The sequence below is a fragment of the Pseudomonas chlororaphis genome (assembly GCF_001921865.1).
Lineage (GTDB): Bacteria > Pseudomonadota > Gammaproteobacteria > Pseudomonadales > Pseudomonadaceae > Aquipseudomonas > Aquipseudomonas chlororaphis_D.
Genome location: NZ_MSCT01000014.1, coordinates 1 through 53200, shown reverse-complemented (window position 1 = coordinate 53200; position 53200 = coordinate 1). Strand labels below are relative to the sequence as shown.

Sequence of the window (53200 nt, the reverse complement as noted above, 5' to 3'; positions counted from 1 at the left end):
GCCGTCTTCGATGGCTTCCAGCTCGCCGCGCAATACCGACAAGGGGGTGCGCAGCTCGTGGGAGACATCGGCCATGAATTCGCGGCGCATCTGTTCGTTGCGCTCCAGGGTGTAGGCCAGTTGGTTGAAGTCGCGGGCCAACTGGCCGACTTCGTCGCTGGAGGCCACGGCCACCCGGCTTTCGTATTGCCCGGCGGCCAGCCGGTGGGTGGCGGCGGCCACGCGCTTGACCGGGTCCAGCAGGGTGCGCGAGATCCACCAGGCGATCAGCATCGCCAGCAGCAGCGAGGCCATGCCCACCGCCAGGCTGGTGCGCAGCTGATACTGGAAAAAGCGTTCGCCGCCGGCTTCGGTGACGCTCTGGAACGGCGACACCGCCAGCCAGCCGACCGTGTCGCCGGCCACCTCGATCGGTCGCAGCAAGGCGTCGTCGCCGATGGCCGGATAGCCGATCACCAGGCGTTTTTCGCGGTCCAGCAGGGCAATGCGAAACAGCGCGCCGGTGAGGTCCGAGGTCATCGGCAGTTTCAGTTTGTGCTGGTCGGACTGCTCCTCGGGTTCGGGACGCATGATGTCGAACCAGCGGCGGGGGTTGTCGCGGATGAATTCCCAGTTGCCTTCGTGGGCGTAGGCCTGTGCCAGGCGCGGCAGTACCGGCTCCATACGCAATAGCGCCTGCTCGTTGATATAGCCGAGAAAGCCGCGGCCGAAACTCCAGCCGGTGGCCAGGCCCATGCTCAGGATGACGAACAGCACGCTGGCCAGGACCGCGGCGAACAGTTTGGTGGAGATGCTCAGTTTCATGGGCTCGTGGGGCTGGCGGAATGGCCCGCTCATTTAGGCCCTGGCGCGACAAAGATTCAAGGTCGCCGGGCAATCTTCAATTTTCCTGCACATTTGCCTCGCAGCATGCCGGCAGGCACAAGCCATCCCGTCTTGCAGAGGCCGTTATGTCGAGCAAAATCTTCGCCAAGTCCCTGGTGACCGCCGCGGTCATCGTTTCCCTGATGCTGTTGTTCGTGTTGAGCGGTTGCTCGCCGGGCGCGCCGACCCCTGCCGAGGTGCCCAAGGTGACGGTGATCACCGTGCAGCCGCAAAGCCAGGCGCTGACCACTGAGCTGACCGGGCGCACCCAGGCGTTCCTGGTGGCCGAGATCCGCCCCCAGGTCGGCGGCATCGTCCAGCAGCGGCTGTTCGTCGAAGGCGCCGAGGTCAAGGCCGGGCAGGGCCTCTACCAGCTCGACGCGGCCAGCTACAAGGCGGCGCTGGCCGAGGCCCAGGCGACCCTGGCCAAGGACCGCGCGACCCTGAAGTCGGCCCAGGCCACCGCGACCCGCGATGCCCAACTGGTGAAAATCGACGCCATCAGCCAGCAGGACAACGAAGACGCCCAGGCCAGCCTGCTGACCGCCCAGGCCGAGGTCCAGGTGGCCCAGGCCGGGGTCGAGACGGCGCGCATCAACCTGGCCTATACGCGCATCGTCTCGCCGATCGCTGGGCGCATCGAAACCTCCACCGTGACCCCCGGCGCGCTGGTGGTGGCCGACCAGGACACCGCGCTGACCACGGTGCAGCAACTGGACCCGATCTACGTCGACGTCACCCAGTCCACCAGCGAGCTGCTGCGCCTCAAGCGCGACCTGGCCAGCGGCGCCTTGCAAGGCACCGCGGCGGACGAAGCGCCGATCAGCCTCAAGCTCGACGACGGCAGCACCTATGCCCATGCCGGCCGCTTGAAGTTCAGCGGCGTCAGCGTCAGCCAGGGCACCGGCACCGTGACCCTGCGCGCCGAGTTCCCCAACCCCGAGCGGCTTTTACTGCCGGGCATGTATGTGCGCGCGGTGCTGGAACAGGCCCGCGATGAGCAGGCGATCCTGGTGCCGCAACGGGCGGTGAACCGCAGCGCCAGCGGCGTGACCTCGGCGCTGGTGGTAGTGGATGGCAAGGTCGAGCAGCGGGTGCTGACCATCGACCGCGCGGTGGGCAACCAGTGGTGGGTCAGCGCGGGCCTCGGCGCCGGCGACCAGTTGATCGTCGAAGGCGGGCAGAAGGTCCGGGTCGGCGCCGCGGTGCTGGCGCAGAACAGCGCCAGCGGCAGCCGTAGCCGTACGCCGCAGGTCGCCCCCAGCGCCTTGGCGCAGGAGGGTTGAGCATGGCGCGCTTCTTTATCGACCGGCCGATCTTCGCCTGGGTCATCGCCATCGTCATCATGCTCGCCGGCGCCCTGTCCATCAGCCAGCTGCCGCTGGAGCAGTACCCGGACATCGCACCGCCGACGGTGCAGATCTCCGCCACTTACACCGGGGCCTCGGCCAAGACCGTGGAAGACTCGGTGACCCAGGTCATCGAGCAGCAAATGAAGGGCCTGGACAACCTGACCTACATGTCGGCCAGCAGCAGTTCGGCGGGCAGCGCCAGCATCAGCCTGACCTTCGCCGCCGGCACCGACCCGGACGTGGCGCAGATGCAGGTGCAGAACAAGCTGCAACAGGCCGAGTCGCGTTTGCCGCAGACGGTGCAGAGCGAAGGCCTGACGGTGACCAAGGGCGGCTCGGACTTCCTGATGATCGCCGCCCTGGCCTCGGACAACGCGAGCGTCACCGGGACCCAGATCGGCGACTACATCTCCAGCACCTTGCTCGACCAGATCAGCCGGGTCGACGGGGTCGGCGACGTGGAGGCCCTGGGCTCGGGCTACGCCATGCGGATCTGGCTGGACCCGGCGCAGCTGGAAAAATACGCCTTGATGCCGTCCGACGTCAGCAGCGCCCTGGAGGCGCAGAACACCGAAGTCTCCGCCGGGCAACTGGGCGCCTTGCCGGCGGTGCCCGGGCAGCAGTTGAACGCCACCATCAGTGCCCGCAGCAAGCTGCAGACCCCCGAGGAATTTCGCGCGGTGGTGGTCAAGTCTTCCAGCGACGGCGCCCTGGTGCTGCTGGGGGATGTGGCGCGGGTCGAGCTGGGCAGCGAAAGCTACGACATCAGTACTGCCCTCGCCGGCAAGCCGGCCGCGGCCATGGGCATCAAGCTGGCGGCCGGGGCCAATGCCCTGAGCGTCGGCGAGGCGGTCAAGGCCAAGCTCAAGGAACTGCAACCCTATTACCCCGCGGAAATGCAGCTCAAGAACGTCATCGCCTACGACACCACGCCCTTTGTCAGCCTGTCCATCGAGGAGGTGGTCAAGTCCCTGGGCGAGGCCATCGTGCTGGTGGTGCTGATCATGTTCCTGTTCCTGCAGAACCTGCGGGCCACGCTGATTCCGGCTATCACCGTGCCGGTGGTGCTGCTGGGCACCTTCGGCGTACTGGCGTTGTTCGGCTATTCGATCAATACCCTGACCATGTTCGCCATGGTCCTGGCCATCGGCCTGCTGGTGGACGATGCCATCGTCGTGGTGGAGAACGTCGAGCGGGTGATGGCCGAGCAGGGGCTGTCGGCCCTGGAGGCGACGCGCCAGTCGATGACGGAAATCACCGGGGCCCTGGTCGGCATCGCCCTGGTGCTCAGCGCGGTGTTCGTGCCCATGGCGTTTTTCGGCGGTTCCACCGGGATCATCTACCGCCAGTTTTCGCTGACCATCGTCTCGGCCATGTTGCTCTCGGTGCTGGTGGCCATGACCCTGACCCCGGCCCTGTGCGCCACTTTGCTCAAGCCCGCGGATTCCCAGGGGCATGCCGCGCGCGGCGGTTTCTTCGGCGGGTTCAACCGTACCTTCGAGCGCGGTACCGAGCGTTACCAGGGACTGGTCGACGGCGTCCTGCAACGCGGCGGGCGCAGCCTGCTGCTGTATGCGGCGATCCTGCTGGCGATGGCCGGCGGCTATGCCAGCCTGCCGACCTCGTTCCTGCCCGACGAAGACCAGGGCATCCTCATGGCGCAGCTCCAACTGCCGGTCGGGGCCACCGACAGCCGCACCCAGGCGGTGATGAAGCAGTTCGAGGACTACATGCTCGCCCAACCGGAAATCGACACGCTGATCAGCATCAGCGGCCTGGGCATCGGCGGTAACAGCCAGAACACCGGCCGCGCCTTTATCAAGCTCAAGGACTGGAGCGAACGCGGCGCGGCCGGGCAGGATTCGGCGTCGATCGCCCAGCGCGCAACCCTGGCGCTGGCGAGCATCGGCGACGCCAATGTGTTCGTCATGCAACCGCCGGCCGTGCGCGGCCTGGGGCAGAGCTCGGGTTTCGACTTGCAGCTCAAGGACCTCGGCGGCGTCGGCCACGAGGCCTTGGTGGCGGCCCGCGAGCAGCTTATCGAACTGGCCCGGCAGGACCCGCGCCTGCTCGGCGTGCGCAGCAACGGCCTGGACGACACCCCGCAGCTCAAGGTCAGCATCGACGACCGCAAGGCCGGGGCCCTGGGCCTGAGCACCAGCGACATCAACAGCACCTTGTCCACGGCGCTGGGCGGGACCTACGTCAACGACTTCCTCAACCAGGGCCGGGTGAAGAGGGTCTACGTCCAGGGCGAGGCCGCGGCGCGCATGCAGGCGGCGGACCTGGACCATTGGTTCGTGCGTAACGGCAGCGACGAGATGGTGCCGTTCTCGTCCTTCGCCAGCAGCGCCTGGAGCTACGGTTCGCCCTTGCTCGAACGCTACAACGGCAACGCCTCCCTGGAAGTGGTGGGCGACCCGGCGCCGGGGGTGAGCTCCGGGGTGGCCATGGATGCGATGGAGGCGCTGGTCAAGCAACTGCCCGAAGGCATCGGCTACGAGTGGACCGGGCAGTCCTACCAACTGCGTTTGTCCGGCTCCCAGGCGCCGTTGCTGTACGGCATTTCCGTGCTGTTCGTGTTCCTTTGCCTGGCGGCCTTGTACGAGAGCTGGTCGGTGCCGTTCTCGGTGCTGCTGGTGGTGCCGTTGGGCGTGGTGGGGGCGGTGCTGGCGACCCGCGCCAGCGGCTTGAGCAACGACGTGTATTTCCAGGTGGGGCTGTTGACCACGGTGGGGCTGGCGGCGAAGAACGCGATCCTGATCGTCGAGTTCGCCAAGCATTTGCAGGAGCAGGGCAACAGCCTGCTGGAGGCGACCCTGACCGCCGCGCGCCAGCGTTTGCGGCCGATCCTCATGACCTCCCTGGCGTTCATGTTCGGCGTGTTGCCGCTGGCCTTGAGCAGCGGCGCAGGTTCCGCCGGGCGCCGCGCCATCGGCACCGGGGTGCTGGGCGGAATGTTCAGCGCCACGCTGCTGGGGATCTTCCTGGTGCCGCTGTTCTTCGTGCTGATCCGGCGCCGTTTTACCCGCGCCTGCGCGGTTTCCACTCCCACTCCCCGTGTTCCGGCAGGTGATGCATGATCAAGTTTCGTTGGACGTTGTTGGCCACCTTGGTCGTGCTCGGTGGCTGCATCAACCTGGCGCCCGAGTACCAGCGCCCCGAGGCGCCGATCGCCGGGCAATGGCTGCCGGGCGGCGCGAACCCTGGCGGGGAGGCCGCCGCCGATATCCAGTGGCGGCAGTTCTTCAGCGACAGCCGCCTGGTGCGTGTGCAGGCCCTGGCCCTGGCCAACAACCGCGACCTGCGCCTGGCCAGCCTGAACGTCGAGAAAGCCCAGGCCCAATACCGCATCCAGCGCGCGGCGCTGTTGCCCACGGTCGACGCCGGGGTCAGCGGCAGCCATAGCCGCAGCGGCACCGACGGCATCAGCCACGACTACAGCGCGCAACTGGGCGTGAGCAGCTACGAGCTGGACGTGTTCGGCCGGCTGAGGAACCTCAAGGACGAAGCGCTGGAGGACTACCTGGCCCTGGACGAAACCCGGCGCAGCACGCAAATCAGCCTGGTGGCCGAGGTGGCCAGCGCCTGGCTGACCCTGGCCGCGGATAACCAGCTGCTGCAACTGGCCCGGGACACCCTGGACAGCCAGCAGGCGACCTATGAGCTGACCCGCCGCAGCCATGCCCTGGGCGGTTCTTCCGGGCTGGCCCTGGTCCAGGCGCAGACCACCGTGGAGTCGGCCCGCGGCGACGTGGCGGTGTACACCAGCCAGATTCTCCAGGACCGCAACGCGCTGCGCCTGCTGGTGGGCAGCGAGATCCCCGACGACCTGCTGCCCGGAGCGAGCCTGCAAACGGCGGCGCTGCTGGTGCAGGTGCCGGCCGAATTGCCGTCCAGCCTGTTGCAGCGGCGCCCCGACGTGCTGGCGGCCGAACATACGCTGAAGTCGGCGAACATCGACATCGGCGCGGCCCGGGCGGCGTTCTTCCCGAGCATCAGCCTGACCGCCAACGCCGGCTCGGCGAGTTCGGCGCTGTCCGGGTTGTTCAAGGCCGGCAGCGGCGCCTGGAGCTTCGCCCCCAGCGTCAGCCTGCCGCTGTTCGACGGCGGCAGTAACCGGGCGACGCTGGAGGCGGCCAAGGTCGAGCGCGAGATCCAGGTGCAGACCTACCAGCAGGCGATCCAGAGCGCCTTCAAGGAGGTCGCCGACGCCCTGGCGGTACGCAGCACCCTGGACGAACGCCTGGCGGCCCAGCAAGCCCTGACCGATGCCAACCGCAAGAGCTTCGAGCTGGCCGACGCGCTGTACCGCGGCGGCTCGCAAAGCTACCTCGAAGCCCTGGATGCCCAGCGTTCGTTGTATAGCGCGGAACAGGACCTGATCAGCCTGCGCCTGGCCGAGCAGAGCAACCGGGTGACGTTGTACAAGGTGTTGGGTGGCGGTTGGCAGTGAGAGGAGCTGCGCTTAAGGGGTAGGAGAGGCGCTCGGAGCGATGCTGCCCGGTCGCTTCTGGCCAAGAGGATCGGTGGCCAGGGAAAACAGTGTGCCGGACACCTGGCGGTGCCCGGCACGTGCTTCGTGCTTCGGTAATGGCTACCGAGGCTTTGCCGCTTGCGCGACAGAGGGTAACGCTTCAACGGCCTGATGCGCGGACCCGTTGCAGGCGAACGGGTCTGCGCATCCGCGCTTTACTTCGCGCCCGACGCCTTGCCGCCGATGCTGACGCCGACCGCATCCCCACCTTTGCCGCTGCCGTTGCTGCTGCCGCCGATGGCGATACCGACGTTCACCGAGCCGCTGCCGCCGGTGCCGACGTTTCCGCTGATATTGATGTTGCCGTTGAAGCCGCCGCCGCTGACGACGGTCATTTCTTGTTGAGTGAGTTGACGCATAGGGAACTACTCCTGTGGTAAGGGAGGCCGGCCGTTCGCCGAGGCCTCCGCTTCGGCCGGCCAATCCGGCCGAAGATGTTCGCGGGCCTCTTCGGCTCGCAGGTTCGTTGTCGCGGCACTGGCGTCATGGGCCTTACCGCATTCGATCTCGATCACGCGATCCGCGCTGCGGATGGTCTGTGCGCGGTGCGCGACGACGATCCGGGTGATGGGCAGTTGGCGGATGGCGTCGTTGACCCGTTGTTCGCAGTCGGCGTCCAGGTGGCTGGTGGCCTCGTCCAGGACCAGGATCGACGGCTGGCGGTACAACGCCCGAGCCAGCAGCACGCGTTGTCGTTGGCCGCCGGACAGGGCGTCGCCCATGTCGCCGACGAGCGTGCGGTAGCCCATGGGCATCGCGCTGATGTCGCTGTGAATCTGTGCGAGCTGGGCCACTTCCACGACGCGACCCCGGTCCGGTTCGGTGGCGAAGAAGCTGATGTTGTCCTCGATGGTGCCGGCGAACAGGATGTCGTCCTGCATGACGCAACCGATCATGTCGCGGTAGGCGCGGGGGCCGATGGTGCGCAGGTCGATGCCGTCGATCAGCACGCGGCCTTCCTGTGGCGACACGAGCCCGAGCAGCAGCTTGATCAGGGTCGACTTGCCTTGCCCCGATGCGCCGACCAGCGCCACCGACTCGCCGGGCGCGATGGCGAACGCGCAGCCGTCGAGAATCCACGGTTCGCTGTCCGCGTAACGGTAGCGCAGCCCTTCTACCGTCACGCTCGGGGGCGGAGCCTGGGCCGGCCTGGCCGGCGGGGGAGCCGTGGCCAGGCCCGGTTCGACCTCGGCCAGCACGATGTCGGCCAGGCGCTCGCCATGCAGGCGCAGCATCCTGAACTCGATCAGTGCGTCGACCAGGCCCGAGGCCCGGGTCATGAACTGATCGGCGTAGCTGACGAAGGCCATCAGCATGCCCGCGCTGAACTCGCCGTCGAGGACCTGGCGCGCGGCGGCCCAGATCAAGAGCACCCGGGACAGGCCGATCAGCAGGTGCTGGAACGATGAGAAACAGATCGACAGCCTTTGCACCTTGACGTGACGGTTGGTGGCGTCGACGAGCGCATTGGTATAGCCGTGGGTGCGTCGCTCTTGCTGATTGGCGATCTTCAGCGCCCGCACGCCGCGGATCGATTCCAGCAGCAAGGTCTCGGCTCGCGCGGCATGCACCAGGTATTCCTCTTGCGCGCCGCGCAGGGGGCGAAACGCCAGGTAACGCACCAGGCCATAGATGACGAAGGTCGCGATCACCAGCCAGGCGAGCGTTGTCTGGTAGGCGAACAGCACCGCCAGGGTGACGACCGCCAGCGCGCCATCGAGCAGGGTGCCGACGAAGCGCGAGGTGAGCGTGTGCTGGATTTCATGAATCGCATTGAAGCGGGAGACGACATCCCCGACATGGCGCTGCTCGAAATACGTCATCGGCAGCTTCAGCAGGCGGGCAAACACCGAGGCACTCCATTGCACGTTCAACTGGCCGGAGAACCAGGTGAGCGCCCAGGCGCGCAGCCCGTCGAACAGATCGCGAAACAGTGTGAGCAGCAGGAAGCCGAGCGCGAGCAGCGACAGCAGGTCGACATCCGCCGAGACCAGCACCTGGTCGACGACCCACTGCAGATAGAGCGGCGCCAGGATGCCGGCCGTTTCGATCGCCAGCGACAGGGCGAGCGTCAGCCCGAGGGCCTGGCCAATTCGGTCCACTTTACCGATCAGCTTTGTCAGCGAGACGTTTGGCTTGTCGTGCCGCGGCGTGAACGAAGGCACCGGGCACAACTCCAGGGCGATGCCGGTGAAGCAGGGCGAAAGCTGCTCGAATGTCAGGCGGCGTACGCCGTGCGCCGGATCGTGGATCACCACATGGTCCCGCGCGACGTGCTTGAGGACGACGAAGTGATTCATTTCCCAATGGAGAATGCATGGCAGCGACAAACGCTCGAGTTCGTCGAGTTCGAGCCGCAGCGCCCGGGCCCCGAGACCCAGCTGATCGGCATAACCGACGATCTCATTCAGCGTGGCGCCGCGCACCGATGGCATGAAGCGCCGGCGCAGCGCCGCGAGATCGGTATCGGCGCCGTGATAGCAGGCAATCATCGCCAGGCAGGCGAGGCCGCATTCGGCCATCTGCGCCTGCAGCATCATCGGCAGGCGCTTGTGGCCGAAGCCGCGCAGCTTGTCGAGGAGGTCAATCATAAGGCGCCTCGCACGGGCGGGCAGGGCGGCAGTCGCGAATCCGGGCTCATCGTGGCAGTCGTCCAATGGCGTACAGCGGCTCGAACAGCCATTCGACCAGGCGCCGTCGCTCCAGAAGGATGTCCGCGTCGAGGCTCATGCCGGCGCGCAGGGGTTCGCGACGCCCATAGGCCTCGATGTCTTGGCGGTCGGGCGCGACCACCACCCGGTAATACTGGCCTCGGACGTCGGGGTTGCCGGTGAGGGCCCCGACATCGCGCGTCGACAGCGCGGTGCGCGACACGTCGACAACCCGGCCGTAATGCACGCCGAATTTCTGGAAGGGATACGCCTGGTAGCGCAGCACGACCCGGTCGCCTTCGCGGACAAAACCGATGGCCCGGCTGGGTACCAGCAGGCGCGCCTGCAAGGTCGAGTCCTTGGGCAGCAGCGCGACGGCCATCTCGCCCGCCGCGACGGTGCGCCCGGGGTGCACCAGCAGGGCAGCGACGGTGCCGGCCCGGGGGGCGCGCAGGATGCTTTCGCGCTGTTCTTCATTGGCGGCCATCTGCTGGTCGAGCTCGCCGAGCCTGCGCTGGATATCGCGTTGCTTCAGGGCCGCGGCAAGCGGGGCCTCGGCCAGTTGGCGGCGAGTGTCGAGCTGTTCTTGCTCCAGCTTGAGTTTGTTCCCTGTGGCTTCCTGGACCCGAACCTCGGCGTCGAGCACCGTGGCTTCCTCGTCGGCGAGCTTGCCGTTCGACACATAGCCCTTTTCGCGCAGGGTGCGCCAGCGGGCCAGTTTTTCCCGGGCCAGCTCGGCCTGCCGGCGGCGCCGGACGATCTCGCTGGCGGACGCGGACACCTGTTCGGCCAGCAATGCGTTGCGGGCGTGCAGCTCACGGAGCGTGGCGGACGCGAGGGCAGACTGGGCACCCAGGTCGAGCTCCAGTGTCGTTCGTTGCTGTTGCAGGCGCGCCGCGATGAGCGCCCGAGTGGCGCCCAGGCCGGTGGCGACGTCGCTGGACACCGCGAGCAGTGGCGCGCCGCGCTCGACTTCCTGGCCGTCACGGACAAAGACCTGGGTCACGATGCCCGTGGTCGGCGGCACGATATTCAGCACGCCCTGCTCAGGCAGCAGGTCGCCGGAGGCGCGCTCGCGGGCGGTATAGCTGCCGGCGTAAAGAAACAGGACGACGCTGCCGGCGAACAGCAACGCGGCAGTCGCCAGCCACCCGTGATGCGGTGGAGCGTACAGCGCTACACGGCCCAGGGTGCTGCGCCGGTCTGCGTCCAGCGCGGCTTCGCGGTAAAGCGATCCGTTCACGGGCGGCACCGAAGTGTCGGTGCCTGCGCCGTCAGGGCGAGGGGAGGGGATGAGCGTTGCATGACTGCCCGACCGAAAAATGGGGCGCAAAGTCTCGTTTTTTCGGGCTGTGGGGTAAATCAGCCGCATCGCCTTTGATTTATGGAAAAATCCTGTTTCCTTGACGATTCGACTGCCACCCGGCAGCGATCTCCTCGGTCACGACATGACGCCAACGCCAGGGCGCATGCAACTACCGCTGAGGGTGAGTCAGGTGGGCGGCAAAGCCCACGCGGTCCGCGGCGACCTGCGGCTGCAACGTCAGCTCGGGAATCCGGTAGGCCCCGGCGTTCTGCGGCCGGAAAGGGATAGGCACGGTCTGCGCCAACTGGTCGAGACGCTCGCCGAGCTGCTCGCAGATCGCCGCGAAGCGCGCTTCGTCGATGCGCCCGGTGCGGTAGACCACGAAGGGCGGCAGCACGTCGAAGCCGGGGTAATAGAGAATGCCGTGGTGGATCGGGAACAGCAGGTCGTCGATCGGCCCGTTGATGCCCCGCGGGCTGTAGTGCGACTCCCAGCCGCCGGCCGTGACGATCAGCATCGCGCGCTTGCCGGCCAGGGTGCCTTCGCCGTAGCGGTCGCCCCAGCGCGCATCCGAATGCTCGCCCACGCCATAGGCGAAGCCGTAGGCATAGACCCGTTCCACCCAGCCCTTGAGGATCGCCGGCAGGGAGAACCACCACAGCGGAAACTGCAGCAGCACGGTGTCGGCCCACAGCAGTTTTTCCTGTTCGCGGGCGATGTCGGCGGACTGCGTGCCTTCGGCGAACGCGCGCCGGGAGTCCAGGGACGGGTCGAAGCGCGTATTGCCCGGCCGGCCTTCGCTGTCGTTGGCGTCCAGCGCGGCCTTCCAGTTCATCGCATACAGGTCCGAGACCTGGACCGCATGGCCGGCGGCTTCCAGGCGCCGGATCGCGAAGTCCTTGAGCGAGCCGTTCAGGGAGCGGGGTTCGGGGTGGGCGTAAACCAGCAGTACCTTCATTTTCGGGTCTCCAATGTCGGGAGACGGCAGGATCGAGGTTCGCCAGGTATATTGGAAATGAATATCCAATATTCCAGGTATTGTAATGAGTAATTTAAGGCGCTTGGACGTCAACCTGCTGCTGACCCTCGATGTGCTGCTGGCGGAGCATAACGTGACCCGCGCGGCGCAACGCCTGAACCTGTCGCAGCCCTCGGTCAGCGTGCACCTGGCCAAGCTGCGGGAGATCTTCGGCGACCCGTTGCTGCTGCCGGGGCCGCGGGGCATGCGGCCCACCGCCAGGGCCGAGGAGTTGCGCGAGCCGCTGCGCCGGGCGCTGGAAGCCCTGGAGCTGGCGGTGGCGCCGGCCCGTCCTTTCGAGCCGGCGGCGGCGCGGCAGACCTGGAGTATCTCGGCGTCCGACTACGGCGAGTCGACGGTGATCCTGCCGGCGTTGGCCGGGTTGCGCGCTGCGGCGCCTGCAACGCGCCTGGCGGTGCTCGAGCTGGACCCCGGGCAACTGGTCAAGCAGACGGAGCAGGGCATTATCGACCTGGCCCTGCACACCAGCGAGGACGCCCCTGCGGGCCTGCGTTGCCGGGTGTTGTTCAGCGAGCGTTATGTGCTGGCGGGGCGCGCGGGCCATCCGCGCTTGCAGCGGCGCCCGAGCCTGGCGCAGTTCGCCAGGCTGGAGCACGTCATCGTCTCGCCCGACGGCGGCGGGTTCCATGGCGTCACCGACAGCGCGCTGGACGCGGCGGGGCTGACGCGCAAGGTGGTGCTGTCGGTGCCGCATTTTCTGTTCGTGCTGGCGGCGCTGACCCGCACCGACCTGGTGGCGATGCTGCCGGCGCGCCTGGTGCGCGACAACCCGGCGCTGAAGGTGGTCGAGCCGCCGCTGCCGGTGCCGGGCTACGAGATGGCCATGCTCTGGCACGAACGCTGCCACCGCGACCCGGCGCATCGCTGGCTGCGGGAGTTTATCGTCGCTTCGCTGTGAGCCGTCACGGCTGCTCCGTGGCCGGCGTTTGCCACGGCGGGCCCTGCTCGAACCGCGCTTCGATCCAGCGCTTGAACGCCAGGGTGCTGGCGCTGGCGAACCGCGCGGACGGGCGCAGCAGGAAGATCCCCGAGTCGCTGTCCAACTGCCAGCGCGGCAACACCCGCACCAGGTGTCCGGCAGCGAGGTCTTGGTTCATCAGCCAGTCGCCCCCGGCAAGGATGCCGACACCGGCCCGGGCGGCGGCCAGCAGCGCCTCGTTGTCGTTGCTTTGCAGGGTGCCGCGCACGCGCACGGTTTCCTGCGCGTCCTGGCAGTTCAACCGCCAGTCGGGCCAGGAGCGCAGGCCGGTGAAGCCCAGGCAGTTATGCGCGGCGAGGTCGCCGGGCACCTGCGGCTGGCCATGGCGCTGCACGTACGCGGGGGAGGCGCAGAGGATGCGTCGGTGGGCGCACAGCTTGCGCGCCACCAGTTGGCTGTCGGCCAGTTCGCCGATGCGAATCGCCGCGTCGAAACCTTCGCCGACCAGGTCGACGAAACGGTCCGAATACTCGACCTCCAGCAGCACCGCGGGATGGGCCAGGGCAAACTCGGCGAGGAGCGGGCTGAGCCAGCGTCGGCCCATGGCCGCCGGCAGCGCCAGGCGCAGGCGGCCGCGGATCTGCGCGGCGCCCTGGGAGGCTTCGTGCTCGGCGGCACTGATCAGGCCGGCGGCATGGCGCAGGCGCTCCACTAAACGCAGGCCTTCGTCGGTAAAGCGCAGTTGCCGGGTGGTGCGCTGCACCAGGCGAATGCCCAGGCGGCCTTCCAGCGCTGCCAGGCGCTTGGACAGCACCGAGGGATGGCGCTGCAAGGCCCGGCCCGCGGCGGCGAACGAGCCGTGCTCGAAGAGCGCCAGCAAGGTGGCGAGTTCATCGGCCTGGCGGCTGTCGAACAGATCCATGGGCCTGGGGTGCCTCGTGGGGTGGCGAAAGGGACAGGGCGCTCAAGGTATCAGGACAATGGCCCCTTGCGCCCGGCCGTCTTGTAGGTCGGCATGGGCCCGGGCCACGTCGGCCAGGGGGTAATGCTGCCAGATCCGTGGCTGGATGATACCCGCGGCGCAGGCCGCCAGCACCTCGGCGGCGCGCATCTGGTATTCGCTGGCGCTGGCCGTGTGGGCGGCGAGGGACGGGCGGGTGAGGAACAGCGAACCCTTGGCGTTGAGGGTGCCGACCGCCACCGGTTCCGGCGCGCCCGACGCCGCGCCGAAGGACACCAGCACGCCGCGCGGGCGCAGGCTGTCCAGGGACGCCTCGAAAGTCAGGCGACCGATGGGGTCGTACACCACATCGACCTTGTGCCCCTGGGTGATCTCCACCACCTGGCGGGCGAGGGTGGCGGCATTGAACACCAGCACCTCGTCGCAGCCGGCGGCGCGGGCCCGGTCGACGCTGTGCGGCTTGGACACCACGCCGATCACCGTGGCCCCCAGATGCTTGGCCCAGGGCACCAGCAACTGGCCGAGGGCGCCGGCGGCGCCATAGACCAGCACCCGGGTGCCGGGGCCGACCGGGTAGGTGGTCGTCAGCAGGTACTGCGCGGTGATGCCCTTGAACAGCACCGCCGCCGCGGCGTCCGAAGCCAGCTCCGGCGGCAGCTTGACCAGGCGTTCGGCCGGGTACAGCCGGGCACTGGCATAGGCGCCCAGCGGCCCGGTGGCATAGGCTACCCGGTCGCCCACCTCGACCTGGGTGACGCCGGGGCCGACCGCCTTGACCAGCCCGGCGCCCTCCAGCCCGAGCCCGCAGGGCAGGGCCACCGGCACGGCGCCGCTGCGCTGGCTGAGGTCCAGCGGATTGACCCCGATCGCCGTCTGTTCCAGCCAGACCTCGCCGGCCCCGGGGGCCTGCACCTGGGCCTGTGCGAATTGCAGCACCTGAGGGCCGCCCACCTGATGAAGCTTGACGCTGGTGACCATGCTCGATCTCCCTGGAGTGTCCAAATAGAGACACGAGAATAGGAGCGAGCAGCAGGGTCAACAATCCGTTCTGGTTGCACTTCACTCCTGCATTCTGTGCAGGAATAGAAAAAATCCCGGCGTTGACCGGCTCTCGGGACGCAGGTATCTTGCGCCGGGTTTCAACAGCCAGTTCCGACGGTAAGGCATTGAATTATTTCATTTCCGTCCTTGACATGCCCTGCGAACAAGTCCAGAATTGCGTCCATTCCTGATTCAGGAATGCGAAAAACCCCTTAGAATTCAAAGGGTTGGAAGCAAGATCAAATTCCTGTTTCCAGCTTCGAGTTGTACACCTTTGATGCGCTGGTAAGGCATCGAAAGTTTGGCCGAGTAGCAAAATGGTTATGCAGCGGATTGCAAATCCGCCTACGCCGGTTCGATTCCGACCTCGGCCTCCAAACTGAAAACCCCGTAGATCAATGATCTACGGGGTTTTTTATTGCCTGCGATCTGGGTAATCACTTCCGCAATTTTTGAATCGCTTCCGCAAGTAGCCAGTTTTTAGCGCTGAATCGAGGGGGATTTCTCTTCCTGGGGTGCGGGTTGGTGATCGATCTCGGCTAAGATACTTCCCTTCTTTCCTATGGAACTCTCCGACTTGGCGATAAGGAATCGCGTTATGAAAGAGCCGGTGGCTGCCGCGGTCGTTCATCTCAATGGGAAAATTCTCATTGCACGCAGAGCTCCACACCAGAAGTTGGCAGGCATGTGGGAGTTTCCGGGCGGTAAGCTTGAGCGCGGCGAAACACCGCAAGACTGCATCACCCGCGAATTACGTGAAGAGCTGGGCGTAGAGTCCGTCGCCGGCGAGATTCTCACTTCTACGACTTACACCTATCCCGGCGGCATGATCGAACTGATCGCCGTTAGAGTCGATTTGCAATCCACCCAGTTCGTCCTGCAGGTGCATGACCTAATCGAGTGGGTGCGACCTCACGAGCTACTGCGATACGACCTTGCTCCTGCTGATGTTCCAATTGCCGAAGAGATCATCCGAGCACATGGTTAATTTTGTTCTTCCAGTTCCAGGTACCAACCTCAATAACGATGGCCTGACGCAGCTGTTTCAATGCAGTCCTCAAGGTGGGATGCGCCGATCGAATCGTACTAACACCCTGGTCATCGTTTCGAATCATGTGGCGTCAATTTATGACGATCGCTGGATTGACGATGTGCTGCACTACACGGGTATGGGCCAGGTTGATAACCAGTCGCTGGAATTTAACCAAAACAGAACGCTGAACGAATCTCGGGCTAATGGTGTCGCTGTGCATCTGTTCGAAGTCTTTGCTGCTAAAACCTATACCTATATCGGCGAGGTGATGCTGGCTGGTGAGCCGTACCAAGAAAGGCAGGCTGACGTGAAAGGTCATGAGCGCTTTGTTTGGGTTTTTCCACTGCGCCTCAAGTCAGGCGTTCTACCGGCCATTCCAGATATCACGTTGCAACAGCTAAACCAGGTGAAAGAGAAACAAGCTCGTAAATTGAGCGATGCAGAAGTTGAAGCGCTTGCCCGACGGCAGGGGCGAGACAATGTTGGAAAACGCAGCGCCAAAGTCACGCAGCATCAGCGTTCTCTATGGGTTGCGGAGCATGCCAAACGTAGGTCCAAGGGAGTCTGTGAGCTGTGTCAGGAGCCTGCGCCATTCGTTAAGAAGGACGGCACACCTTTTCTAGAGACACATCATATTGTGTGGCTTATAAAGGGCGGGGCCGACACTGTAGAAAATACGGCCGCTCTTTGCCCCAACTGCCATAGAAAAATGCATGTGCTAGACGATCAGGCAGACAGAAAGCTGTTAAACAAGCGATTAAGCGGGCACTAACACAGGAGTTGTATATGGAGGAGGAAATCAGTTTTGAGCATGAGGGAGTGATTTACACCAGTTCCTACTTAGTTCAAGGCGACAACCTGACCGTTTATCTTCCTGACGGTAGCGATAGAGCAACTACTCTGCGCGGTCTTGATCCCGAAATGGCAACATTGATCCACTTGCGAGCCTTTGTACTGCATTCGCAAAAGCTGGATAAATAGGATGTTGCAAGGGGTATTCAATAGCCAGGGCGCCGGAAGCAAATAGGAAACTTTTCTCGTATGCTGCCAATTATGATCTTGGCAGCATACGGGGCATTTTGTAGATTTAACGATCTCTCCAACTCGCAGATAGACCTTCTTAGTCATCTTCTCTGCTGAATGTCCAAGCAGGCGGCTGCATGCGTTAATTCAATCTCGCTGGTCGCTTTCGGCCGGATGTCCTTGAACTGAAACTATCGAATATTCGATCGGAGGGGTGGGGCGTTCTGCGCTGGTGATGAGGTCATGATTGGATTGAATGGACAATGGGTTGAAGGTCGTAAAAGATACGTGCTGACAAATCCTCTATCGCCGTTATGAGGTCTTGATGCCTTCTCTTATCCACCTGGATTCTGTCAAAGAAACAGATGCTTCCAACCTGGTGAGGTTATACACCGACCCGAAAGTACGTGCCTATTTAGGTGGTCCGCTTGACCTGGAAGCGGCAGTGCAGCGGGCGCAACTTGATATCTCGGCTGAGAGAGAAATTCCTTTTTGGGTTGTCAGATCTCGACTAGGCGAACACTTTGCAGGAGTTGTTTCGTTCGATACCCATCACGATGGTTTTGACGTGGAAGTCTCTTACGAACTGCTGCCAGAGCATTGCGGGAAAGGTTATGCGACTGAAGCGCTCACCCTCGCTTTGCAGTATGCAAGGGAGGGATTGGCGTTAAAGAGGGTGATTGCCGAAACGCAGAGCAGGAACGAGGCATCGATTCGCCTGCTCAACCGTGTTGGCATGACGCTTGAGCGAGAGGTAGTGCGTTTCGGTCATGCTCAGAGCATCTACGTCACTACCTGGTAACACTAGGCCTGCTGTCCGGATAGTTAACGTCAGGCTGAGGTCCTCACTTTTATTACCTGAGGTTTCCCCGCGCGTTGCGCAATCCTTTCTCTAGTTGTCGGCTCCCAGCCTCGCCAACGCTTTTGATTCCACGCGCTTGCGTTTACGCGTGGGCTCAATAAATATATACGCCGTATATTTATTGAGGCTCCGCTCATGACGACCGCGCATGTCTTCATCGCCACCAGCCTGGACGGCTTTATCGCCCGGGAGGACGGCGCTATCGATTGGTTACTGCAGGACCCGGCCCCTGAGGAGGACTTCGGTTACGACGACTTCATCGCCAGCATGGAGACGATCGTGATGGGGCGAGGCACCTACGAGAAGGTCGTGACGTTTGAGACCTGGCCCTATGATCTGCCTGTGTTGGTCTTGTCCCGGCAACTGGCCGGAACCCCGGTGCCCGCGCAACTGGAGGGCAAGGTGCGATTTTCAAACCTTGCGCCGCAGCAAGTGCTGGAGAGCTTGAGTCGGCGGAACGTTCGCAGGATCTATGTCGATGGCGGCCAGCTGATCCAGTCCTTCCTGCGCGAAGGGCTTGTCAGCGACTTGGTGGTGACCTCGATTCCGGTGTTGATCGGCACAGGCAGGCGCCTGTTTGGAGCCTTGCCGGGTGACGTCGACCTGAAGCTGGTTGCCAGCCGCAGCTTTGCCATTTCCGGCTACGTTCAATCCACTTACCAGGTGCTCGGATGAGCAAGCCGCGGGGGCGCCCGAGCCAGGGCAGGGGGCTTTCCCTGGACGAGATTCTCGCCACGGCACTCGGGCTGCTGGAGGAGGGCGGCACTGCCGGACTGACCATGCGTAGCCTTGCGTCGCGCCTGGGGGTTACGCCGATGAGCCTCTACAACCATGTCGCGGATCGTGCCGATTTGTTGCTCAAGCTCTCGGACCGGGTCTACAGCGAAGTCGCGCAATGCGTCGGTCTTTTGGACGAGCCGCAGGCCGAGCTGCGCTTGGTGCTGATCCGCTACTTCGATGCGGTGACCCGGTATCCGCAACTCACCCTGGCAATCTTTGCCGAACCGCAAGCGTTTGCCGGGGTCACGCGCAAGGTGTCCGAGCATCTGACCGCGCTGCTGGGTTCGCTCACCCCCGAGCCGTCTCTCTGGCGGGATATCCTGGTTGACCATGCGCACGGCTGCGGTATCGCCTTGGCGCTGTCCGCAGGTAATGGCGAGGCTATTCAGGGGCAGTACGCGCTGGCCCTGGATCGGCTCCTGGCCCGGATACAGACCCGGGATGCATCGGTGTCGGCTTGAATTCTCACGTGTTCAGCTTTCTTCAGAATTGTCTGCGGGACAGACGCGACCGCTCTGGATAGAGTGGTCCCGCTTGCCCGGCCAGGTGTGTTTACGATGGAATGCTGAACGGCCAACAGCTGGTCAGGGCGGGCGCCACATTCAGAGGCAGGCCCTATTTAAGGGCGGTGCGTCGGTTCACAATTGCAGCACACTTCGGTCGTGCTGCTTGCAGCGATGAAAACTTTCGAAACGCTATCCCGTCTGACCTGAACAACGCGCATTGGCCTGCGGAGGCAGGATGCGTTCATTCGATCTTTGATCAGAGGTTATTGGCGATGAGAAAACATAGCTCGGTTCTGTTGGCGGGACTGGCTCTTTCCCTGATGGCGTCTGCCGCGTCGGCCGAACAGTATCTGCCAGACGTAGTTAGCAAAGCCCCCTACAAGACTGCTTATGCGCAGATGCTCGCTTTCCCGAGTTGGGTCAGCAAGGCCGAGGGCACCGCGACGCCAGTCGAGAAGGTCTCGGCGGGTGGGAGCCATTTCACGGTCGGCCATATGTGCAAGCCGCACGACTGTGCGGACAATCAACTGATCGTGGTTTTCAGTGCCGACGGCAAGCAGTCCTGGGGGCTGCTCGCCACCCGTTCGGCCGATGCCAAGGTGTTCAACAAACAGATCCTCGGTAATCCGGACGCTGTCGTTGCGGCGCTTTTGAGTAAATCCTTCGCCGAGCAAAACCCCGAAAAGTAACGCGTGGCATGCGCGGCGACGGTGTTGCCCGTGGAATGCCGAAGCCTTTGTGCCGATTCGACTCGGGTCTTGACCGCCATTTATCCAGGTAGCGCTGTAGGTCGATGATTTGCCGCGTCTTTTTTTGAGTCCTCGCTTGAGGTTCAGTCTTGAATTTGACGCCAACGAACTTGCTTCAAGGGGAGGGGATGTATATATTTCACCCCCTTGCCGCAAGGCACTGAAAGGACCAGGCAGTTCGGGCCTTTCAGAGGGCAACACCGCGCTACCGCCCGAATGGCGAAACTGGTAGACGCATGGGACTTAAAATCCCCCGCTCGTAAGGGCGTGCCGGTTCGATTCCGGCTTCGGGCACCATCTATTTCAAGGGCTTGCACGGGTTTTTCTACCGGGCAGGCCCTTTGTGTTTTCCGCAATCGGAAAATCATTTCCGCAATTCGCTTACTTCGTCGGCGTAACCTTGGCGCCGCGGCGTCTGCGAATGTACTGCTCCGTCATGCTTACGGTAGTGTGCCCAAGCTGGTCCCTGGTCTCTCGTATGCTTCCTGTCGACTCCTCTTTGTCGGTGGCGGCCTTTGCACGCCTGAAACGCAGCCTTTGGAATGCCGGCGGCCTCCCGCGCGTCGTCGAAGCGCTTGCGCAGCATGCTCACGGTCATCGGTGTCCGTCCTCCATCACTACAAGACGAGTAGATCTCACCTTGTAGCCCGCCTTCCTGGCCGCAATGCGGTCAATCACGACCTTTAATTCCCCAATAATCTCAATCCGGCGCTTGGCTCCGGTCTTGCCCTGGGCAACTGCAAGTTTTCCATCCTTGATGTCCCGCTCATCCATTTTCAGCGTATCGGCGATTCGCTGCGCGGTTAGATAGAAGAGATCCAGGGCGTCTTGGAGTGGTTGATCGCTCTTCGCGTAGACAGCTGCGAACATGTCATCTTCGACGTATACATCACGGCCGGTCTCCTTATGCCCCTTTACCCCGGCGCAGGGGTTGGCAAGCGAGGTGTATCCGCATTCGCGGGCGAAGTTCCAGATAGTGCTGAGCAACGCCTTTTCCCGGTTGGCCCGAACGGGTGCGGTCTTTCCTCGTTCCCGAAGGTATTGCCGCACATGTTGCGGCTCAATATCTTCCAGTGGTGCCGGCGGGTCATTGAAAAAATCGAGCAGGTTTTTCAGCTCGCGCTTGTTGTCCTTCTGGGTGGCAGCTGACTTGGTTGGGACGACCTCGCTCATGTAGAGATCGGCAACATAGGCAAAGGTCAGCACCGATTGCACCAGGGCCTACGCGGTTCTTGATTGCTCGAGCCTGGCATATTCCTCCATACCGCGCCTGGCGGCACAAATTGAGCTCAGGGCCTGGCCCGTTGGATGATGTAAACAATGAATCGCCCCGGGTTCTCCAGACACCTTTCAAGCTCATGCGCTACGCATGACTTTCATGCGTCTATGCTTGCTGTTCCAATCAATGGAGGTATAAGCAATGGAAGCTGCTGGGTATGACAGATTGTCCAAGTTGGCAAGCGATAGCGGGGAAGTGGGCACAGCTGGTCTTGGCAATTGTATTGCTGTGGTGGGCTTCAATGGGTCGAAGCAAATGGCCATTGCTCATTACAACACGCTTAATTGTATGGGAACTTCAGGAAACTCATCTCAATGGAATGAGGTATCGCTAACAAAGTTTCACGATTGGTTCGTAAAACAGACAAAAGCAACTAAATTCATGGTTGGACTTGGCGGTGTTTGGTTCGATAACCCGAGCGATAGTCGTTTTGAACTCGTCAAGCTAATTGTCAAGGTTTTTGGGTATGAGCCAACTGCTGCGGCTTCTTGTTTTACCTGCACGGTGAGAAACGGAGCGGGAGTCCTGACCTCACATGCAAATAGCGATGTCATGCCTCAAGGCTGGGGTCAAATGGGCCTACAGATTCCATACAATCAATTAAGAGGGTGATGACTCCGCGTCTCGTATAGCTACTGCGTGCATTAGCGGAAGTATCCTGTCGCTATCGCTACTGCTTTGGCTGGCTGCAGAGAGACACACGCATCTATTCAGGGCCTCAGCATTCGCTGGGGCCTTTTTGTTTTTGGGCATACCCGGTCCGACGCAGGCCCATTTTTAATCCCTATGGAGACTCCAATGGCAGAACCAACGAATACTGCCGCCAGCGTGGTGCTGGTCAAATACGGCGTGGTCATGGCTGCTTTCATCGGATCGATCCTTTCCCTTGGGCTCCTGAAAGACCTCATTCGGGGTCAAGCGGCGACCGCTGTAGCAACCGGCTTTTTCTTCTCGGTCCATCTGACCCGGCCGGTGACTGAACGGCTGGCCCGAAGACGCGAGGTGCCTGAGATGAGCAGCATCCTTGTAACGACGCTGGGTGTGATTGATGCGGCTCTGCGCATCCTGGTTGCCCTTGCGGCCTGTGACCACCTGCGCAGGGTTCGTCCGATCGATCAGCCCATGCTGAGTATTGCCTTCTATCTGGTGGCTATCGGTGCGTTCGGCTCGTTCGTGACCGCAATGCAAGGCCTGTGGGTGAATCCATTCGGTGTGATGCTGCATGCCGGGATAGTGGCGTATGTCTGGGCTCGCCGCGGGCATGTATTCGATGTGGAAGGTTAGGGCCGTGGACTACCGGATCGACGAAAACTGTTATTCGGCCAGCTACCAGGATCTGCGCGAGGAGCACGGCCGCTTCATCGGGATGACCGACAAGCGCTTCCTGAAGGAGCTACCTGCGGCGCTGCACTTTGCCGTATTCGTGTGCTGGTTCAAGGAACTGCCGGCGAGCGCTGTCCTGTCGGATGAAGGGATCGTTCACCAGCTGACCCACTTGATTCACTTGAAGGGTGAGCCGCTGGTGATGTCCAGGCTTGGCGAGATCCGCGAGCTGTTTAACAAGCAACTGCGGCTTGCATCGTAATCCGCGTCACGTTTTGAATACGTCAAATCGCGGCGCAGTCATAACATAGTAAAATTATTTTCTTTCATGGCAAGAGATCTGCTCTTCTACGTCGCTGCCCTCCGGAAACTGATAGAGAGTTGCGTTATCTCCTTTTGCCCACCATGTAATGCCATCTCCCATATACTTGGATCCGCTAGCAGACACGACGTTAGCTGCAATTGTTGTGACTTTATTAATTGTTAATACTACAAGTGAAGTGCTCTCGCTGTTGATGTAATCAGCCTTTATAAGCTGTTTCCCGCATGTATAGCTGACCGATTCCTTTTCTGGCTTTTTGTTTCCTGGGATGTCAATGCTGATTGTTGCAGCTATCGCGCTGTTAGTGAGAAGCGAAAAACATATGGCGGATGAAAAAGCACGCATTGAAACCCCCTAGGTTGAGCAGCTCGTTCGGAGTGGACCGTGCTTGGGGGAAACAGTTCATGAGCTTCGAAAAAGTAAAAACCATGGCCAAACCACCCCTCTACTCATGAGCCTAAAATGAGCCAGGACATCAATGAGGTCCTGGCCGATCTGGATAGCGCCATCGCCAAGGCAATCGACGCAACCAAAGCTGCCGGCCTGTCCCAGGGCGTGATCGTCGCAGAGCTGACGGACATACCCACGCACAAGTCGCTGACGCTTCAGTTTGTCGTTTGGTGCCGTTCTCAATGAAACAAGAGTCGCAAACGCTAGGGTAGAGTCGTGCCATGTCTGTTATCAGGGCTGGCCGGTGAGTTAGAGGGTGGCAGCCGCGCTAAAACGGGCGTATCTCGCCCCCCATTCAACCCTGAATACCTGTCAGCCCTAAGGTGTGTAAGGCTTGATAGTGCTCATCGGGATTTTGCTGAGGAACGAGACTTCCGCATCGTCTTTGGGGCCATGATTGAGCGCAATGATTTGCGAAGTTTCAATGCTTGAACCATCCAGCAAGAGTGAGAACTCCATGTTTTTGCTCCTGCCCCCCGGCAGCGATTCGAGGCCACCTTGGTTGATTCTGAACTCATTTAGAACCATGGAAATTTCATAGAGCGGAGCGCCAGAGCTCTGCCCTCCGGCTTCGGTATTGATGGCGGTAGACACCCAAACGGTAGATTTGTCTTTTGTGTATTTTATGTAGGTGGACAAGTCGTTGAGCTTTGGTTTGCCGCCCCATTTACTTATGTTCTCAACAAGATGCTTAGGCAGGCCAGAGGTGTCCTTGCCGCCGACGAAAATACTCGCGAATTTTCGTGCCTGTTCTGTATTCAATGGAACCCAGGCGGTGAAGCCTTCCGGTGAGGATTGTTGCAGGTTTTCGTATGTTCGATTGTCGGCTCGATATAACGTGAACTTCGTTCCAGGCTGAACTGATGAAGTTGCTACAGCCTCCGTGGAGGGCACTTGCAGTGAAGGTGCCGATGGAGAAGTCGCACAGGAGCCTTGGTGATATGTTCCGCACGCGGAGCAGATCTTAGGGATTGAAAATGGCGCAGGTTTCGGAGCGATGGCGGGCGGAGCTCGATGGGCTGGTACTTGCGTGTTTGATGAAGAGGCTTGGAGGCTTTCAATCGGAGGAAAAATCTTGCCGCTCCTGAGTTTTTGATTGGCAGGCGGCGTGTTGGGTCTTGCGGGCGATGGGACGCTAGGCATGGGGCCTTTGCCTGCATTAGGTCCGGAGTTTTTCAGCACAGTAGTCAGTCCTTTGTATTAAACGGTGTTCAATAACGTCTTGATGCGATGGGCGACGGGGAGGTGACGAGCTGCAGGATCTTGGATGGGGGTACGTCGGCAGACCGTCGGAGGAGAGGGGATTTACTGGCCACCAAAAATATGGACCCCTTGATTTTTATTGAATGGAATGGGGCTTTAAATCCCCTGCTTGTCAGGGCGTGCCGGATCGATTCCGGCTTCGGACGCCCTCTGTCTCAAGGGCTTGCACGGGTTTTATCGAGCAGGCCCTTTGGGTTTTTCACTGTCGAAAAATCCTGTGCGTCCTTCGCGGCATCAGTCGTGCAAAAGGTTCGAACCGTATTCGTTGTAGCTATTGCCCAGGGCAGAGGCACTGCCGCCGGTGCTCAACTGCGTGTAGTGGCCGCCCAGCTTGCAGGCGTCGGAGAAACAGGAGCGTGTGGTCGGGGTGCCGGAGCACGCACTCAGGACTAATGCCGTGGCGATCAACACCACTTTTATGCCGCTTGCTTTCATGCTGGGAACCCCTTGGCCAAAACGCAGGATCGTCGATTCGTGGGCAAATCCTACGCCCTCTCTTTGGGCTGTGCCTATAAATGCGTGTATCGTTTTTGAAATGTTCAGGGACGCGGTTCGTTGGAAAAGGGCGGTACACTGCTCGCCATGCCCCGGCTGGCCAAGCGGGGGATCAACCAAGGAAGCGTTTCAGTGATTATTCAAAGTGCGCCACCCAAGCTGTCTTACGCGGAGCTGGCCAAGATCGTCGAGCAGAAAAGGGCGGTGGAGCAGGTCAACCTGCTTGAAGCCAAATTGAACCCGAGTTTTCTCGCCCGGCTGGAAGCCGCGACAGAAAGCGCCGATGCGGCGCAGGACGTTCAGCCGGTTTTCCCTATCGAAGTCTGATCGACGTTGCCCCCTCCAAAGCCCGGCCAGCCGCCGGGCTTTTTGCTTTTGGCAGCTAACCCAGGCGGGCGCCTGCTCCAGGGGCAGGCGCTCGCGGCTGGTTATTCAAGGCCCGGCCGATTCATGGCGAATCAGTCAGGAGACGTGCGGGATCTCGTCGATAAACGCGATCCGCTCACCGTTGTGGAAGACTTCAACCGCGGTGTAGAGCGGCGATCCGGGCGGCAGCACCCGGGTGAACCGTACTTGCGTGCAGGTGATCTGCTGAATCCATTGCCCGGGCCTTTGGAACAGGTGCAGCTCCAGCTGGAGTATGGCCGGGTTGATACCTTGCGGGACTCGCACCGTCAGGTAGGCCTTGACGCCCGGGTTGGCGACTTCAATATCGCCTACCACATGCAGTTCGTTCGGTCTGGGGGGCATCGTGTCGAGCCAGGCATGCCAGTTTTTGCAGTTCGTGGTCATTTTTCCGTTCCTTGAGAAATGAAGCTCGAAGCTTGAAATACTGCGGTTTCGCATGGCGCTTCGTGTGCCATCGAATCGAATGCCTGGCGCCGAGGGGCTCTCTCTCCTTATTTCGAGAGGGGCGCAGGGAGACCGAGCGAATGCGGCCGGAAGTTCCTTCATTTATAGGTGTAGATGAGGCGCGGGGCAGGCCGCCGCGGCCTGGACGAACGGTATACGCCGAGCCGTTGGAGTGGCCTTGATTCAAGGCTCCTGCCGATGCCGGACAAACGGGCTGTAGCTTGGGGCGTCGGGTTTCAAGCTCAGCCCGTCGGTAAAGTCCTGGGCCTGGTTGAACGGAATCGCCGGCCATTGCTCCCAGCGGACGAGCCGTGCCCGGTAATTGAGGGTTCGCTGTTCGAGGCGGGTGCGCTGTCGCTCTTCGGCTTCGGCAGATAGCCCGCCACGAACGCCATGGATGAGATAAGGCTCGAGTACCTCGAAGCCGATGTAATGCAGCGAATGCAGGATCGGCCATAGCAACAGTCGCATATCGCCGTCGCGGCCGTCGGGCGCACAGGCTTGCTCCGAGGCACCGGCGGTGGAGACCACCAGCGCTTTTTTGCCGCGCATGACCCCTTGTTCATGTCGGCGTCGGCTCTCGTACAACCCGCCATAGACGAATACCCGATCCATCCAGCCCTTGAGGATGGCCGGCGCGCCGAACCACCAGAAGGGAAACTGCACGATCAGTGCATCGGCCTGTAACAGCAGTTCGATATGGCGATCGATTTCGGGAGCCAGGGTTTGTTGATTCCAGTGATGACGCTGTTCGCGCATCGCGTCGAATTTCTCGCGGTCTTGCCGGCTGGAGTAGTGCCAGTCGCCCTCTCGCGGGTCGAACCCCTCTGCATAAAGATCGACGACAGTGACTGCATGTCCTTGTTCTCGCCAAGTGTCCCGGGCTTGCTGCGCCAGGTGGCTATTGAAGGATTTCTGCTCGGGATGGGCCACGACTATTAGCACCTGCATGGGGGATCTCCTTAAACTGGCCCTCGATCCTGTACCCGCCTTTTTTTTCTGACAATTACGCACCTTGAGGTAACCACCATGGCGTTTCCGGGGGATGTCTACGTCAGCAATTGTTCTGCGCGCGATGCGCTGGAGTTGATCTCCGGCAAATGGGTGATGCTGATCTTGCCGGCGATTGCCGAGCGACCGATGCGCAACGGCGAGCTGCTTCGGCGTATCCAGGGTATTTCGCAGAAGGTGCTGACCCAGACCCTGCGACGTCTGGAGCGCCATGGCTTGATCGAGCGACAGGACTTCGCCGAGAAGCCTGCGCATGTCGAGTATCGGCTGACGGCGGTGGCCTGCTCACTGGTCGAGACCCTCGCCACGCTGGATCGTTGGGCCGAGCATCATTTTCCGCAACTGGATGCTGCTCGCGAACGTTACGACGCCAGGCACATGAGCCCGTCCTCAGCCAGCTGCGGACCGTGCGTACAGGATGAATGAACCCAGCCGGTGCCCGCAACGAGGTGACAATCAACAGGAATATCAACCCGAGGCCTTACACGAGAAACAGCTGAGTGACTCCTGTAGTTCACGGCGTGGGTCCCGGAAGAGTCGGTACAGAGCGGGGAACCAAGTGGCGGGAGACTGTCTACAGTTTGGGTGTCATGGCATATGGCACTACGGCTGGAACCTTGCAGAGGACTGCACAGATGACGACTCGTTCGGTAGTAGCTCTTGTCACAAGCGTCGCGTTTTTATTCGGCTCCGCTGCCTTGTATGCCGACCCGGGCAATGGCAAGGGCAATCCCCATGGCAATCAGGGCGGGCAGGGCAATAAGGGCAAACAGTCCCAGGACTATCGCCAGGGCGGGCGCTACGACGGGCCGCAGATCGATGTCGGTGGCGTGCGGGTCATCATCGGCGATAGCCGTGACTACTGGTCCCCGGGGCCGGCCTTGCCACCTGGCATTCAGAAGAACCTGGCGCGGGGTAAACCCTTGCCGCCGGGGATCGCCAAAAAACTCGATGGCCGAATGCTTGGCAGGCTACCGCACTACGACGGCTACGAATGGCAACAGGCGGGCACCGATTTGATCCTGGTGGCTCTGGCGACAGGGCTGATCTACGAAGTCTTGCACGACGCCCTGGACTGACCCTCGTCTCGAAAGAAAAGCCCGGTACGCAACCGGGCTTTGCCGCGCATGACCAACCTCTCCGCGTTTTCACTGCCATGGCCTGAAATACGGGTTCCGTTGTTGTCGGCCGCTGCCTTGGCAATGGCCAAGGGCCTGTCCCTCCTGTGTCGCCAAGGCGCCTGATCCGATTGTTCACCGGTGCGTTTCGGACGTCTCTTAAGGACGCTGCTTTTGCGCCGTTCTATGGTTGCGCAAGTCGCCTTGTCCGTTGTCTTCGAGGACGTCGGTAGCCATTTTCGTGAGAAAGGCATGGGGCGACAGGAGCGGGGCGGCGGCCTGGTCGCGGCTCCGGGTCGAACCGATCTGCATTCACTGAAAGGAATAAACAATGCCTGCTCAAAGCGTTGGCAAGTTCTTCGATTTTCGCGCCAGGGTCGTCGCTTCCTCGTGGAACGTCGCTCCTGAAATCGGCCTGGGCATGGGCGTCGTGCCCGAACCCTCACACCGGCGTTCCAGTGGCATGGAGCAGGTGATCGAGCTGGGGACACTGAAGATCGAGGAACTACAGGCCGGCGGCAGCGGCCCACGGCCGTTCAACATCGAGTTGGACGAAGCGCGACTCAAGGAGGCGAAAAAGGTCCGGCTGCATTTTGATGGCATTACCAGCGATGGGGTAACGCTGATGAACGATTACGAAGGCAGTGGCGCGGCGCGAAATGTCGGGGTTCAGCTGCTCGATAGCCAGGGCAAGGTCTTGCATCTGGGGGGCGAGGGGCAGATCGAGTTTCCGGCGGTGGAAGGTCTGCAATTGACCTTCGCGGCCAGGCTGGTGTGTACCAGCGGGCCGGTGGAGGCCGGCGAGTTTTCCTCGTTTTCCGAGTGCGCGATCAGTTATGCCTGATGGCTGGCGCGGGATTCATGCTGCGGGTGCGCGGCGAATTTTTCCTGACGTCAACAAGGTGACGATTCGGCCATGACCAGAAAAAATATGTGGTTATTTAATGGCTTACAAAATATTTAGGGTAAAAATAACCTCAAAATATATTGTTACAAGTTCTCATAAGCGTTAACATAGCCCTGCGTTCACCTACCACGGTTTATGCATTTTTAGCCCCAAGTGTCCATCAGCTGCTTGGGCTTTTTTTTGCCTGGAATTTGCCTTTGCGCTCCAGCGCGGTCTTTCCCGTTTCGCCAGCAAGGCAAAAAAAAGCCCGCGGGGAGCGGGCCAATAGTTGAATGAGCAGGGTTCAATCTACACACCCGGCGCGCAGCTCACAGTGAAAGAAATTTCATCCTTCCAAGACGGCCCGCTATTTCCCCAAACGCGCCGGTCGGCTTGGGTTCAATAACCGCCGCCCATGCTCCCCGTACCGCCTGAACTGCTGCCCGGCGCCCTGGCTTTTTGCTGGGCGTGGCTCCACTCGGCGCAGGTGATGAAACTGGTGTGATCGACTTTACCGTTGCCGTCGAAGCTGACATTGAACGACTGCTTGCGACCGGCCTGGGTGAGCGCATAGTCGAAGCAGGTCCCCAACTCCACGGTACGCGGTGTAACGGCCAGGGGTTCGCCGCCGATCTGCCGTACTTGCTCCTGGGTCATCCCGGTCTCGACGTTCGCCACCAGCGGCTGGTTGCGGTAGACATGGGAATCGCTGGTGCACGCGGCAAGGGCAGGCAACAGGGCGATCATGACGACACAGGCTTTATTCATGGCAGGGCTCCCGAGGGCGGCGTCGCGAATGGAGGGGCGAAGGCCTCGTTTGAATTAAAGGCGAGTTCCGAGCGTGGCGAGCGGTATTGGCGAAAGGGGGGAGGGAGCGCGACGGATAAACTAAGGAGTGGCGGATAAACAAAAAGCCCGCGCGGGCGGGCTTTTTGCAGAGGGGGAGCTGATCCGTCAGCTGGGGCCAGTGTGCGCTTGCGCCATGGCCCAGGCAATGACAGGGCGACGAAACGCAGGCCTTGCCCCGGGCTGATAACGCCGCTCCCGATTCGGCATGCCAATACCTTTCAAAATGCCATAAGCACTGCATTGGAACGGGCTTTTGGCTAGTTACCGAGGGTGAACTTGAGGTCGCTGAAGCTCCAGCTGGATTTGTAGGGTCGGTAACAGCCGGGCTGGTTGGCAGGCGTCGAATCGCAAGAGACGGCGCTGATGTCGGTTTTCCGTTCCCGTTGCTGGCTGTCGCTGTAGCTGGCGCACCCTGACAGGCAGAGTACTAGCAGGGCGACCATTCCTTTGCGGCTGATCATGGGACGATCCTCGAGTGAAAGGTTCAAGCATAGTCGCATCTCGCTGGTGAACCGTCTTCTGAGTCGCCCGGCGATGGATGGAACTCCCGACCACGCCGACCGGGTGTAAGGTGTTGGCGACACCCTCGGACGATCTCTACCGGAAGGGAGGCGATTATGAGTGTTCCAATGCTGAACAAGATGCACATGAACGGCTATGACGTGCTCAGCGTCAACAGCGGCCCCTGGCGGGTCTGCACCAAGGGCGACCGGCTCGCTTCGTTCGCTACTCGGGAAGAAGCCCTGGCCTACGCGGCCACCTTGCCAGCCTGCAAGACCGCGGCGCGCGCGGCTAATAGCCGATAACGCCAGCTGCGACCTGGCCCGACAGCCCGGCCCTGTGCCGTGGCTGCCGGGCTTTCTTTTGCCCGGCCGCACGCCGGCGGTCTGTTACCATCGCGTTTTTTTGCGGCGCCTCCCGGGTTCAGGGCCACGGCGCCGTGTCAGTTGAAAGGAGAAAGGCTGTGATTGTTACGACCACCCACGCGATCCAGGGGCGCGAGATTGCCGAGTACCTGGATATCGTGAGCGCCGAGTCCGTGCAGGGGATCAACGTGGTGCGCGATGTCTTTGCCGGGCTGCGCGACTTTTTCGGCGGGCGTTCCCAGACCCTGGAGCGGGCCTTGAAGGAAGCCCGGGTGCAGGCGACCGACGAACTCAGGGAGCGCGCCAGCGAGCTGCGCGCGGACGCGGTGGTCGGCCTGGACTACGAGATCAGCATGCCGGGCGGTCGTGGCGGCATGTTGGTGGTGTTTGTCACCGGCACGGCGGTGCGGCTCAAGTGACGCCGGCCGGTTAGCCAGGATGAAAGGCCCCGCCACTGCGCGGGGCTTTTTTATGTCGGCTTCTGCTTCGCTGCCTGTTCGGCTCGCAAGCCCGGGTAGCGCAGCAGGTTGATGACGGTGGTCAAGGCCACCGAGTGGTTTCTTCGGTTGGGGTAGTACAGAAAGAAGCCGGGAAACGGTGGGCACCAATCGTCCAGGACCCGTTCCAGCCTCCCGCTGGCGAGATGCCCGGCGACGTCCTGCTCGAAGGCAAAGGCGATGCCGACATGGGCCAGGGCGGCTTGCCGCATCAGGTAGGCATCATCCAGTACTAGCGGTCCTTCCACCGAGACCGAAAGGACGTTCTCGCCCTTCTGGAATTTCCATTTGTAGCGTTCGCCCGAAGACGCCTTGCGCCAACCGATGCAACGATGTTCGACCAGGTCCTCCGGGTGGTGCGGCCGGCCGTGGCGTTGGAAGTACTCCGGGGTGGCGACGATGGCCAGGCGCAGGTCCGGACTGATTCGCACGGCACGCATGTCGTTCTGAATGTCTTCGCCGAGGCGGATTCCCGCGTCGAAGCCGTGCTCGACGATATTGACGAACCCTTCGTCCGCGACGATTTCCAGGGTGATGCCCGGGTAGTCGCGGGCCAGTTCCTCCAGGCGAGGGGCAATGGCCTGCTGGATTGCGGTGCGCGGAGCGTTGATCCGCACCACGCCACGGGGGGTGTCGCGAAAGGTATTGAGGCTTTCCAGCGCGGTGGCGATATCGGTAAAGGCCGGGGTGAGCCCGGCCAGCAGATGCTTGCCGGCCTCGGTCGGCGATACGTTGCGCGTGGTGCGGTTGAGCAGGCGAATGCCGACTTGAGCTTCCAGCTCCCGCAAGGTGTGGCTGAGCGTGGGTGGGGTCACGCCGAGCAAGGCGGCCGCGCGCCTGAAGCTACGTTCCTGGGCTATCGCGACGAAGGCGGCCAGTCCTGTCAGGTCGGTCTTTTTCATGGGATTGTGAAAATATTTTTACCAATGAGATAGATTTTTTCCGGATAGTGCGTTACTGGGCAACAAAATAGCATGGGCGGGAAATCAACCTCCAGGTAGCCCAGCCATGACCGCTAGCACAGCCTCTGCTCACGACACTTCACACAAACGCCTTGAAGGGAAAGTGGCCCTGGTGACCGGCGGCGGCACCGGCATCGGCCGCGCCGCGGTATTGGCTTATGCACGAGAGGGCGCGACGGTGGTACTGGCCGGGCGGCGCGCCGCCGAGATCGAAGCCACGGCCCGCGAAGTGGCTGCGGCGGGCGGCGAAGCCCTGGCGGTCGCCGCAGACGTTTCCCGGGAGGAGCAGGTCCGGCGCTTGATCGCCACGGTCCAGGACCGTTATGGCCGGCTGGATATCGCCTTCAACAATGCCGGCGTGCTCGGCAACTTCGCGCCGATTACCGAGCAGACCAGCGCCGACTTCGACGCGGTGATCGCCACCAACCTCAAAGGCGTGTGGCTCTCGATCAAGTACGAAATCGAAGCGTTCCTGGCCCAGGATTTCGCCGGGGTCATTGTCAACACCTCGTCCTGGCTCGCCAGTGGCGCGTTGCCCGGATCGTCCAGCTACTCCGCCAGCAAGGGCGCGCTGGATGCGCTTATTCGCGCCGTGGCCCTGGAGTACGGAGGGCAGGGCGTGCGTATCAACAACATCAACCCCGGCATCATTGAAACGCCGATGGCGCACAGCAGCGTGACGGATATTTCCGCCTTCGCCCCGTTCGTCCAGCACACCCCCGTCAAGCGGCTCGGCCAGCCTGAGGACGTGGCGGATGTCGCCGTCTGGCTGTCGACGGACGACGCGCGTTTCGTCACCGGCCAGAGCCTGCTCGTGGATGGCGGCTACACCATCGCCGGCCTGCGTTTGCAGGAGGCGCTGCGATGAATTATCTGCGCCTGGGCAACAGTGGTTTGCAGGTGTCGCCGCTCTGCCTGGGCTGCATGACCTATGGCAATCCGGCCTGGCGGCCCTGGGTGCTGCGCGAGGACGAGGCCCGGCCCTTCATCCGGCAAGCGCTGGAGGCGGGCATCAACTTTTTCGACACGGCCGATATCTACTCCGCGGGCCAAAGCGAGCGGATCCTGGGGCGCGCGCTCAAGGACTTCGCGCGCCGTGACGACCTGGTGATCGCCACCAAGGCCTATTTCCCCATGGACGACCAACCCAACAACCGCGGCTTGTCGCGCAAACACATCCTGCAGAGTGTCGAGGCGTCGCTGCGGCGACTGGGCACGGACTACCTCGATCTGTTCGTCATTCATCGTTTCGACGAGCACACCCCGATCGAGGAAACGGCCGAGGCCCTCGACGCGGTGGTGCGGGCAGGCAAGGTTCGCTATCTGGGCGCCTCTTCGATGCACGCCTGGCGGTTTATGAAAATGCTCGCGTTCCAGCGCCATCATCGGCTGGCGCCTTTCATCGCCATGCAGAGCCAGTACAACCTGATGACCCGGGAAGATGAGGACGAGCTGATACCGCTTTGCCGGGAAGAAGGCATCGGCCTGACGCCCTGGTCGCCCTTGGGGCGCGGCCTGCTGGCCGGGGCGCGGAAGGCCGGCACGCTGCGGGCCGGGACGGATGAGCAAACGCCGCAATGGTATGGCGGCCGCGACGAGGTGGAACGCACCCTGGCGGCGGTCGAGGGCGTTGCCGGGGCGCGGGGCGTTCCGTCGGCCCAGGTCGCCCTGGCCTGGTTGGGCACGAGGGTGGGCGTCACGGCACCGATCGTGGGCCTGTCCAAGCCGCACCATCTTCAGGATGCGCTCAGCGCCATTTCACTCAGGCTTTCCGAGGCCGAGATCGCTCTGCTCGAGGCACCGATAAACCAGCGTGCGCGCCCTGCGCGCTGGTAGGGCGCCGGGGTGAACGCGGCCTATTCACAGGAGGTATCCGATGTCAGGCAGAACAGGCTTTCGCGAAATGCTGGCAATGTTGCTGGCGCTCATGACGCTGGCGGCCGCGGCCTTCGTGCCCACGGCAGGCGCCGACTCAGGCTGTACGCCCGGCACGCTGACCTTGCCATCGGGGGCCCTGTACCCCAACGGTATCGCCCGGGCCGCCGATGGCACGCTGTATGTCGGCCTGGTCACCAGCGGCCAGATCCTGCGCAAGCCACCGCACGAGGCGTGGCAAACCTTGTTCAAGGGTTCCGATACGGTTTTCGCTTCGACGACGTTGAGGCTGGACGAACGCCGCGGCCTGCTGTGGGGCAACTCGCCGGATTTCCTGCCGACGGGTAAAAGCCGTGCGCATCGGATATTTGCCCTGGATATCGCAACGGCAACGGTCACGCGAAACCTGGTGTTACCGGCCGGCACCATGGGCAACGATATCGTGCTGGCGCCGGACGGCACGGTGTATCTGACCGAGACCAAAGTCGGCAGCATCCTGCGGCTGGGGCCGGACGACCGCGATTTCCAGTGGGTGCTGCGCGATGCGCGCCTGGCCGGGCCTGGGGGGCTCGGCGCTTCGGGCATTGTCCGCGAAGAGGACGGCACCCTGATGGTGGCCAATTTTGGAACGGGGAAAATCTACATCCTTGGCAATGCGCAGCAGGTGCCGCGCCTGCGTGAGATGGAGTTGCCCCGCACGCTGGAAAACCCGGATGGCATGGGACTGGCGCCCGACGGCTCGTTGATCGTGTTGGAGAACGCTATCCAGAGCGGCCAGGGCAAGGTCTTGCGCATCGCCGAGCCGCTGGCCCCTGGGCGGCGCGTCATCGAGGTGATCCGCGAAGGCCTGGAGTCCCCCGTCAACCTGACCATCACCGCACAGGGCTGTGCGTTCGTCAGCGAAGCGCGCATCCGCCACCGTTTGCTGGCGGGGCACGAAGCCGAGGTGCCCGAGCGGTTCCAGATCCATGAAATTCCTCTGGGGATACGCTGACTGGTTTTTGCCGCGCCCATAAAAAAGACCCACCGGGGGAGCGGTGGGCCAGTCGGGAGTCTTCAATAAGCGCGACCACTGTAGCGAGGGCGAGGCGGCCGCACAGTGAAAGAAATTTCATCTTCGCGGCGCGGTTTGCCCAGGCCGATTGCCCGCGGTTTCAGGCGCGGCGGCTGGCGGCGTTGAGCCGGCGGCATTCGTGCAGGGCATCTGCCTCGAGGTCGTAGCCGTCGCCGATGAAACCGTCGGTGCGGGTGTCGGCGATGCGGTACCAATAGGCGGCGATCGGCGCGCCGTGGGCCGCTTCGCCGGCGCGCCGGCCTTGAATGATGATCTTGTTGCAGCGCTTTACGACAAAAATGTCTTCCATGGCGCTTCCCTAGTTGATAGCTGCTCAGAGCAACTATAGAAGCAACTTTGAAATTCGCGCAAAAGCCGGTTCATGGGCGCTCCTCGTGCAGCGCCCAGCCGGACGGGGTCCATTGCAGGCGATGGGTGGGCGCCATGGCCGCGAGGAAGTCGCGGTCGTGGGAGACCACCAGCATCGCGCCGGGGAAATCGCGCAAGGCGCTTTCGAAGGCTTCGATCGACTCCAGGTCCAAGTGGTTGGTCGGCTCGTCCAGCAGCAACAGCCTGGCCGGCGTGTCGCGCCACAAGGCGATCGCCAGCGCGGCCTTGAGGCGTTCGCCGCCGCTGAGCTGGCCACAGGGCCGGGTGACTTGCCGGGCGTCGAGTTGCAGCCAGGCCAGGCGGCTGCGCAGTAGGCCTTCCTGCAACGGCCTGTCGCGCGCCTCCAGGTGGTCGAGGACCGAGCGTTGCGGGTCGAGCAGCGACAGGCGCTGGTCCAGGCAGGCGCTGGGCACCCGCACGTGGCAGCGGCCGCTCAGCGGCTGGATCTCGCCGGCGAGCATCCTCAGCAAGGTGGATTTTCCGCAGCCGTTGGGCCCGCTGACTGCAATACGCATTGGCCCGCTGACGCTCAGGTCCAGGTAGCTTGTGGCCGCTTCGGGCGCCAGCCAGGGCAGCTGCGCGTGGCTCAGGCAGAACAGCTGCTGGCCCTGGGGCACGGCGGTGCCGGGCAGCGTCACCAGGGTCGGCGCGTCCGGCACCACCCGCGCGTAGGCGTCGCGCACCTGTTGATCCAGCCGGTCCTTGTGGCCCTGCTGGCGATGGCGCACCTGGCCCATGATATTGCGCGCTGCGCCTTTGATCTTCGCTCGCTCGAAGCCCGAGACATTGGCGGTTTCGGCATAACGCCGGGCGCCGGCGGCGTGGCGCTGAATGGTGTCGTGTTCGCGTTGCAGGCGTTTCTGTTCGCGGCCGCGCTCGGTGCGGGCATGCTCGAGGGCGGCCCGGGCCGCGCCGTGTTCGGCGGCGCGCTGGGCACGGAACGCCGCGTAGTCGCCGCCGTAACTTCGCGCGCCCTGCGGGGTGAGTTCGACGATGCGTTGCATCTGCATCAGCAACTGGCGGTCGTGGCTGATCAGGATCAGGCCGCCGCGCCACTGCTGTAGCTGGGTTTGCAGCCACTGGCGGCCGGGCGCGTCGAGGTGGTTGCTGGGTTCGTCGAGTATCAGCAACTGGGCATCGCTGAGCAGGGCGCCGATCAGCGCGATACGCGCCCGCTGCCCGCCGCTGAGGCTGGCGGCCGGGGTGTCGGCGTCGACGGCGTCGAGCCCGGCTTCGTCGAGCAGGCGGCGCAGGCGTTCGCCCAGGTCCCAGCGCTCGTCGACCTGTGCCAGGTCGGCCAGCGAAGCCTGGCCCGCGGCGAGTCGCCCAAGGGCCGCCAGGGCCTCGGCCACGCCGGCGACCTCGGCAACGCTCTGGCCGTGCTCGGCCAGCTGTTCCTGGGCCACATAGGCCGTGGGGACGAAGCGCGTGACGCTGCCCGAGGAGGGGAAAAGCTCGCCGGCGATCAGCCGGGCGAGCACGCTCTTGCCGGCGCCATTGCGCCCGACGATGCCAGTGGGCTGGGCGTCGAAGGTCAGGTCGAGCGAGTCGAACAGGGTTTCGCCGTGGGCGAACTGGAATGTCAGCTGGTTCAGGGAAACCAGCGCAGGCAGCCGGGTGACGTGAGTCATCAGCACCTCCGGAAAATGTCGGAAAAGGCCAACAAGCGCTGCAAGGCGGCTTGTCGCGAATACATTTCTGGAAGGCTTAGTGGTTCACGTCGGCAATCGTCCGATGACGGGGAAGGGCGGCTAGCCTAACGCGCGGGTGTGCGGGCCGGCAAGCGGCGGTGTGGCAGGGAGTGCCGCTGGGTGGCTATCGCGAGCAAGCTCGCTCCTGCATGGGAACGCGTCTAGCGGTTGAAGCACGGTCAGGCGAGCACCGCCACCGCCTTGATCTGCGCCCACAGCTGTTGCCCGGGGTGCAGTTGCAGCTGGTCGCGGGAGTAGCGGGTGATCCGCGCCAGCAACGGGCTGCCGGCGACGTCCAGGCGCACCAGGACATGGGCGGTATTGTCGGCGGGAATTTCGCCGCTGACCGTCACCGGCAGGCGATTGAGGATGCTGCTGTGCTCGCCGGCCTGCAGGCTGAGGCTGACGTCCCGCGCCTGGACCTTGAAGCGCAGGTGCTTGCCGACGGCCAGGGCTTCGTGGGCGACCCGTACCCGCAGCTGGCTGCCGGGCAGTTGCAGGGCCAGCAGTTGGTAGCCGGCGTCGTAGTGCGCGACCTGGCCCTCGATCACCACGCCGGCATCGTCGCCCAGCGCCAGGGGCAGGTCGAGGCGCGCCAGGGTCTCGCCGATCGGCCCGCTGGCCAGGGCCCGGCCGTTTTCCAGCAGCACGATATGGTCGGCCAGGCGCGCCACTTCGTCCTGGGAATGGCTGACGTACAGCACCGGGATATCCAGCTCGTCGTGCAGGCGTTCGAGGTAGGGCAGGATCTCGCCCTTGCGTTTGTTGTCGAGGGCCGCCAGGGGTTCGTCCATCAGCAGCAGCCGCGGGCTGGTCAGCAGCGCACGGGCAATGCCGATGCGTTGGCGCTCGCCGCCGGACAGGTTGTGCGGCTGGCGCTGCAACAGGTGGCCGATGCCCAGCAGTTCGGTGGCCTGGGCCATGTCGACCCGGCGTTGCGCGCGCGGGATGCGTTTGAGGCCGAACTCCAGGTTGGCCTGCACCGACAGGTGGGTGAACAGGCTGGCTTCCTGGAATACATACCCCAGGGAGCGCTTGTGCGGCGCCAGAAACAGCCGGCGCTGGCTGTCCTGCCAGACTTCGTCGTTGATTCGCACCAGGCCTTGCTCGGCCTGTTCCAGGCCGGTGATGCAGCGCAGGCAGGTGGTCTTGCCGGAACCGGAATGCCCGTACAGCGCGGTGATGCCGCGCCCCGGCAGTTGCAGGTCGAGGTCGAGGTCGAAGGTTTTATAGCGGCGCTTGAGGCGCACATGGATCGCAGGGCTCATGGCTCAACTCCAGCCGGCGCGGGTCTTGCGGCTGGAGTACAGGGCCAGCAGCACCAGGAACGAGAACACCAGCATGGCGGCGGCCAGCCAATGGGCCTGGGCGTATTCCAGGGCCTCGACGTGATCGTAGATCTGCACCGAGACCACCCGGGTCTTCTCGGGAATATTGCCGCCGATCATCAGCACCACGCCGAATTCGCCGACGGTATGGGCAAAACCGAGGATCGCCGCGGTGATGAAGCCCGGTCGGGCCAGGGGCAGGATCACCGTGAAAAAGGTGTCCCAGGGATTGGCGCGCAAGGTCGCCGCGACTTCCAGCGGGCGCGTGCCGATGGCGGAGAAGGCATTCTGCAGCGGCTGCACGACGAAGGGCATGGAGTAGATCACCGAGCCGATCACCAGGCCGCTGAAACTGAAGGTCAGGGTCCCCAGGCCGAGGGCCTGGGTGAGCTGGCCAATGTAACCGTTGGGGCCGAGGGCGAGCAGCAGGTAGAAACCGATCACCGTCGGCGGCAGGACCAGGGGCAGGGCGACGACGGCGCCGATCGGCCCCCGCAGCCACGAGCGAGTGCGCGACAGCCATAACGCAATCGGCGTACCGACGATCAACAGGATCAGGGTCGTCAGCGACGCCAGTTGCAGCGTCAGCCAGATGGCGGAAAAGTCGGCACTCGATAGCGGCATTTAGAGTTGGTAACCGTAGGACTTGATGATGGCCGCGGCTTTCGGTCCCTTGAGGTAGTCAACCAGCGCCTTGGCCGCCGGGTTGTCCTTGCCCTTGTTGAGGATCACCGCGTCTTGCTTGATCGGGTCGTGCATGTCGGCCGGTACGATCCAGGCCGAGCCGCTGCTGACTTTGCCGTCTTTATAGATCTGCGACAAGGCGACAAAGCCCAGTTCGGCGTTGCCGGTGGACACGAATTGGTAGGCCTGGGTGATGTTCTGGCCTTCGACGATCTTGGCCTTGACCTGCTCGGTCAGGCCCAGCTTGGCCAGGACCTGGGTGGCGGCCAGGCCGTAAGGCGCGGCTTTCGGGTTGGCGATGGACAGGTGCTGGTACTGGTTGTCCTTGAGCACTTGGCCCTTGCCGTCGACGTAGCCGTCCTTGGCCGACCACAGCGCCAGGGTGCCGATGGCGTAGGTGAAGCGCGAGCCCTTGACGGTGTCGCCTTCGCTGTCGAGTTTTTCCGGGGTGCTGTCGTCGGCGGCGAGGAACACCTCGAACGGCGCGCCGTTCTTGATCTGGGTGTAGAACTGCCCGGTGGCGCCATAGGCGGCCACCAGCTTGTGCCCGGTGTCTTTCTCGAAGTCGGCGGCGATGGCCTGGATCGGCGCGGTGAAGTTGGCGGCGACCGCCACCTGGACCTCGGCGGCCTGGGCCGAGCCCAGGGCGAATACGGCAAGCAGGGCGGCGAGGCAAGTCGGGGCAAAACCTGAGGCACGTTTGATCATGGAACGGCTCCGTCGAGGGCAAATGCGTGGGCAATTTTATTAGGAATGGGTGCTGCGCCAGCGCGGGATAACGCTGTATAGAGAAATATATAGCGAATCGGCGACGAACGGAACTTTATTGCTCGGCGAAGCCCGTGAGCCGCGCGCAGGACGCGGCCCGCGGGGCCTTCAGCGCCTGTTCAAGCGGGCCAGGGCCTGCTCGGCCAGTTGCCGGGTCAGCTCGAAGGCTGGCAGTTCGACGCCCAGGCGCAGGGCCTGGCCGGCCCAGAGGTTGGCGAAGTCGGCTTCGTCCTTGGCCCGTAGCGGCATCAGTGCGCCGCCCGCCAGGGGGAAGGCCGGCGCCAGTGGGCTGATCGGGCCTATTTCGCGCATCACCCGGTTGACGATGCCCCGCGCCGGGCGGCCGGTGAACAGGTTGGTCAACGCGGTCTGGCTGTCCTTGGCGCTGCGCAGGGCCTTGTGGTGGGCCGCCGTGACCTTGGCCTCCGGAGTGAACAGGTAGGCGGTGCCCAGTTGCACCGCCGAAGCGCCGAGGGCAAAGGCCGCGACGATGCCGCGGGCGTCGCCGATGCCGCCGGCGGCGATCACCGGCACCTTCACCGCATCGGCGATCTGCGGCACCAGGGCCATGGTGCCGACCTGGGTGTTGAGGTCGTCGCTGAGGAAGATCGGCCGATGGCCGCCGGCCTCGTTGCCCATGGCGATGATCGCGTCGCAACCGCCTTGCTCCAGCCAGAGGGCTTCATCGACCGTACTGGCCGACGACAGGATCTTCGCCCCGGTAGCCTTGACCCGTGCCAGCAGCGCAGGCTCCGGCAGGCCGAAGTGGAAGCTGACGATTTCCGGGCGCAGCTCTTCCACCAGTTCGCAGCTGACCAGGTCGAAAGGAGCCCGGCTGCTGACGGGCGTGGGGGCCTCGAAGTCGGCGCCCAGCTCGCGGTAGTAGGGTTCAAGGGCGGCTTTCCAGCGCGCGGCGCGCTCGGTGTCGGGGGCTGGCATCTGGTGGCAGAAGAAGTTCAGGTTCAGCGGCGCGGCAGTGGCCTGGCGGATGGTCTGGACTTCCTGGCGAATCTGTTCGGGCGTGAGCATCGCGCAGGGCAGGGAACCCAGGCCGCCGGCCCTGGCGACGGCAATCACCATGGCCGAGGTGGTTACCCCGGCCAGGGGGCCTTGAATGATCGGCAGTTGAATGCCCAGCAAATCGAGAATGCGGGTGTCAGGCCATTGGCTCATGAGCGAAGTTCTCCGGCGGCGCGGCGGGTGGATGACGACAGCGCAAGGGTTGTATCAGGAGTGGGCCGGGAAAGGCCAGTCGACTTTTTGCGGGCAAGGCTCGGCGCCCGGTATGGTCGCGGCTCGCGAAAACACCGTGTGGCGTTGTGCCGAAGGGCGAAGAAGGTGTTGCCTTGTGACGCACTGCTCACGTTCACTGGGCGGCGACTGGACTTATCTGGAGGCAGCGATGTTCAACGGCATTTTGATCGAGAACGACGAACAGGGTTATCGAGCCAGCCTCAAGGCGCTCGACGAGGCGCAGTTGCCCGCCGGCAACGTCACCGTGCGGGTGGCCTACAGCACCCTGAACTTCAAGGACGGCCTGGCCATTACCGGCAGCAGCCCGGTGGTGCGCAGGTTTCCCATGGTGCCGGGGATCGACCTGGCGGGCAGCGTGGAGAGCAGCAGCCACCCGGACTACCAGGTCGGCGATCAGGTGTTGCTCAACGGCTGGGGCGTGGGCGAAGGGCATTGGGGCGGGCTGGCGCAGAAGGCCCGGCTCGACGGCGATTGGCTGATTCCCTTGCCCCAGGCGTTCAGCGCGGCCCAGGCCATGGCCATCGGCACCGCCGGCTATACGGCGATGCTCAGCATCCTGGCGCTGGAGCGCAACGGCCTGACGCCGGACCAGGGTGAAGTGCTGGTCACCGGCGCCAATGGCGGGGTCGGCGGTTTTGCCATCGCCTTGCTGGCCAGGCTCGGTTATCAGGTGGTGGCCTCCACCGGACGCACGGCGGAGCAGGACTACCTCAAGCGCCTGGGCGCCAGCGAGATCCTCGACCGCGCCAGCCTGTCGGTGCCGGGCAAGCCGTTGGCCAAGGAACGCTGGGCGGCGGTGATCGACTCGGTGGGCAGCCACACCCTGGCCAATGCCTGCGCCAGCACCAAGGCCAACGGCACGGTTGCTGCCTGCGGGTTGGCCCAGGGCATGGATTTCCCGGCGTCGGTGGCGCCTTTTATCCTGCGCGGGGTGACCCTGGCCGGGATTAACAGCGTGACCCAGCCCAAGGCCCGGCGCATCGAGGCCTGGCAGCGCCTGGGCCGCGACCTGGACCCGGCGCTGCTGGCGCTGATCAGCCGGGAAATCGGCCTCGGCGAGGCCATCGAAGCCGCGTCGCGCCTGTTGGCCGGCGGGTTGCGCGGGCGCGTGGTGGTGGACGTGAATCGCTGATACCGTGCGCGCCGAGCACACCGATAAACCTCATCCAGGGAGTAGCGAGCATGGAAGTAAAACGGCGAGAAGTTCAGGCGTTCAGCGTATCGGGCCTGCAGGTGCGTACCCGCAATGCCGACGAGCAACAGGCTGATGGCGCGCGCATCGGGCCGATGTGGGAGCGCTTCTTTGTCGAGGGCCTGTTCGACCGCATCGGCCACCGTCAGGCGGACTCGTTCGTCTACGGCGTGTATTCCAACTATGAGTCCGATGCCTCGGGGCATTTCGATGTCACCGCCGGCGTCGCGGTGAGCGAGGGCAACCCCGACTATCCCTTGGTACAGGTGCAGGGCGGCGAGTACCTGGCGTTTTCCGCCAAGGGGCCGATGCCCGATGTGGTGATCCGCACCTGGGGCCTGATCTGGGCCTACTTCGAGGACAACCCGCAGATCCGCCGCCGCTTCGCCACCGACTTCGAGGTCTACACCGGCGCCGAATCGGTGTCGGTGTACATCGGCATTCAGGCCTCGGACGAGCCCTCGCGTTCGAGCAACTGACGTTTGCGTTCCACGCCCCAGCGGTAGCCGGACAGGTTGCCGTCGCTGCGCACCACCCGGTGGCAGGGGATCGCCACCGCCAGGCTGTTGGCCCCGCAGGCCTGGGCCACGGCGCGAAAGGACTTCGGCGCGCCGATACGCTGGGCGATCTCGGCGTAGCTGGCGGTGCTGCCCGGCGGAATCTCCTTGAGGGCTAGCCACACCCGTTCCTGGAACGCGGTGCCTTGCAGGTCCAGGGGCAGGTCGAGGCCGATGGCCGGGGCCTCGATAAACCCCACCACCCGGGCCACCAGTTGCTCGAAACCCGGGTCGGCGCCGATCAGGTTGGCCCGCGGGAATTTGTCTTGCAGGTCCTGCACCAGGGCGTTGGGGTCGTCGCCCAAGAGAATCGCGCACACGCCGCGCTCGCTCTGCGCGACCAGGATCGCACCGAGGGAACACTGGCCCACGGCGAAGCGGATATCGGCGTTCAGGCCGCCGGCGCGGTAGTCGCTGGGTTTCATGCCCAGCAAGCGGTCGGCGGTTTCGTAGAAGCGGCTGTTGGAGTTGAAGCCGGCGTCGTACAGCGCGTCGGTCACCGAGCTGCCGTGTTCGAGCTGGCGCCGCACCCGCCGCGAACGGTGGGCGCTGGCGTAGCCTTTCGGGGTCAGCCCGGTGGCGGCCTTGAACACCCGGTGGAAATGGAAGCTGCTCATGCCGGCCTGTTCGGCCAGTTGATTCAGGCTGGGCAGGGTGTCGGCCGACTCGATCTGCCGACAGGCCGCCGCCACCAGCCGGGCATGGAGCGCGGCCACCTGGGTCTGGTCGCTGGCGCTGCGTTTGCTCGGCCGGTAACCGGCGGCCTCGGCGGCTTCGGCGCTGTCGAAAAACTCGACGTTTTCCCGCCGCGGCAGGCGCGACAGGCTGCTGGGGCGGCAGTAGACCCCGGTGGTTTTCACCGCGTAGACGAACTGGCCGTCGGCGCGCGCATCGCGCGCCAGGACCGCGAGCCAGCGAGGGTCTTCAGGGGCGGGCTTAGGGGGGACGCTGCTCATGGGCTCTACTCGTTGACGGATGCCGCTCAGATTAACCGGGTGGCGGGTGCCTGGCACTCCGGGTCTTGCGCTGGAATTCCCAGGGTTCAGCCGGCCTGGCGAAAGGTCAGGTTGATGCGTCGCGGTCCCAGCAGCGGGTGCATGCCGTCCTTGAGCGGCAGCACTCCGTGATAGCGCAGGCGGTCGACGCCGCCCCAGACCACCACGTCGCCATGCTGCAGCGGCACCCGCAGCGGGCGTTCGCTGCGTTGTTGGCCACCCAGCTGGAACACCGCCGGCAGGCCCAGCGAGACAGAGACGATCGGCGCGCCGTAGTCGCGCTCGTCCTTGTCCTGGTGCAGGGACATCCGCGCCCCGGGCACATAGTGGTTGATCAGGCAGGCGTCGGGCTCGAACCCGGCGAACCCGGCCTGAGTCGCGGCGGCCCGCGCCAGTTCGCGGAATGCCTCGGGCATCGCCGGCCACGGCTGGCCGCTCTGCGGATCGACGGCGGTGTAGCGGTAGCCGTCGCGGTCGGTGGTCCAGCCCAGTTGCCCGCAACTGCTCAGGCCGACCGACATGGTGAAACCGCCCGGCGTGACCATCTGCCGGAAAGGCGCGGCACGCAGTACGCCGCGCAGCCCCGGCAGCAGGCGTTCGACCCAGGGCAGGGCGAAGCCCCTGAGCACGCAGGCCTGCGGGCCGAGCGGCTCGGTGCGGGGCGCCTGGCGCAGCTCGGCTTCGGCGAACAGGTCGGCGGTGTGGTTACTGGGCATCGTGGAAGATCACTCCTAGCGTGTGCCGGCGGCCGCTGTGCAGGCGGCTGACGCCGTGGCGCAACGTCACCCGGTAATGTCCGCGCGCGCCGGGTACCGGACGATGATGCACGGCGAAGATCAGCGCATCACCTTGCTTCAGACCGATGACCTGCGGCCGCGATTGCATGCGCGGGCGCTGTTCGGTGATGACGAATTCGCCGCCGGTGAAGTCCCGGTCGGGCTGCGACAGCAGGATCGCGACCTGCAGGGGAAACACGTTGTCGCCATACAGGTCCTGATGCAGGCAGTTGTAGTCCTCTGGGCCGTATTGCAGCAACAGCGGCGTCGGGCGTTGCTGGCCGCAGGCGTGGCAGCGCTCGAGGAAGTCGGCGTGCCGCGGCGGGTATTCCACGGGAATGTTCATGCTCCGGTTCCAGCGATTGGCCAGTGGCACCAGGCGCGGATAAAGCTGGGCGCGCAACCCGCCGATCAGCGGCGGCAACGGGTAGGCGAAGTACTGATACTCGCCGCGGCCGAAGCCGTGGCGGGCCATGACCACCCGCGAGCGAAACAGCTCGCTGCGCGGGTACAGGCTGCTCAGTTCATGGCATTGCTCGGGGGTGAGCAGGTTGTCGATCACGGCGTTGCCGTCCTGATCGAGGCGTTGCTCGATCGACGGCCAATCGACACCGGCGAGGCGTTGTTCCAGGGAGAGGGCGGACATGCTGGCGGTTCCCGCGGCAGAGGCTGATGGCCGCCAGTCTAGGAAGAGCCCGGGCCACCCACACTCCGGGGCTTGCGGTCGAATTCGTGAAGCAAGGGTGGTGGCTTACAGCGCCTTGCTCACGCTGACATCGCTGATGACATCGTCGGTCTGGCCGTGCAGGGCTTCCAGCGCGGCCTTGGCTTCTTCCTGGGTGCCGCTTTGAAGTTGGGCGAACTCGAAACGGCGTTCGCCATTGAGTTTGTATTTGATGACGTACTTGGTCGTTTGGGCCACGGTGATACCTGTTTGTCTGCGAGCCGGAGCGGGGTTCAGCGCAGTTTCGAGCTGGACCGGCGGATGATCTTGATCGAGTGGGTCAGGTTCGGCTTGCGGGTCACGCTGATCGCCCGGTGGGTGACGGTGTCGATGGTGATGTTCCAGAAGCCAGTGCTCGGCGCGGTGATACGGGCCGGGAATTTATCGAACGCGCCGCCATGATAGGTGTGACGTCCGCCGTTCTTGAAGCTTCGGAAGTTGGCGTCGTTCATCAGGCGGATGTTGCAGGTCTGGGAACACTCGATGACAACGATGTCGTCTTCGTTGAGGTGCTCGCGCTGGTGGATAAATTTCATGGGCGCCTCCAGAAGGGCTTTTGCTACAAAATCAAAACGATGGCGCAGTTTATCAGGCCGCGGCAGGCGGCTTTGACAATTTAAAACAGTTATTTGGCGTTTATTTAAGATAAATCTGATCTATCCGGAGAAAAATTCCATTTCTGCGGTCGGACGGTCTTTATCGGAGGAAATATATGAAGTGGGGTGTGTTGATTCTGGCCCTGGCGATCGGCGGTTGTGCGACGGTTTCGGACATTAACCAGACGCTGCCCACCATGAACGTGATTTCAGGGAAGAAACCGCAGGAATACGCCAAGTGCGTCAGCGACAAGTTGGCGAACAGCCGAGGCCAGTTGCAGATCGAGCCGCACAAGGACGGCATGCGCGTTATCGTGCCGCAGAAACTGTCGGCGGGGCCGGCGGCGGTGTTCGATATCGAGGACCGTTCCGGCGGCAGCAGTATCAAGCTGCATGAAAGCATGTCCAACGTGCCGATTCGTCCGGGTGATATCGGCAAGGCGGCAGAAGAGTGCATTTCCGGCTGATCGCCTGAGCCTTTTTCAAGAGCCTGCCCAGGTGCGGATTGACGCGGCTGGGCGGGCTTTTTTGTACCCGATCGCCAGGTCGGCGGAATCCATTCGCGTTGTCGTCATAGGACGATTGGCCTACTCTTTGTAGGCTTATATTAAATAGGCCTATGCATATAACTAGAAGAATGGAGTTCGCCATGATCCCCGTGGATCGAATGCTGCTCAGCAGCCTGATGCTGTTTTTTGTTGCCGGCGCCCATGCCGCAGATGGGCAGAAAGTCTTTACCCAGGGCGGCGCGCAGCCCGGCGCGACAGCCTGCCTGGCCTGCCATGGCGCCGATGGGCTGGGCCTGGCGGCCGCCGGCTTTCCGCGGCTGGCGGGGTTGTCGGCGGGTTACGTGCGCAAGCAACTGGAGGATTTTCGCAGCGGCGCGCGCGCCAACCCGGTCATGCAGCCGCTGGCCAAGGCCCTGAGCGATGAGGAAATCCAGGCGGTCAGCCAGACCCTGGCCGCGATGCCGGCGCCGGCACCGCCACCGCTCACCCGCAGCGCCCCGGCCGAGGGCGTGGGCGCACGGCTGGCCTTGCGCGGCGCCTGGGAGCGGCAAGTGCCCGAGTGCGTGACGTGTCACGGGCCTGGCGGCGTCGGCGTAGGGGAGGCCTTTCCACCCTTGGCCGGACAGCCAGCGGCGTATCTGGCCGGGCAGTTGAACGCCTGGCGCGATGGGACGCGTCGCAACGATCCGAACGATCTGATGGGGCACATCGCCAAGGCCCTGACGCCTGAGGAAATCACCGCGGTCGCCGACTATTTCGCCAAGATCGACAGCCAGGAGGGCAAGCCATGAAGCCTGATCTTTTGTTGGGCCTGTCGCTGGTTTTGCTGGCGGGCCAAGCCCAGGCTGCCGCGGTTGCCATGCAGGACCCGTTGCCATTGCCGGTGGCGGCGAGCGCATCCCCTGTCCAGGCATTCCAGCCACCGCTGGAAAGCGAGTTGCCGGACAACGCTTACGGCAAGATGGTCCGCGACGGTTATGCGTTGTTCGTCGACACCAAGCGCCGGGCGCCGAAGTTCGTCGGCAATGGCCTCAATTGCAGCAACTGCCACCTGGACCAGGGGCGTCTGGCCAACTCCGCGCCGTTGTGGGGCGCCTATCCGATGTACCCGGCCTATCGCAAGAAGAACGACAAGGTGAATACCTACGCCGAACGCTTGCAGGGCTGCTTCCAGTTCAGCATGAACGGCGGTACGCCGCCGGCGGCCGACAGCAACGAAATTACCGCGTTGTCGGTGTATTCCTACTGGCTGGCGAGCAAGGCGCCGATCGGCGTCGAGTTGCCCGGGCGCGGTTATCCCGAGGTGGCACAGCCGGCCCAGGGCTACGACCTGGCCCGTGGCGAGCAGGTGTACCGGGCGCAATGCGCGGTCTGCCACGGCGATAACGGCCAGGGCCAGAAGGTCGGGACGGACTACGTCATGCCGCCGCTCTGGGGCAAGGACTCGTATAACTGGGGGGCAGGCATGCACCGCATCAACACGGCCGCATCTTTCATCAAGCACAACATGCCCCTGGGCCAGGCCGGCAGCCTGAGCGACCAGCAGGCCTGGGACGTGGCGGCCTTCGTCAACCGGCATGAACGACCGCAGGACCCGCGCCTGGTGGACGGTTCTATCGAGAAGACCCGGGTCAAGTTCCACGCCAACGACGGGGTCAATCTGTATGGCCAGACGGTAGATGGCGTGCTGATTGGCCAAGGCATCCGATAAACTGTCGGCCATTGTCAAAGATGCCGTCGAAACCCGGGTTTCGGCGGCATCGTTTTTTGGGGAGAAAGCATGAAACGCGAACACGTCCGGGAGAGGCATGCAGAGGGTCATATCTCTGCGACCCATGTGATTCAGAATCCGGCGAATTCCGGGGAATGGATCGTGTTCTTCAAGAAGAGCGCAGGGCGAAGCTATTTTCTGGTGGACGACAACGACGAAGTCGAGTCATTCGAGCGACTGGATGACCTGATTGGCACGCTTCGCAACCTGGGCATCAAGTTTGCCGAGATCCATATATAAGGCGGGCGTGGGCGCCCGTCATTTGCAGACCACCACCACGCTGCGGCTTTTGTAGTTGCCGACATCGGCGCCCAGAGTCTTGTCGCTCTCCTTGGGCGAGGGCGTACCGTCGGTGCCGACGATCCGATACCCGGTGCCGGCGCAGGAGGCATCGGCCTTTTCGTAACAGCTGGCCCAGGAGCTGGCTTCGCCGGAGCAATCGATGCTCAGGCCTTGTTCGCCGTTCTCCAGGTAAGTGTCGGAGACGGTGGCGCATCCGGTCAGGGCCAGTACGGCGGTCAGTGCCAGGAATTTGTGCATGGGTGTGGTCGTCGTCGAGAAGTTGAGCCCCGGGGGAAGGCTTGACGCTCTTGGGCGAGCGTCTGGGACGAGATGCTATAGCGAACCGCCATTGCGGTACAGATCGCCATGAAAAAGCCCTGCGCGGGGCAGGGCTGGCGACGTCGGGATTGTCTCAGGACTTGGGGCTGCGACGCGTCGAGGCGTGTCCTGCCGAATCCTCGAACACCGAGGCCACCTCGACCGCCATCGCTTCGCTGGCGAAGGGGCCGGCGACGTTCTCGCCCTGGGCACTGACCAGCCACCATTGGCCGTCTTTCAACTGTTTGATCTGGTAACCGTTTACGCTTTTTGTTGCCGACATCTATCTGCCTCGTTGGCGGGTTCAAGGGCGCCATGATAACGGCAAACGCGTCGTCGGGAGAGCGGATAAAAGACCGCGAATGCAGAAAATTCGAGGCTTTGCGGGCGGACGGCGGTTTACGCCACGGGTTATCTGTACGATGCTGCATGCTGTGCGTGCAGCGATGTCCAAAGCGGCGCACGGAACTATCCGCGGCAATATTTCTCTTAGATGGCAGCGGTTAGCCACTGCGGCCCATTGTAAGGCGCACGCGGCCTGATTAGACTGCGCCGAAATTCGTACGTACAGCCCTTTTAAGGACTCATATGATCAAGAAATGCTTGTTCCCAGCAGCCGGTTACGGTACTCGCTTCCTGCCAGCGACTAAAGCCATGCCCAAAGAAATGCTGCCGGTGGTGAACAAGCCACTGATCCAGTACGGCGTTGAAGAAGCACTGGATGCCGGCCTGAACGAAATCTCCATCGTCACCGGTCGCGGCAAGCGTGCCCTGGAAGACCACTTCGACATCAGCTACGAGCTGGAAAACCAGATCAAGGGCACCGACAAGGAAAAATACCTGGTCGGCATCCGCAAGCTGCTGGACGAGTGCTCGTTCTCCTACACCCGTCAAACCGAAATGAAAGGCCTGGGTCACGCGATCCTCACCGGCCGCCCGCTGATCGGCGACGAGCCGTTCGCCGTGGTCCTGGCGGACGACCTGTGCGTGAACCTGGAAGGCGACGGCGTCCTGACCCAGATGGTCAAGCTGTACAAGCAGTACCGCTGCACTATCGTCGCGATCCAGGAAGTCGACCCGCAGGAAACCAACAAGTACGGCGTGATTGCCGGCGACCTGATCGGCGATGACCTCTACCGCGTACGCAACATGGTCGAGAAGCCGAAGCCGGAAGATGCGCCGTCGAACCTGGCGATCATCGGTCGTTACATCCTGACGCCGGACATCTTCAGCCTGATCGAGCAAACCGAGCCAGGCAAGGGCGGCGAGATCCAGATCACTGACGCCCTGATGAAGCAGGCGCAGGACGGTTGTGTGATCGCCTACAAGTTCAAGGGCAAGCGTTTCGACTGCGGCGGCGCCGAAGGCTATATCGAAGCGACCAACTTCTGCTTCGAACACTTCTACAAGACCGGTAAGGCTTACTGATAAGCCCCCGCAGGTCTGTGTACTGAAAAGCCACCTTCGGGTGGCTTTTTCGTTTTATGCCCTTATGTCAATCCTCTAGCGCTGACCGGATACGCATCTGCGGTTATGCTGTCAGCCTGCCTGGGAGAGTGAAATGGCCTACGATTTTGATCTTTATGTAATTGGCGCCGGTTCCGGCGGTGTGCGTTCAGCGCGGTTCGCCGCGGGGTTCGGGGCGAAAGTCGCGGTAGCCGAAAGCCGCTATCTGGGCGGCACCTGCGTCAACGTCGGCTGCGTGCCGAAAAAACTGTTGGTCTACGGCGCCCACTTCGCCGAGGACTTCGAGCAGTCCGCGGGCTTCGGCTGGACCCTGGGCGAAGCCGACTTCGACTGGGCCACGTTGATCGCCAACAAGGATCGCGAGATCAATCGCCTGAACGGCATCTATCGCAACCTGCTGGTCAACAGTGGTGTGACCCTGCACGAAGGCCACGCCACGTTGATCGGCCCGAATCAGGTGGAGGTCAATGGCCAGCGCTATAGCGCCAAGCACATCCTGATCGCTACCGGCGGCTGGCCGCAGATTCCCGACATTCCGGGGCACGAGCATGCCATCAGCTCCAACGAGGCGTTTTTCCTCAAGGCGCTGCCCAAGCGTGTGCTGGTGGTGGGCGGCGGCTACATCGCCGTCGAGTTCGCCGGGATCTTCCACGGCCTGGGCGCCGAGACCCAGCTGCTGTACCGCGGCGACCTGTTCCTGCGCGGCTTCGATGGCGCGGTGCGCAAGCACTTGCAGGAAGAGCTGACCAAGCGTGGCCTCGACCTGCAGTTCAATGCCGATATCGAACGCATCGACAAGCAGGCCGATGGCAGCCTGAAGGCCACCCTCAAGGACGGTCGCGAGTTGGTCACCGATTGCGTGTTCTACGCCACTGGGCGGCGTCCGATGCTCGACAACCTGGGGTTGGAAAACACCGGGGTGAAACTCGACAAGCGCGGTTTCATCCAGGTGGACGAGCAGTATCAGAGCGCCGAACCGTCGATCCTGGCGATTGGCGATGTGATCGGCCGCGTGCAGTTGACGCCGGTGGCCCTGGCCGAAGGCATGGCCGTAGCGCGGCGTCTGTTCAAGCCGGAGCAGTATCGCCCGGTGGACTACAACATGATCCCGACCGCGGTGTTCAGCCAGCCAAGCATCGGCACCGTCGGCCTGACCGAAGAGCAGGCGCGGGAAGCCGGGCACGCGGTACAGATTTTCGAAAGCCGTTTCCGGCCGATGAAACTGACCCTGACCGACTGCCAGGAGCGCACGCTGATGAAGCTGGTGGTGGACGCCGAGACCGACAAGGTCCTGGGTTGCCACATGGTCGGCCCGGATGCTGGCGAAATCATCCAGGGCCTGGGGATTGCCTTGAAGGCTGGCGCCACCAAGCGCGACTTCGACGAAACCATCGGCGTGCACCCGACGGCCGCCGAAGAGTTCGTCACCATGCGTACGCCGGTCGCCGGTTAACCTGCCTCTGGCGGCTCCGGCCGCTCCTCTGTTTCTGGTGTCGCCGCGGCTTTCGCGGCGGCGGCCAGTTGCAACGCCTCCAGGCTGGCCTCGGCCTTGGCGGCGCGCAGTTCCAGCTGGCGATTGTCCTCTAGCCGCTGCTCCAGGTTCTGTTTGAACTCATGGCTTTCCAGCAGGGCGACGCGCAGGCGTTCCTGGAGGAGGGTGTGCTCGCTGTTCAGGCGGGTCGATTGCTCGACCAGTTGGCCGAGCTTGCCGTCGGCCTTCTGCAACTGTTCCTGTGCCTGGTGCAATTCCTTCTGGGCGGCACGTTGTTCGCCGCTCAGGCGTTCGTTGTCGCGATGCAGCTGGGTGATCTCGTCCTGGCGCACCACGGCGCTCTGCTGGGCCTGGCGCAGCTCCTGCTGCACCTGTTGCAGCTGGCCTTCGTGGCGTCGCTGTTCCTGTTCGCGTTGCTCCTTGACCGCATTGCGGTAGTGCTCGAGGGCATCCCGGGCATGCAGGTGCTTTTCTTCCAGCGAGCGGATCTGCTCGTCCTTGTCTTGCAGGCGCAATTCGAAATCGGCCAGGGCCTGGTTCAGCCCGGCATTGCGGGTCTGTTCGCTCTGCAGCATGGAGCGGGTGTCCTGCAGCAACGCGCTTTCGTTGGCCAGGGCGGTGGCCTGGGTCTGCAGTTGCTGGCGCAGATGGGTCTGGGTCTGTTCGGCGGCGGCTTGCTGCTCTGCCAGTTCCTGGTTCTTTTCTTCCAGTTGGGCCTGGGCCTGCTCGACAGGCTCCTGGGCGTGTTCGCGCAGGCGTTGGGCCATGCGCTTGACCAGTTCGGTCAATTCCTCTTCCAGTGCTTCCTGGGGCGCGGCGCGACGGGCTTCGCTGGCCTCCAGCTCCTTCAGGTAGCGGTGAATGGTGGTTTTCGAGCCGGTATTGCCCATTTCGATGCGGACCGCATCGATGCTGGGGTGTTCGCCGCGGGCGAGGATCGCCGAACGGGCGATTTGCACCACCGCCTTGTTAACGCCGCCACGAGCCATGTTCTCTCCTACAGTTTCGTACTTTTTTACGTGGTATGTAATTATCGTAATTGTACATTAAATAATAAGAGTTTTATTGAAAATATTGACATGGGATATACTGGTATTACCCCGTGTCAGGATAGAAACAGCCTGTCTTCCACCCGCCCATTCTGTACCGTCAGGCCAGGCGAGCAAGCCATGAGTGAACTGGATCGTTATCTGCGCGCGGCGACGCGCGACAACACCCGGCGCAGCTACCGGGCCGCCATCGAGCATTTCGAGGTGGTCTGGGGCGGGTTTCTGCCGGCCACCAGCGACAGCGTGGCGCGTTATCTGGCGGCGTATGCCGGGGAGCTGTCGATCAATACCCTGAAACTGCGTCTCTCGGCCCTGGCGCAGTGGCATAACAGCCAGGGTTTTGCCGATCCGACCAAGGCCCCGGTGGTGCGCCAGGTGTTCAAGGGCATTCGGGCGCTGCACCCGGCCCAGGAAAAACAGGCCGAGCCGTTGCAATTGCAGGATCTGGAGCGGGTGGTCGACTGGCTGGAGCAGGAGGCCGTGCAAGCGCGGCTCGATGGCGATCAACCGGCCTTGCTCCGGGCGCGACGCGACAGCGCGCTGATTCTCCTGGGCTTCTGGCGCGGCTTTCGCAGCGATGAGCTGTGCCGGCTGCGCGTCGAACATGTGCAGGCGCTGGCGGGCTCCGGCAT

Annotated in this window: 61 protein-coding genes, 2 tRNA genes and 2 pseudogenes (1 of these 65 cut by a window edge); 35 read left to right on the top strand and 30 right to left on the bottom strand. The window is 63.2% G+C overall.

What is annotated here, in order from left to right; all coding sequences use genetic code 11:
• Nucleotides 1-837, bottom strand: partial view of a sensor histidine kinase efflux regulator BaeS gene (gene baeS, locus BTN82_RS16835; protein ID WP_075120255.1) — the 5' portion only. The gene continues 582 nt to the left of window position 1, outside the view; only the first 837 of its 1419 coding nucleotides appear in the window; its start codon is at nucleotides 835-837; its stop codon lies beyond the left edge, outside the window.
• Between the two features lie 113 nt (nucleotides 838-950).
• On the opposite strand from baeS, the gene BTN82_RS16830 reads away from it, so the two are divergent.
• The 3 genes from BTN82_RS16830 to BTN82_RS16820 are packed head-to-tail and all read left to right on the top strand — an operon-like array spanning nucleotide 951 to nucleotide 6672.
• Nucleotides 951-2150 (top strand): efflux RND transporter periplasmic adaptor subunit, encoded by a 1200-nt coding sequence (locus tag BTN82_RS16830; RefSeq protein WP_075120254.1) that lies wholly within the window; start codon nucleotides 951-953, stop codon nucleotides 2148-2150.
• Between the two features lie 2 nt (nucleotides 2151-2152).
• The gene (locus tag BTN82_RS16825) at nucleotides 2153-5299 is read left to right on the top strand and encodes an efflux RND transporter permease subunit (protein ID WP_075120253.1); all 3147 of its coding nucleotides are present in this window, start codon (nucleotides 2153-2155) and stop codon (nucleotides 5297-5299) included.
• Nucleotides 5296-6672, top strand: coding sequence for an efflux transporter outer membrane subunit (locus BTN82_RS16820; protein WP_075120252.1), 1377 nt, complete (start codon nucleotides 5296-5298; stop codon nucleotides 6670-6672). Before BTN82_RS16825 ends, BTN82_RS16820 begins: the two co-directional genes overlap by 4 nt.
• A 236-nt stretch (nucleotides 6673-6908) precedes the next feature.
• On the opposite strand, the gene BTN82_RS16815 is transcribed toward BTN82_RS16820, so the two are convergent.
• The 4 genes from BTN82_RS16815 to BTN82_RS16800 all read right to left on the bottom strand — a co-directional run bounded on the left by BTN82_RS16815 (nucleotide 6909) and on the right by BTN82_RS16800 (nucleotide 11668).
• Nucleotides 6909-7112, bottom strand: a complete 204-nt coding sequence (locus BTN82_RS16815) for a hypothetical protein (RefSeq protein ID WP_075120251.1) — start codon at nucleotides 7110-7112, stop codon at nucleotides 6909-6911.
• 6 nt (nucleotides 7113-7118) lie between these two features.
• Entirely contained in the window at nucleotides 7119-9344 is a 2226-nt protein-coding gene (locus BTN82_RS16810; RefSeq protein WP_075120250.1) for a peptidase domain-containing ABC transporter, read from the bottom strand.
• 46 nt (nucleotides 9345-9390) lie between these two features.
• The gene (locus BTN82_RS16805) at nucleotides 9391-10647 is read right to left on the bottom strand and encodes an HlyD family secretion protein (protein ID WP_075120249.1); all 1257 of its coding nucleotides are present in this window, start codon (nucleotides 10645-10647) and stop codon (nucleotides 9391-9393) included.
• A gap of 232 nt (nucleotides 10648-10879) precedes the next feature.
• Complete coding sequence (locus BTN82_RS16800; RefSeq protein ID WP_075120248.1) at nucleotides 10880-11668, bottom strand: NAD(P)H-dependent oxidoreductase; 789 nt, start codon at nucleotides 11666-11668, stop codon at nucleotides 10880-10882.
• Nucleotides 11669-11753: 85 nt separating this feature from the next.
• Here BTN82_RS16800 and BTN82_RS16795 point away from each other — a divergent pair, with 85 nt between their 5' ends.
• Nucleotides 11754-12647, top strand: a complete 894-nt coding sequence (locus BTN82_RS16795; protein WP_075120247.1) for a LysR family transcriptional regulator — start codon at nucleotides 11754-11756, stop codon at nucleotides 12645-12647.
• A 4-nt stretch (nucleotides 12648-12651) separates the two neighbouring features.
• On the opposite strand, the gene BTN82_RS16790 is transcribed toward BTN82_RS16795, so the two are convergent.
• The gene (locus tag BTN82_RS16790) at nucleotides 12652-13590 is read right to left on the bottom strand and encodes a LysR family transcriptional regulator (protein WP_075120246.1); all 939 of its coding nucleotides are present in this window, start codon (nucleotides 13588-13590) and stop codon (nucleotides 12652-12654) included.
• Nucleotides 13591-13632: 42 nt separating this feature from the next.
• Nucleotides 13633-14607: a quinone oxidoreductase family protein gene (locus BTN82_RS16785; RefSeq protein WP_075120245.1), complete on the bottom strand. Its 975-nt coding sequence runs from the start codon at nucleotides 14605-14607 to the stop codon at nucleotides 13633-13635.
• 366 nt (nucleotides 14608-14973) lie between these two features.
• Here BTN82_RS16785 and BTN82_RS16780 point away from each other — a divergent pair.
• The 9 genes from BTN82_RS16780 to BTN82_RS16740 all read left to right on the top strand — a co-directional run bounded on the left by BTN82_RS16780 (nucleotide 14974) and on the right by BTN82_RS16740 (nucleotide 19920).
• Nucleotides 14974-15047 (top strand) — tRNA-Cys (locus tag BTN82_RS16780).
• Between the two features lie 221 nt (nucleotides 15048-15268).
• A complete protein-coding gene (locus BTN82_RS16775) occupies nucleotides 15269-15658 on the top strand; it encodes a (deoxy)nucleoside triphosphate pyrophosphohydrolase (protein WP_075120244.1) in 390 nt (129 codons plus the stop codon).
• A complete protein-coding gene (locus BTN82_RS16770) occupies nucleotides 15651-16475 on the top strand; it encodes an HNH endonuclease signature motif containing protein (protein WP_075120243.1) in 825 nt (274 codons plus the stop codon). The genes BTN82_RS16775 and BTN82_RS16770 overlap by 8 nt, the downstream gene beginning before the upstream one ends.
• A 14-nt stretch (nucleotides 16476-16489) precedes the next feature.
• Complete coding sequence (locus tag BTN82_RS31385) at nucleotides 16490-16684, top strand: hypothetical protein (protein WP_186828407.1); 195 nt, start codon at nucleotides 16490-16492, stop codon at nucleotides 16682-16684.
• Between the two features lie 367 nt (nucleotides 16685-17051).
• Entirely contained in the window at nucleotides 17052-17528 is a 477-nt protein-coding gene (locus tag BTN82_RS16760; RefSeq protein WP_075120242.1) for a GNAT family N-acetyltransferase, read from the top strand.
• A gap of 195 nt (nucleotides 17529-17723) precedes the next feature.
• Nucleotides 17724-18263, top strand: a complete 540-nt coding sequence (locus BTN82_RS16755) for a dihydrofolate reductase family protein (protein WP_075120241.1) — start codon at nucleotides 17724-17726, stop codon at nucleotides 18261-18263.
• Nucleotides 18260-18829 carry a TetR/AcrR family transcriptional regulator gene (locus tag BTN82_RS16750; RefSeq protein WP_075120240.1) on the top strand — a complete coding sequence of 190 codons (570 nt, stop codon included), beginning with the start codon at nucleotides 18260-18262 and terminating at the stop codon, nucleotides 18827-18829. Before BTN82_RS16755 ends, BTN82_RS16750 begins: the two co-directional genes overlap by 4 nt.
• Before the next feature lie 101 nt (nucleotides 18830-18930).
• Complete coding sequence (locus tag BTN82_RS16745) at nucleotides 18931-19563, top strand: inhibitor of vertebrate lysozyme family protein (protein ID WP_261792989.1); 633 nt, start codon at nucleotides 18931-18933, stop codon at nucleotides 19561-19563.
• 270 nt (nucleotides 19564-19833) lie between these two features.
• A tRNA-Leu gene (locus BTN82_RS16740) sits at nucleotides 19834-19920 on the top strand.
• Nucleotides 19921-20004: 84 nt separating this feature from the next.
• Here BTN82_RS16740 and xerC read toward each other — a convergent pair.
• Nucleotides 20005-20880, bottom strand: a pseudogene (gene xerC / locus BTN82_RS16730) (tyrosine recombinase XerC); the annotation flags it as partial.
• Between the two features lie 163 nt (nucleotides 20881-21043).
• On the opposite strand from xerC, the gene BTN82_RS31130 reads away from it, so the two are divergent.
• The 3 genes from BTN82_RS31130 to BTN82_RS16720 all read left to right on the top strand — a co-directional run bounded on the left by BTN82_RS31130 (nucleotide 21044) and on the right by BTN82_RS16720 (nucleotide 22487).
• Nucleotides 21044-21514, top strand: a complete 471-nt coding sequence (locus BTN82_RS31130; RefSeq protein ID WP_148169579.1) for a hypothetical protein — start codon at nucleotides 21044-21046, stop codon at nucleotides 21512-21514.
• A gap of 399 nt (nucleotides 21515-21913) precedes the next feature.
• Entirely contained in the window at nucleotides 21914-22186 is a 273-nt protein-coding gene (locus tag BTN82_RS31125) for a hypothetical protein (protein WP_075120374.1), read from the top strand.
• A 4-nt stretch (nucleotides 22187-22190) separates the two neighbouring features.
• On the top strand, nucleotides 22191-22487 hold the full coding sequence (locus tag BTN82_RS16720; RefSeq protein WP_075120238.1) for a hypothetical protein: 297 nt from the start codon (nucleotides 22191-22193) through the stop codon (nucleotides 22485-22487).
• Between the two features lie 54 nt (nucleotides 22488-22541).
• Here the strand turns inward: BTN82_RS16720 and BTN82_RS16715 are convergent, their stop codons facing one another.
• Nucleotides 22542-22892 (bottom strand): MliC family protein, encoded by a 351-nt coding sequence (locus BTN82_RS16715; RefSeq protein ID WP_075120237.1) that lies wholly within the window; start codon nucleotides 22890-22892, stop codon nucleotides 22542-22544.
• Between the two features lie 117 nt (nucleotides 22893-23009).
• Here BTN82_RS16715 and BTN82_RS31380 point away from each other — a divergent pair, with 117 nt between their 5' ends.
• Nucleotides 23010-23183 carry a hypothetical protein gene (locus BTN82_RS31380; RefSeq protein ID WP_186828412.1) on the top strand — a complete coding sequence of 58 codons (174 nt, stop codon included), beginning with the start codon at nucleotides 23010-23012 and terminating at the stop codon, nucleotides 23181-23183.
• Nucleotides 23184-23315: 132 nt separating this feature from the next.
• Here the strand turns inward: BTN82_RS31380 and BTN82_RS31120 are convergent, their stop codons facing one another.
• Both BTN82_RS31120 and BTN82_RS16705 read right to left on the bottom strand, forming a co-directional pair.
• On the bottom strand, nucleotides 23316-24179 hold the full coding sequence (locus BTN82_RS31120) for a hypothetical protein (protein WP_148169578.1): 864 nt from the start codon (nucleotides 24177-24179) through the stop codon (nucleotides 23316-23318).
• Between the two features lie 315 nt (nucleotides 24180-24494).
• Nucleotides 24495-24695 carry a hypothetical protein gene (locus BTN82_RS16705; protein ID WP_075120235.1) on the bottom strand — a complete coding sequence of 67 codons (201 nt, stop codon included), beginning with the start codon at nucleotides 24693-24695 and terminating at the stop codon, nucleotides 24495-24497.
• Between the two features lie 120 nt (nucleotides 24696-24815).
• On the opposite strand from BTN82_RS16705, the gene BTN82_RS16700 reads away from it, so the two are divergent.
• Complete coding sequence (locus BTN82_RS16700; RefSeq protein ID WP_261792988.1) at nucleotides 24816-25082, top strand: hypothetical protein; 267 nt, start codon at nucleotides 24816-24818, stop codon at nucleotides 25080-25082.
• Nucleotides 25083-25217: 135 nt separating this feature from the next.
• On the opposite strand, the gene BTN82_RS16695 is transcribed toward BTN82_RS16700, so the two are convergent.
• The gene (locus BTN82_RS16695; protein WP_075120233.1) at nucleotides 25218-25547 is read right to left on the bottom strand and encodes a hypothetical protein; all 330 of its coding nucleotides are present in this window, start codon (nucleotides 25545-25547) and stop codon (nucleotides 25218-25220) included.
• A gap of 243 nt (nucleotides 25548-25790) precedes the next feature.
• A complete protein-coding gene (locus tag BTN82_RS16690; RefSeq protein ID WP_075120232.1) occupies nucleotides 25791-26558 on the bottom strand; it encodes an NAD(P)H-dependent oxidoreductase in 768 nt (255 codons plus the stop codon).
• 78 nt (nucleotides 26559-26636) lie between these two features.
• Between BTN82_RS16690 and BTN82_RS16685 the strand changes: the two genes are divergently transcribed.
• The 3 genes from BTN82_RS16685 (at nucleotide 26637) to BTN82_RS16675 (ending at nucleotide 28580) form a co-directional block, all read left to right on the top strand.
• A complete protein-coding gene (locus BTN82_RS16685) occupies nucleotides 26637-27044 on the top strand; it encodes a winged helix-turn-helix transcriptional regulator (RefSeq protein ID WP_075120231.1) in 408 nt (135 codons plus the stop codon).
• Nucleotides 27045-27208: 164 nt separating this feature from the next.
• The gene (locus BTN82_RS16680; RefSeq protein ID WP_410002820.1) at nucleotides 27209-27697 is read left to right on the top strand and encodes an anti-virulence regulator CigR family protein; all 489 of its coding nucleotides are present in this window, start codon (nucleotides 27209-27211) and stop codon (nucleotides 27695-27697) included.
• 370 nt (nucleotides 27698-28067) lie between these two features.
• Nucleotides 28068-28580, top strand: a complete 513-nt coding sequence (locus BTN82_RS16675; RefSeq protein ID WP_075120229.1) for a fimbrial protein — start codon at nucleotides 28068-28070, stop codon at nucleotides 28578-28580.
• Between the two features lie 441 nt (nucleotides 28581-29021).
• Here BTN82_RS16675 and osmE read toward each other — a convergent pair whose 3' ends face one another.
• Nucleotides 29022-29390, bottom strand: a complete 369-nt coding sequence (gene osmE, locus BTN82_RS16670; RefSeq protein ID WP_075120228.1) for an osmotically-inducible lipoprotein OsmE — start codon at nucleotides 29388-29390, stop codon at nucleotides 29022-29024.
• A 338-nt stretch (nucleotides 29391-29728) separates the two neighbouring features.
• Nucleotides 29729-29932 (bottom strand): hypothetical protein, encoded by a 204-nt coding sequence (locus BTN82_RS16665; protein WP_075120227.1) that lies wholly within the window; start codon nucleotides 29930-29932, stop codon nucleotides 29729-29731.
• Nucleotides 29933-30088: 156 nt separating this feature from the next.
• Here BTN82_RS16665 and BTN82_RS16660 point away from each other — a divergent pair, with 156 nt between their 5' ends.
• Together BTN82_RS16660 and BTN82_RS16655 are read left to right on the top strand one after the other, a co-directional pair.
• Nucleotides 30089-30277, top strand: coding sequence for a DUF2188 domain-containing protein (locus BTN82_RS16660; RefSeq protein ID WP_075120226.1), 189 nt, complete (start codon nucleotides 30089-30091; stop codon nucleotides 30275-30277).
• 158 nt (nucleotides 30278-30435) lie between these two features.
• Nucleotides 30436-30756 carry a YbjQ family protein gene (locus tag BTN82_RS16655; RefSeq protein ID WP_075120225.1) on the top strand — a complete coding sequence of 107 codons (321 nt, stop codon included), beginning with the start codon at nucleotides 30436-30438 and terminating at the stop codon, nucleotides 30754-30756.
• 50 nt (nucleotides 30757-30806) lie between these two features.
• Here BTN82_RS16655 and BTN82_RS16650 read toward each other — a convergent pair whose 3' ends face one another.
• Nucleotides 30807-31736 carry a LysR family transcriptional regulator gene (locus BTN82_RS16650; RefSeq protein WP_075120224.1) on the bottom strand — a complete coding sequence of 310 codons (930 nt, stop codon included), beginning with the start codon at nucleotides 31734-31736 and terminating at the stop codon, nucleotides 30807-30809.
• Nucleotides 31737-31842: 106 nt separating this feature from the next.
• Here BTN82_RS16650 and BTN82_RS16645 point away from each other — a divergent pair, with 106 nt between their 5' ends.
• From BTN82_RS16645 to BTN82_RS16635, 3 genes are all read left to right on the top strand, one after another.
• Nucleotides 31843-32664, top strand: a complete 822-nt coding sequence (locus BTN82_RS16645) for an SDR family NAD(P)-dependent oxidoreductase (RefSeq protein ID WP_075120223.1) — start codon at nucleotides 31843-31845, stop codon at nucleotides 32662-32664.
• Entirely contained in the window at nucleotides 32661-33632 is a 972-nt protein-coding gene (locus BTN82_RS16640) for an aldo/keto reductase (protein ID WP_075120222.1), read from the top strand. Before BTN82_RS16645 ends, BTN82_RS16640 begins: the two co-directional genes overlap by 4 nt.
• A 67-nt stretch (nucleotides 33633-33699) precedes the next feature.
• Nucleotides 33700-34665, top strand: a complete 966-nt coding sequence (locus tag BTN82_RS16635; protein WP_075120221.1) for a hypothetical protein — start codon at nucleotides 33700-33702, stop codon at nucleotides 34663-34665.
• Nucleotides 34666-34825: 160 nt separating this feature from the next.
• Here BTN82_RS16635 and BTN82_RS16630 read toward each other — a convergent pair whose 3' ends face one another.
• The 6 genes from BTN82_RS16630 to BTN82_RS16605 all read right to left on the bottom strand — a co-directional run bounded on the left by BTN82_RS16630 (nucleotide 34826) and on the right by BTN82_RS16605 (nucleotide 40759).
• Nucleotides 34826-35035: a hypothetical protein gene (locus tag BTN82_RS16630; protein WP_075120220.1), complete on the bottom strand. Its 210-nt coding sequence runs from the start codon at nucleotides 35033-35035 to the stop codon at nucleotides 34826-34828.
• 70 nt (nucleotides 35036-35105) lie between these two features.
• A complete protein-coding gene (locus tag BTN82_RS16625) occupies nucleotides 35106-36746 on the bottom strand; it encodes an ABC-F family ATP-binding cassette domain-containing protein (RefSeq protein WP_075120219.1) in 1641 nt (546 codons plus the stop codon).
• Nucleotides 36747-36985: 239 nt separating this feature from the next.
• A complete protein-coding gene (gene modC / locus BTN82_RS16620) occupies nucleotides 36986-38074 on the bottom strand; it encodes a molybdenum ABC transporter ATP-binding protein (RefSeq protein ID WP_075120218.1) in 1089 nt (362 codons plus the stop codon).
• Nucleotides 38075-38077: 3 nt separating this feature from the next.
• Nucleotides 38078-38758, bottom strand: coding sequence for a molybdate ABC transporter permease subunit (gene modB, locus BTN82_RS16615; protein ID WP_075120217.1), 681 nt, complete (start codon nucleotides 38756-38758; stop codon nucleotides 38078-38080).
• Nucleotides 38759-39526 carry a molybdate ABC transporter substrate-binding protein gene (gene modA / locus BTN82_RS16610; protein ID WP_075120216.1) on the bottom strand — a complete coding sequence of 256 codons (768 nt, stop codon included), beginning with the start codon at nucleotides 39524-39526 and terminating at the stop codon, nucleotides 38759-38761.
• Nucleotides 39527-39694: 168 nt separating this feature from the next.
• Complete coding sequence (locus tag BTN82_RS16605; protein ID WP_075120215.1) at nucleotides 39695-40759, bottom strand: NAD(P)H-dependent flavin oxidoreductase; 1065 nt, start codon at nucleotides 40757-40759, stop codon at nucleotides 39695-39697.
• 229 nt (nucleotides 40760-40988) lie between these two features.
• On the opposite strand from BTN82_RS16605, the gene BTN82_RS16600 reads away from it, so the two are divergent.
• Entirely contained in the window at nucleotides 40989-41972 is a 984-nt protein-coding gene (locus tag BTN82_RS16600; RefSeq protein WP_075120214.1) for an MDR family oxidoreductase, read from the top strand.
• 50 nt (nucleotides 41973-42022) lie between these two features.
• Nucleotides 42023-42511, top strand: coding sequence for a GyrI-like domain-containing protein (locus BTN82_RS16595; RefSeq protein WP_075120213.1), 489 nt, complete (start codon nucleotides 42023-42025; stop codon nucleotides 42509-42511).
• On the opposite strand, the gene ada is transcribed toward BTN82_RS16595, so the two are convergent.
• The 5 genes from ada to BTN82_RS16575 form a co-directional block, all read right to left on the bottom strand.
• Complete coding sequence (ada, locus tag BTN82_RS16590; RefSeq protein ID WP_075120212.1) at nucleotides 42475-43545, bottom strand: bifunctional DNA-binding transcriptional regulator/O6-methylguanine-DNA methyltransferase Ada; 1071 nt, start codon at nucleotides 43543-43545, stop codon at nucleotides 42475-42477. The genes BTN82_RS16595 and ada overlap by 37 nt on opposite strands.
• Nucleotides 43546-43631: 86 nt before the next feature.
• Nucleotides 43632-44300 carry a DNA oxidative demethylase AlkB gene (alkB, locus tag BTN82_RS16585; protein WP_075120211.1) on the bottom strand — a complete coding sequence of 223 codons (669 nt, stop codon included), beginning with the start codon at nucleotides 44298-44300 and terminating at the stop codon, nucleotides 43632-43634.
• Nucleotides 44290-45006, bottom strand: a complete 717-nt coding sequence (locus BTN82_RS16580; protein WP_075120210.1) for a 2OG-Fe(II) oxygenase — start codon at nucleotides 45004-45006, stop codon at nucleotides 44290-44292. Before BTN82_RS16580 ends, alkB begins: the two co-directional genes overlap by 11 nt.
• A gap of 105 nt (nucleotides 45007-45111) precedes the next feature.
• Entirely contained in the window at nucleotides 45112-45282 is a 171-nt protein-coding gene (locus BTN82_RS31375) for a hypothetical protein (protein WP_186828406.1), read from the bottom strand.
• A 35-nt stretch (nucleotides 45283-45317) separates the two neighbouring features.
• Nucleotides 45318-45620, bottom strand: a complete 303-nt coding sequence (locus BTN82_RS16575) for a DUF1883 domain-containing protein (protein ID WP_075120209.1) — start codon at nucleotides 45618-45620, stop codon at nucleotides 45318-45320.
• Between the two features lie 176 nt (nucleotides 45621-45796).
• Here BTN82_RS16575 and BTN82_RS16570 point away from each other — a divergent pair, with 176 nt between their 5' ends.
• From BTN82_RS16570 to BTN82_RS16555, 4 genes are all read left to right on the top strand, one after another.
• A complete protein-coding gene (locus tag BTN82_RS16570; RefSeq protein ID WP_075120208.1) occupies nucleotides 45797-46147 on the top strand; it encodes a hypothetical protein in 351 nt (116 codons plus the stop codon).
• A gap of 182 nt (nucleotides 46148-46329) precedes the next feature.
• A complete protein-coding gene (locus tag BTN82_RS16565) occupies nucleotides 46330-46980 on the top strand; it encodes a c-type cytochrome (protein WP_075120207.1) in 651 nt (216 codons plus the stop codon).
• Nucleotides 46977-47900: a c-type cytochrome gene (locus tag BTN82_RS16560; protein ID WP_075120206.1), complete on the top strand. Its 924-nt coding sequence runs from the start codon at nucleotides 46977-46979 to the stop codon at nucleotides 47898-47900. The genes BTN82_RS16565 and BTN82_RS16560 overlap by 4 nt, the downstream gene beginning before the upstream one ends.
• Nucleotides 47901-47969: 69 nt before the next feature.
• The gene (locus tag BTN82_RS16555) at nucleotides 47970-48200 is read left to right on the top strand and encodes a hypothetical protein (RefSeq protein ID WP_075120205.1); all 231 of its coding nucleotides are present in this window, start codon (nucleotides 47970-47972) and stop codon (nucleotides 48198-48200) included.
• Between the two features lie 18 nt (nucleotides 48201-48218).
• Here BTN82_RS16555 and BTN82_RS16550 read toward each other — a convergent pair whose 3' ends face one another.
• Together BTN82_RS16550 and BTN82_RS16545 are read right to left on the bottom strand one after the other, a co-directional pair.
• A complete protein-coding gene (locus BTN82_RS16550) occupies nucleotides 48219-48500 on the bottom strand; it encodes a hypothetical protein (protein WP_075120204.1) in 282 nt (93 codons plus the stop codon).
• A gap of 154 nt (nucleotides 48501-48654) precedes the next feature.
• Entirely contained in the window at nucleotides 48655-48843 is a 189-nt protein-coding gene (locus BTN82_RS16545; protein ID WP_075120203.1) for a hypothetical protein, read from the bottom strand.
• 305 nt (nucleotides 48844-49148) lie between these two features.
• Between BTN82_RS16545 and galU the strand changes: the two genes are divergently transcribed.
• Both galU and gorA read left to right on the top strand, forming a co-directional pair.
• Entirely contained in the window at nucleotides 49149-49988 is an 840-nt protein-coding gene (gene galU, locus BTN82_RS16540) for a UTP--glucose-1-phosphate uridylyltransferase GalU (RefSeq protein ID WP_009049342.1), read from the top strand.
• A 133-nt stretch (nucleotides 49989-50121) separates the two neighbouring features.
• A complete protein-coding gene (gene gorA, locus BTN82_RS16535) occupies nucleotides 50122-51480 on the top strand; it encodes a glutathione-disulfide reductase (protein WP_075120202.1) in 1359 nt (452 codons plus the stop codon).
• On the opposite strand, the gene BTN82_RS16530 is transcribed toward gorA, so the two are convergent.
• Nucleotides 51477-52508, bottom strand: coding sequence for a DNA-binding protein (locus tag BTN82_RS16530; RefSeq protein ID WP_075120201.1), 1032 nt, complete (start codon nucleotides 52506-52508; stop codon nucleotides 51477-51479). The two genes, gorA and BTN82_RS16530, sit on opposite strands and share 4 nt — an antisense overlap.
• Nucleotides 52509-52688: 180 nt before the next feature.
• On the opposite strand from BTN82_RS16530, the pseudogene BTN82_RS16525 reads away from it, so the two are divergent.
• Nucleotides 52689-53200, top strand: a pseudogene (locus tag BTN82_RS16525) (site-specific integrase); the annotation flags it as partial.

Bases quoted from the DNA above. Each gene is read 5' to 3' on its own strand.
- osmE (WP_075120228.1), bottom strand. From the start codon at position 29,390: ATGAATAAAGCCTGTGTCGTCATGATCGCCCTGTTGCCTGCCCTTGCC.
- BTN82_RS16800 (WP_075120248.1), bottom strand. From the start codon at position 11,668: ATGAAGGTACTGCTGGTTTACGCCCACCCCGAACCCCGCTCCCTGAAC.
- BTN82_RS16795 (WP_075120247.1), top strand. From the start codon at position 11,754: ATGAGTAATTTAAGGCGCTTGGACGTCAACCTGCTGCTGACCCTCGAT.
- alkB (WP_075120211.1), bottom strand. From the start codon at position 44,300: ATGCCCAGTAACCACACCGCCGACCTGTTCGCCGAAGCCGAGCTGCGC.
- BTN82_RS16810 (WP_075120250.1), bottom strand. From the start codon at position 9,344: ATGATTGACCTCCTCGACAAGCTGCGCGGCTTCGGCCACAAGCGCCTG.
- BTN82_RS31380 (WP_186828412.1), top strand. From the start codon at position 23,010: ATGAGCCAGGACATCAATGAGGTCCTGGCCGATCTGGATAGCGCCATC.
- BTN82_RS16665 (WP_075120227.1), bottom strand. From the start codon at position 29,932: ATGATCAGCCGCAAAGGAATGGTCGCCCTGCTAGTACTCTGCCTGTCA.
- BTN82_RS16755 (WP_075120241.1), top strand. From the start codon at position 17,724: ATGACGACCGCGCATGTCTTCATCGCCACCAGCCTGGACGGCTTTATC.
- BTN82_RS31130 (WP_148169579.1), top strand. From the start codon at position 21,044: ATGGAAGCTGCTGGGTATGACAGATTGTCCAAGTTGGCAAGCGATAGC.
- BTN82_RS16825 (WP_075120253.1), top strand. From the start codon at position 2,153: ATGGCGCGCTTCTTTATCGACCGGCCGATCTTCGCCTGGGTCATCGCC.
- BTN82_RS16595 (WP_075120213.1), top strand. From the start codon at position 42,023: ATGGAAGTAAAACGGCGAGAAGTTCAGGCGTTCAGCGTATCGGGCCTG.
- BTN82_RS16750 (WP_075120240.1), top strand. From the start codon at position 18,260: ATGAGCAAGCCGCGGGGGCGCCCGAGCCAGGGCAGGGGGCTTTCCCTG.
- BTN82_RS16630 (WP_075120220.1), bottom strand. From the start codon at position 35,035: ATGGAAGACATTTTTGTCGTAAAGCGCTGCAACAAGATCATCATTCAA.
- BTN82_RS16830 (WP_075120254.1), top strand. From the start codon at position 951: ATGTCGAGCAAAATCTTCGCCAAGTCCCTGGTGACCGCCGCGGTCATC.
- BTN82_RS16560 (WP_075120206.1), top strand. From the start codon at position 46,977: ATGAAGCCTGATCTTTTGTTGGGCCTGTCGCTGGTTTTGCTGGCGGGC.
- BTN82_RS16635 (WP_075120221.1), top strand. From the start codon at position 33,700: ATGCTGGCAATGTTGCTGGCGCTCATGACGCTGGCGGCCGCGGCCTTC.
- gorA (WP_075120202.1), top strand. From the start codon at position 50,122: ATGGCCTACGATTTTGATCTTTATGTAATTGGCGCCGGTTCCGGCGGT.
- BTN82_RS16815 (WP_075120251.1), bottom strand. From the start codon at position 7,112: ATGCGTCAACTCACTCAACAAGAAATGACCGTCGTCAGCGGCGGCGGC.
- BTN82_RS16640 (WP_075120222.1), top strand. From the start codon at position 32,661: ATGAATTATCTGCGCCTGGGCAACAGTGGTTTGCAGGTGTCGCCGCTC.
- BTN82_RS16675 (WP_075120229.1), top strand. From the start codon at position 28,068: ATGCCTGCTCAAAGCGTTGGCAAGTTCTTCGATTTTCGCGCCAGGGTC.
- modB (WP_075120217.1), bottom strand. From the start codon at position 38,758: ATGCCGCTATCGAGTGCCGACTTTTCCGCCATCTGGCTGACGCTGCAA.
- BTN82_RS16605 (WP_075120215.1), bottom strand. From the start codon at position 40,759: ATGAGCCAATGGCCTGACACCCGCATTCTCGATTTGCTGGGCATTCAA.
- BTN82_RS16680 (WP_410002820.1), top strand. From the start codon at position 27,209: ATGGCATATGGCACTACGGCTGGAACCTTGCAGAGGACTGCACAGATG.
- BTN82_RS16705 (WP_075120235.1), bottom strand. From the start codon at position 24,695: ATGAAAGCAAGCGGCATAAAAGTGGTGTTGATCGCCACGGCATTAGTC.
- BTN82_RS16760 (WP_075120242.1), top strand. From the start codon at position 17,052: ATGCCTTCTCTTATCCACCTGGATTCTGTCAAAGAAACAGATGCTTCC.
- BTN82_RS16600 (WP_075120214.1), top strand. From the start codon at position 40,989: ATGTTCAACGGCATTTTGATCGAGAACGACGAACAGGGTTATCGAGCC.
- ada (WP_075120212.1), bottom strand. From the start codon at position 43,545: ATGAGCAGCGTCCCCCCTAAGCCCGCCCCTGAAGACCCTCGCTGGCTC.
- BTN82_RS16690 (WP_075120232.1), bottom strand. From the start codon at position 26,558: ATGCAGGTGCTAATAGTCGTGGCCCATCCCGAGCAGAAATCCTTCAAT.
- BTN82_RS16625 (WP_075120219.1), bottom strand. From the start codon at position 36,746: ATGACTCACGTCACCCGGCTGCCTGCGCTGGTTTCCCTGAACCAGCTG.
- modA (WP_075120216.1), bottom strand. From the start codon at position 39,526: ATGATCAAACGTGCCTCAGGTTTTGCCCCGACTTGCCTCGCCGCCCTG.
- BTN82_RS16575 (WP_075120209.1), bottom strand. From the start codon at position 45,620: ATGAAATTTATCCACCAGCGCGAGCACCTCAACGAAGACGACATCGTT.
- BTN82_RS16770 (WP_075120243.1), top strand. From the start codon at position 15,651: ATGGTTAATTTTGTTCTTCCAGTTCCAGGTACCAACCTCAATAACGAT.
- BTN82_RS16790 (WP_075120246.1), bottom strand. From the start codon at position 13,590: ATGGATCTGTTCGACAGCCGCCAGGCCGATGAACTCGCCACCTTGCTG.
- BTN82_RS16775 (WP_075120244.1), top strand. From the start codon at position 15,269: ATGAAAGAGCCGGTGGCTGCCGCGGTCGTTCATCTCAATGGGAAAATT.
- BTN82_RS16650 (WP_075120224.1), bottom strand. From the start codon at position 31,736: ATGAAAAAGACCGACCTGACAGGACTGGCCGCCTTCGTCGCGATAGCC.
- BTN82_RS16645 (WP_075120223.1), top strand. From the start codon at position 31,843: ATGACCGCTAGCACAGCCTCTGCTCACGACACTTCACACAAACGCCTT.
- BTN82_RS16580 (WP_075120210.1), bottom strand. From the start codon at position 45,006: ATGTCCGCCCTCTCCCTGGAACAACGCCTCGCCGGTGTCGATTGGCCG.
- BTN82_RS16555 (WP_075120205.1), top strand. From the start codon at position 47,970: ATGAAACGCGAACACGTCCGGGAGAGGCATGCAGAGGGTCATATCTCT.
- BTN82_RS16695 (WP_075120233.1), bottom strand. From the start codon at position 25,547: ATGACCACGAACTGCAAAAACTGGCATGCCTGGCTCGACACGATGCCC.
- BTN82_RS16785 (WP_075120245.1), bottom strand. From the start codon at position 14,607: ATGGTCACCAGCGTCAAGCTTCATCAGGTGGGCGGCCCTCAGGTGCTG.
- BTN82_RS16530 (WP_075120201.1), bottom strand. From the start codon at position 52,508: ATGGCTCGTGGCGGCGTTAACAAGGCGGTGGTGCAAATCGCCCGTTCG.
- BTN82_RS31125 (WP_075120374.1), top strand. From the start codon at position 21,914: ATGAGCAGCATCCTTGTAACGACGCTGGGTGTGATTGATGCGGCTCTG.
- BTN82_RS16565 (WP_075120207.1), top strand. From the start codon at position 46,330: ATGATCCCCGTGGATCGAATGCTGCTCAGCAGCCTGATGCTGTTTTTT.
- BTN82_RS16545 (WP_075120203.1), bottom strand. From the start codon at position 48,843: ATGTCGGCAACAAAAAGCGTAAACGGTTACCAGATCAAACAGTTGAAA.
- BTN82_RS16660 (WP_075120226.1), top strand. From the start codon at position 30,089: ATGAGTGTTCCAATGCTGAACAAGATGCACATGAACGGCTATGACGTG.
- BTN82_RS16715 (WP_075120237.1), bottom strand. From the start codon at position 22,892: ATGCGTGCTTTTTCATCCGCCATATGTTTTTCGCTTCTCACTAACAGC.
- BTN82_RS16685 (WP_075120231.1), top strand. From the start codon at position 26,637: ATGGCGTTTCCGGGGGATGTCTACGTCAGCAATTGTTCTGCGCGCGAT.
- BTN82_RS16570 (WP_075120208.1), top strand. From the start codon at position 45,797: ATGAAGTGGGGTGTGTTGATTCTGGCCCTGGCGATCGGCGGTTGTGCG.
- BTN82_RS31385 (WP_186828407.1), top strand. From the start codon at position 16,490: ATGGAGGAGGAAATCAGTTTTGAGCATGAGGGAGTGATTTACACCAGT.
- galU (WP_009049342.1), top strand. From the start codon at position 49,149: ATGATCAAGAAATGCTTGTTCCCAGCAGCCGGTTACGGTACTCGCTTC.
- BTN82_RS16820 (WP_075120252.1), top strand. From the start codon at position 5,296: ATGATCAAGTTTCGTTGGACGTTGTTGGCCACCTTGGTCGTGCTCGGT.
- modC (WP_075120218.1), bottom strand. From the start codon at position 38,074: ATGAGCCCTGCGATCCATGTGCGCCTCAAGCGCCGCTATAAAACCTTC.
- BTN82_RS16550 (WP_075120204.1), bottom strand. From the start codon at position 48,500: ATGCACAAATTCCTGGCACTGACCGCCGTACTGGCCCTGACCGGATGC.
- BTN82_RS16745 (WP_261792989.1), top strand. From the start codon at position 18,931: ATGCTGAACGGCCAACAGCTGGTCAGGGCGGGCGCCACATTCAGAGGC.